This window comes from Bradyrhizobium brasilense, assembly GCF_029714345.1.
Lineage (GTDB): Bacteria > Pseudomonadota > Alphaproteobacteria > Rhizobiales > Xanthobacteraceae > Bradyrhizobium > Bradyrhizobium australafricanum.
The window spans coordinates 451,934-508,539 of record NZ_CP121669.1; the positions used below are offsets into that span (position 1 = coordinate 451,934).

Annotated in this window: 52 protein-coding genes and 1 tRNA gene (1 of these 53 cut by a window edge); 24 read left to right on the forward strand and 29 right to left on the reverse strand. The window is 64.8% G+C overall.

Features of this window, described 5'->3' with window-relative positions; all coding sequences use genetic code 11:
- The first annotated feature begins 185 nt into the window (after positions 1–185).
- From mdh to QA635_RS02185, 10 genes are all read left to right on the forward strand, one after another.
- Positions 186–1,154: a malate dehydrogenase gene (gene mdh / locus QA635_RS02140; RefSeq protein ID WP_028336306.1), complete on the forward strand. Its 969-nt coding sequence runs from the start codon at positions 186–188 to the stop codon at positions 1,152–1,154.
- Positions 1,155–1,315: 161 nt separating this feature from the next.
- On the forward strand, positions 1,316–2,512 hold the full coding sequence (gene sucC / locus QA635_RS02145; RefSeq protein ID WP_283066550.1) for an ADP-forming succinate--CoA ligase subunit beta: 1,197 nt from the start codon (positions 1,316–1,318) through the stop codon (positions 2,510–2,512).
- 2 nt (positions 2,513–2,514) lie between these two features.
- A complete protein-coding gene (locus QA635_RS02150) occupies positions 2,515–2,991 on the forward strand; it encodes a DUF1579 family protein (protein ID WP_028340815.1) in 477 nt (158 codons plus the stop codon).
- Positions 2,992–3,029: 38 nt separating this feature from the next.
- Positions 3,030–3,911 (forward strand): succinate--CoA ligase subunit alpha, encoded by an 882-nt coding sequence (gene sucD, locus QA635_RS02155; RefSeq protein ID WP_028340814.1) that lies wholly within the window; start codon positions 3,030–3,032, stop codon positions 3,909–3,911.
- A 255-nt stretch (positions 3,912–4,166) separates the two neighbouring features.
- Positions 4,167–7,127, forward strand: coding sequence for a 2-oxoglutarate dehydrogenase E1 component (locus QA635_RS02160; protein WP_076834628.1), 2,961 nt, complete (start codon positions 4,167–4,169; stop codon positions 7,125–7,127).
- Positions 7,128–7,294: 167 nt separating this feature from the next.
- Positions 7,295–8,536 (forward strand): 2-oxoglutarate dehydrogenase complex dihydrolipoyllysine-residue succinyltransferase, encoded by a 1,242-nt coding sequence (odhB, locus tag QA635_RS02165; protein WP_057020975.1) that lies wholly within the window; start codon positions 7,295–7,297, stop codon positions 8,534–8,536.
- A 71-nt stretch (positions 8,537–8,607) separates the two neighbouring features.
- A complete protein-coding gene (locus QA635_RS02170; protein ID WP_028336311.1) occupies positions 8,608–9,357 on the forward strand; it encodes an SDR family oxidoreductase in 750 nt (249 codons plus the stop codon).
- An 84-nt stretch (positions 9,358–9,441) separates the two neighbouring features.
- Positions 9,442–10,842, forward strand: coding sequence for a dihydrolipoyl dehydrogenase (gene lpdA / locus QA635_RS02175; RefSeq protein ID WP_057020923.1), 1,401 nt, complete (start codon positions 9,442–9,444; stop codon positions 10,840–10,842).
- 40 nt (positions 10,843–10,882) lie between these two features.
- Positions 10,883–11,422 (forward strand): hypothetical protein, encoded by a 540-nt coding sequence (locus tag QA635_RS02180; RefSeq protein ID WP_225163860.1) that lies wholly within the window; start codon positions 10,883–10,885, stop codon positions 11,420–11,422.
- 192 nt (positions 11,423–11,614) lie between these two features.
- Positions 11,615–12,451 (forward strand): IS5 family transposase, encoded by an 837-nt coding sequence (locus QA635_RS02185; protein WP_283061922.1) that lies wholly within the window; start codon positions 11,615–11,617, stop codon positions 12,449–12,451.
- Between the two features lie 50 nt (positions 12,452–12,501).
- Here the strand turns inward: QA635_RS02185 and QA635_RS02190 are convergent, their stop codons facing one another.
- Together QA635_RS02190 and QA635_RS02195 are read right to left on the reverse strand one after the other, a co-directional pair.
- On the reverse strand, positions 12,502–13,092 hold the full coding sequence (locus QA635_RS02190; RefSeq protein WP_028336314.1) for a DUF4337 domain-containing protein: 591 nt from the start codon (positions 13,090–13,092) through the stop codon (positions 12,502–12,504).
- A 144-nt stretch (positions 13,093–13,236) separates the two neighbouring features.
- Complete coding sequence (locus QA635_RS02195) at positions 13,237–14,208, reverse strand: tyrosine recombinase XerC (RefSeq protein ID WP_283066558.1); 972 nt, start codon at positions 14,206–14,208, stop codon at positions 13,237–13,239.
- 234 nt (positions 14,209–14,442) lie between these two features.
- Here QA635_RS02195 and QA635_RS02200 point away from each other — a divergent pair, with 234 nt between their 5' ends.
- Positions 14,443–16,653, forward strand: a complete 2,211-nt coding sequence (locus QA635_RS02200; RefSeq protein WP_283066560.1) for a primosomal protein N' — start codon at positions 14,443–14,445, stop codon at positions 16,651–16,653.
- A gap of 218 nt (positions 16,654–16,871) precedes the next feature.
- On the opposite strand, the gene QA635_RS02205 is transcribed toward QA635_RS02200, so the two are convergent.
- A complete protein-coding gene (locus tag QA635_RS02205) occupies positions 16,872–17,363 on the reverse strand; it encodes a septal ring lytic transglycosylase RlpA family protein (protein WP_283066562.1) in 492 nt (163 codons plus the stop codon).
- A 629-nt stretch (positions 17,364–17,992) separates the two neighbouring features.
- On the opposite strand from QA635_RS02205, the gene QA635_RS02210 reads away from it, so the two are divergent.
- The 7 genes from QA635_RS02210 (at position 17,993) to QA635_RS02240 (ending at position 24,503) form a co-directional block, all read left to right on the forward strand.
- Positions 17,993–18,553 (forward strand): F0F1 ATP synthase subunit delta, encoded by a 561-nt coding sequence (locus QA635_RS02210; protein WP_028340805.1) that lies wholly within the window; start codon positions 17,993–17,995, stop codon positions 18,551–18,553.
- Positions 18,553–20,082, forward strand: a complete 1,530-nt coding sequence (atpA, locus tag QA635_RS02215; protein WP_225163855.1) for a F0F1 ATP synthase subunit alpha — start codon at positions 18,553–18,555, stop codon at positions 20,080–20,082. The genes QA635_RS02210 and atpA overlap by 1 nt, the downstream gene beginning before the upstream one ends.
- 91 nt (positions 20,083–20,173) lie before the next feature.
- Positions 20,174–21,052 carry a F0F1 ATP synthase subunit gamma gene (locus QA635_RS02220; protein WP_283066565.1) on the forward strand — a complete coding sequence of 293 codons (879 nt, stop codon included), beginning with the start codon at positions 20,174–20,176 and terminating at the stop codon, positions 21,050–21,052.
- 25 nt (positions 21,053–21,077) lie between these two features.
- The gene (gene atpD, locus QA635_RS02225; RefSeq protein WP_016843821.1) at positions 21,078–22,520 is read left to right on the forward strand and encodes a F0F1 ATP synthase subunit beta; all 1,443 of its coding nucleotides are present in this window, start codon (positions 21,078–21,080) and stop codon (positions 22,518–22,520) included.
- Between the two features lie 116 nt (positions 22,521–22,636).
- A complete protein-coding gene (locus QA635_RS02230) occupies positions 22,637–23,044 on the forward strand; it encodes a F0F1 ATP synthase subunit epsilon (protein ID WP_028336321.1) in 408 nt (135 codons plus the stop codon).
- A 204-nt stretch (positions 23,045–23,248) separates the two neighbouring features.
- Positions 23,249–23,494, forward strand: coding sequence for a hypothetical protein (locus QA635_RS02235; RefSeq protein WP_283072196.1), 246 nt, complete (start codon positions 23,249–23,251; stop codon positions 23,492–23,494).
- A gap of 13 nt (positions 23,495–23,507) precedes the next feature.
- On the forward strand, positions 23,508–24,503 hold the full coding sequence (locus QA635_RS02240) for a helix-turn-helix domain-containing protein (protein ID WP_253588519.1): 996 nt from the start codon (positions 23,508–23,510) through the stop codon (positions 24,501–24,503).
- On the opposite strand, the gene QA635_RS02245 is transcribed toward QA635_RS02240, so the two are convergent.
- The 12 genes from QA635_RS02245 to QA635_RS02300 all read right to left on the reverse strand — a co-directional run bounded on the left by QA635_RS02245 (position 24,461) and on the right by QA635_RS02300 (position 35,786).
- Positions 24,461–24,961: an RNA pyrophosphohydrolase gene (locus QA635_RS02245; protein WP_283066571.1), complete on the reverse strand. Its 501-nt coding sequence runs from the start codon at positions 24,959–24,961 to the stop codon at positions 24,461–24,463. The two genes, QA635_RS02240 and QA635_RS02245, sit on opposite strands and share 43 nt — an antisense overlap.
- Before the next feature lie 32 nt (positions 24,962–24,993).
- On the reverse strand, positions 24,994–25,497 hold the full coding sequence (locus QA635_RS02250) for an RNA pyrophosphohydrolase (protein WP_028336325.1): 504 nt from the start codon (positions 25,495–25,497) through the stop codon (positions 24,994–24,996).
- A gap of 83 nt (positions 25,498–25,580) precedes the next feature.
- Positions 25,581–26,795 carry a divergent polysaccharide deacetylase family protein gene (locus QA635_RS02255; protein ID WP_283066573.1) on the reverse strand — a complete coding sequence of 405 codons (1,215 nt, stop codon included), beginning with the start codon at positions 26,793–26,795 and terminating at the stop codon, positions 25,581–25,583.
- Between the two features lie 150 nt (positions 26,796–26,945).
- Positions 26,946–28,313 carry a S41 family peptidase gene (locus QA635_RS02260; protein ID WP_057020912.1) on the reverse strand — a complete coding sequence of 456 codons (1,368 nt, stop codon included), beginning with the start codon at positions 28,311–28,313 and terminating at the stop codon, positions 26,946–26,948.
- Positions 28,310–29,620 carry a murein hydrolase activator EnvC family protein gene (locus QA635_RS02265; RefSeq protein ID WP_283072158.1) on the reverse strand — a complete coding sequence of 437 codons (1,311 nt, stop codon included), beginning with the start codon at positions 29,618–29,620 and terminating at the stop codon, positions 28,310–28,312. Before QA635_RS02265 ends, QA635_RS02260 begins: the two co-directional genes overlap by 4 nt.
- Before the next feature lie 139 nt (positions 29,621–29,759).
- Positions 29,760–30,242 carry a 23S rRNA (pseudouridine(1915)-N(3))-methyltransferase RlmH gene (rlmH, locus tag QA635_RS02270; protein ID WP_283072159.1) on the reverse strand — a complete coding sequence of 161 codons (483 nt, stop codon included), beginning with the start codon at positions 30,240–30,242 and terminating at the stop codon, positions 29,760–29,762.
- A 49-nt stretch (positions 30,243–30,291) separates the two neighbouring features.
- Entirely contained in the window at positions 30,292–30,660 is a 369-nt protein-coding gene (gene rsfS / locus QA635_RS02275) for a ribosome silencing factor (protein ID WP_016847840.1), read from the reverse strand.
- A 186-nt stretch (positions 30,661–30,846) separates the two neighbouring features.
- A complete protein-coding gene (locus tag QA635_RS02280; protein WP_229159574.1) occupies positions 30,847–31,425 on the reverse strand; it encodes a nicotinate-nucleotide adenylyltransferase in 579 nt (192 codons plus the stop codon).
- 90 nt (positions 31,426–31,515) lie between these two features.
- Positions 31,516–32,808: a glutamate-5-semialdehyde dehydrogenase gene (locus tag QA635_RS02285; RefSeq protein WP_283066575.1), complete on the reverse strand. Its 1,293-nt coding sequence runs from the start codon at positions 32,806–32,808 to the stop codon at positions 31,516–31,518.
- A 122-nt stretch (positions 32,809–32,930) separates the two neighbouring features.
- The gene (gene proB, locus QA635_RS02290) at positions 32,931–34,073 is read right to left on the reverse strand and encodes a glutamate 5-kinase (protein WP_283066576.1); all 1,143 of its coding nucleotides are present in this window, start codon (positions 34,071–34,073) and stop codon (positions 32,931–32,933) included.
- An 82-nt stretch (positions 34,074–34,155) separates the two neighbouring features.
- Entirely contained in the window at positions 34,156–35,205 is a 1,050-nt protein-coding gene (gene obgE / locus QA635_RS02295) for a GTPase ObgE (protein ID WP_038384668.1), read from the reverse strand.
- A gap of 101 nt (positions 35,206–35,306) precedes the next feature.
- Positions 35,307–35,786: a MaoC family dehydratase gene (locus tag QA635_RS02300; protein WP_137484028.1), complete on the reverse strand. Its 480-nt coding sequence runs from the start codon at positions 35,784–35,786 to the stop codon at positions 35,307–35,309.
- Between the two features lie 154 nt (positions 35,787–35,940).
- Here QA635_RS02300 and QA635_RS02305 point away from each other — a divergent pair, with 154 nt between their 5' ends.
- On the forward strand, positions 35,941–36,855 hold the full coding sequence (locus QA635_RS02305; protein WP_283066596.1) for a DMT family transporter: 915 nt from the start codon (positions 35,941–35,943) through the stop codon (positions 36,853–36,855).
- Positions 36,856–37,034: 179 nt separating this feature from the next.
- On the opposite strand, the gene QA635_RS02310 is transcribed toward QA635_RS02305, so the two are convergent.
- The 4 genes from QA635_RS02310 to QA635_RS02325 form a co-directional block, all read right to left on the reverse strand.
- Entirely contained in the window at positions 37,035–37,631 is a 597-nt protein-coding gene (locus QA635_RS02310; RefSeq protein WP_283066598.1) for a GNAT family N-acetyltransferase, read from the reverse strand.
- Between the two features lie 170 nt (positions 37,632–37,801).
- Positions 37,802–38,071 carry a 50S ribosomal protein L27 gene (gene rpmA / locus QA635_RS02315; protein ID WP_016847848.1) on the reverse strand — a complete coding sequence of 90 codons (270 nt, stop codon included), beginning with the start codon at positions 38,069–38,071 and terminating at the stop codon, positions 37,802–37,804.
- A gap of 102 nt (positions 38,072–38,173) precedes the next feature.
- Positions 38,174–38,641 carry a 50S ribosomal protein L21 gene (rplU, locus tag QA635_RS02320; RefSeq protein WP_283066600.1) on the reverse strand — a complete coding sequence of 156 codons (468 nt, stop codon included), beginning with the start codon at positions 38,639–38,641 and terminating at the stop codon, positions 38,174–38,176.
- Between the two features lie 256 nt (positions 38,642–38,897).
- Entirely contained in the window at positions 38,898–39,848 is a 951-nt protein-coding gene (locus QA635_RS02325; protein WP_283066602.1) for a GlxA family transcriptional regulator, read from the reverse strand.
- Between the two features lie 124 nt (positions 39,849–39,972).
- Between QA635_RS02325 and QA635_RS02330 the strand changes: the two genes are divergently transcribed.
- Positions 39,973–40,776, forward strand: coding sequence for an SDR family NAD(P)-dependent oxidoreductase (locus tag QA635_RS02330; RefSeq protein WP_283066604.1), 804 nt, complete (start codon positions 39,973–39,975; stop codon positions 40,774–40,776).
- A gap of 169 nt (positions 40,777–40,945) precedes the next feature.
- Entirely contained in the window at positions 40,946–42,103 is a 1,158-nt protein-coding gene (locus tag QA635_RS02335; RefSeq protein WP_283066606.1) for an ROK family protein, read from the forward strand.
- Positions 42,104–42,570: 467 nt separating this feature from the next.
- Here the strand turns inward: QA635_RS02335 and QA635_RS02340 are convergent, their stop codons facing one another.
- Entirely contained in the window at positions 42,571–43,434 is an 864-nt protein-coding gene (locus QA635_RS02340; protein ID WP_283066607.1) for an alpha/beta fold hydrolase, read from the reverse strand.
- 213 nt (positions 43,435–43,647) lie between these two features.
- Between QA635_RS02340 and QA635_RS02345 the strand changes: the two genes are divergently transcribed.
- Positions 43,648–43,737 (forward strand) — tRNA-Ser (locus QA635_RS02345).
- 228 nt (positions 43,738–43,965) lie between these two features.
- Here QA635_RS02345 and QA635_RS02350 read toward each other — a convergent pair.
- Positions 43,966–44,721 (reverse strand): ArsR/SmtB family transcription factor, encoded by a 756-nt coding sequence (locus QA635_RS02350; RefSeq protein WP_283066608.1) that lies wholly within the window; start codon positions 44,719–44,721, stop codon positions 43,966–43,968.
- 250 nt (positions 44,722–44,971) lie between these two features.
- Here QA635_RS02350 and QA635_RS02355 point away from each other — a divergent pair, with 250 nt between their 5' ends.
- Positions 44,972–46,387, forward strand: a complete 1,416-nt coding sequence (locus tag QA635_RS02355) for an MFS transporter (protein ID WP_283066609.1) — start codon at positions 44,972–44,974, stop codon at positions 46,385–46,387.
- A 170-nt stretch (positions 46,388–46,557) separates the two neighbouring features.
- On the opposite strand, the gene QA635_RS02360 is transcribed toward QA635_RS02355, so the two are convergent.
- From QA635_RS02360 to QA635_RS02385, 6 genes are all read right to left on the reverse strand, one after another.
- Entirely contained in the window at positions 46,558–47,442 is an 885-nt protein-coding gene (locus QA635_RS02360; RefSeq protein ID WP_283066610.1) for a sigma-70 family RNA polymerase sigma factor, read from the reverse strand.
- Positions 47,439–48,077, reverse strand: coding sequence for a flavodoxin family protein (locus QA635_RS02365; RefSeq protein ID WP_283072162.1), 639 nt, complete (start codon positions 48,075–48,077; stop codon positions 47,439–47,441). Before QA635_RS02365 ends, QA635_RS02360 begins: the two co-directional genes overlap by 4 nt.
- 270 nt (positions 48,078–48,347) lie before the next feature.
- A complete protein-coding gene (locus QA635_RS02370) occupies positions 48,348–48,674 on the reverse strand; it encodes a hypothetical protein (RefSeq protein ID WP_283066611.1) in 327 nt (108 codons plus the stop codon).
- Between the two features lie 222 nt (positions 48,675–48,896).
- Entirely contained in the window at positions 48,897–50,486 is a 1,590-nt protein-coding gene (locus QA635_RS02375) for an ABC-F family ATP-binding cassette domain-containing protein (protein WP_283066612.1), read from the reverse strand.
- 132 nt (positions 50,487–50,618) lie between these two features.
- Positions 50,619–51,938 (reverse strand): Hsp70 family protein, encoded by a 1,320-nt coding sequence (locus QA635_RS02380; RefSeq protein WP_283066613.1) that lies wholly within the window; start codon positions 51,936–51,938, stop codon positions 50,619–50,621.
- Positions 51,939–52,092: 154 nt separating this feature from the next.
- On the reverse strand, positions 52,093–54,465 hold the full coding sequence (locus QA635_RS02385) for a glucose/quinate/shikimate family membrane-bound PQQ-dependent dehydrogenase (protein WP_283066614.1): 2,373 nt from the start codon (positions 54,463–54,465) through the stop codon (positions 52,093–52,095).
- A gap of 333 nt (positions 54,466–54,798) precedes the next feature.
- On the opposite strand from QA635_RS02385, the gene QA635_RS02390 reads away from it, so the two are divergent.
- Positions 54,799–55,548, forward strand: coding sequence for a class I SAM-dependent methyltransferase (locus QA635_RS02390; RefSeq protein ID WP_283066615.1), 750 nt, complete (start codon positions 54,799–54,801; stop codon positions 55,546–55,548).
- Between the two features lie 6 nt (positions 55,549–55,554).
- Here QA635_RS02390 and QA635_RS02395 read toward each other — a convergent pair whose 3' ends face one another.
- Positions 55,555–56,043, reverse strand: a complete 489-nt coding sequence (locus QA635_RS02395; protein WP_283066616.1) for an SRPBCC family protein — start codon at positions 56,041–56,043, stop codon at positions 55,555–55,557.
- Between the two features lie 7 nt (positions 56,044–56,050).
- Positions 56,051–56,606 carry the 3' portion of a LysR family transcriptional regulator gene (locus QA635_RS02400; protein WP_092090019.1) on the reverse strand. Its footprint extends 401 nt past the window's final position, so only the last 556 of its 957 coding nucleotides appear in the window; its start codon lies off the right edge, out of view; it ends in the stop codon at positions 56,051–56,053.

Genomic DNA, 56,606 nt, shown 5'->3' on the forward strand with positions numbered 1-56,606 from the left:
CGCGCGGTCCGGTTCGGAGCAACTTTTCGTGTCTCCGCGGCGGATGTTGCTGGCATGCCTGATCGAATTCCAGGCAGGGCCCGCAATCGGGCAGGCCGCGACTTGAATGGATCATTCGAAAGGGATAACCACCCTTGCAACCGACTTCCCTCCCTCCCGTACACAGTTCAAAGGACTGATTTCCCATGGCACGCGACAAGATTGCTCTGATTGGCTCCGGACAGATCGGCGGAACGCTGGCGCACCTCGTCGGCCTCAAGGAACTCGGAGACGTCGTGCTGTTCGATATTGCCGAGGGCGTGCCGCAGGGCAAAGCGCTCGACATCGCGCAGTCGTCGCCGGTCGACGGTTTCGATTCCAATCTGGTCGGCGCCAATTCCTATGAAGCGCTCGACGGCGCCAAGGTCTGCATCGTCACCGCCGGCGTGCCGCGCAAGCCCGGCATGAGCCGCGACGATCTCCTTTCCATCAACCTCAAGGTCATGGAGCAGGTCGGCGCCGGCATCAAGAAGTACGCGCCCGACGCTTTCGTCATCTGCATCACCAACCCGCTCGACGCCATGGTGTGGGCGCTGCAGAAGGCCTCGGGCCTGCCGCACAAGAAGGTGGTCGGCATGGCCGGCGTGCTCGACTCCGCGCGTTTCCGCTATTTCCTGGCCGACGAATTCCACGTCTCGGTCGAGGACGTCACCGCCTTCGTGCTCGGCGGCCATGGCGACACCATGGTGCCGCTGACCCGCTACTCGACCGTCGCCGGCATTCCGCTGCCCGACCTCGTCAAGATGGGCTGGACCTCGCAGGCGCGCATCGATGAGATCGTCGATCGCACCCGCAACGGCGGCGCCGAGATCGTCAACCTGCTCAAGACCGGCTCCGCCTTCTATGCGCCGGCGGCGTCCGCGATCGCGATGGCCGAGAGCTACCTGAAGGACAAGAAGCGCGTGCTGCCCTGCGCCGCCTATCTCAACGGCGAGTACGGCGTGAAGGACATGTATGTCGGCGTGCCGGTCGTGGTCGGCGCCAAGGGTGTCGAGCGCATCGTCGAGATCGAACTGGCGGGCAAGGACCGCGAGGCTTTCGACAAGTCGGTCGGTGCGGTGCAGGGCCTGGTCGACGCCTGCAAGAAGATCGCGCCCGATCTGCTCGGCAAGTAATCTCGATTGGCAATGACCCGATAGGCGGTTTCAATCGCCTGTCGGGTGCAAGGCGATGAAATTCCGGCGGATTTTTTAGTTGCGCGAGCTTTGGTATATGGTATGCCAGTCTCAAGGCTGACGTAAAAGGTCGCCGCACGAGGGTTTGGGAGCGTCTTTCCATGAATATCCATGAATACCAGGCCAAGGCTTTGCTGCATGAATTCGGCGTGCCGATCTCGCGCGGCGTGCCGGTGCTGAAGCCGGAAGAGGCCGACGCGGCGGCCAAGCAGCTGCCCGGCCCGATCTGGGTGGTGAAGAGCCAGATCCATGCCGGCGGCCGCGGCAAGGGCAAGTTCAAGGAAGCATCGGCCGGCGACAAGGGCGGTGTCCGCATCGCCAAATCGGCCGCCGAGGTCAGCGAATTCGCCAAGCAGATGCTCGGCGCGACGCTGGTCACGGTGCAGACCGGTCCGCACGGCAAGCAGGTCAATCGCCTCTACATCGAGGAAGGCTCCGACATCGACAAGGAGTTCTACCTCTCGATCCTGGTCAATCGCGAGACCTCCGAAATTTCCTTCGTGGTGTCGACCGAAGGCGGCGTGAATATCGAAGAGGTCGCGCATTCGACCCCGGAAAAGATCGTCTCGTTCTCGGTCGATCCCGCGACCGGCATCATGCCGCATCACGGCCGCACGGTTGCCAAGGCGCTGAAGCTGACCGGCGATCTCGCCAAGCAGACCGAGAAGCTGACCGGCCAGCTCTATGCCGCCTTCGCCGCCAAGGACATGGCGATGCTCGAGATCAATCCGCTCGTCGTCACCAAGCAGGGCCAGCTGCGCGTGCTCGACGCCAAGGTGTCGTTCGACAGCAACGCGCTCTATCGTCATCCGGACGTGGTCGCGCTGCGCGACGAGACCGAGGAAGATGCCAAGGAGATCGAGGCGTCGAAATACGACCTCAACTACGTCGCGCTCGACGGCACGATCGGCTGCATGGTCAACGGCGCCGGCCTCGCCATGGCGACCATGGACATCATCAAGCTGTACGGCATGGAGCCGGCGAACTTCCTCGACGTCGGCGGCGGCGCCAGCGTGGAGAAGGTCGCGGCCGCGTTCAAGATCATCACCGCCGATCCGAACGTGAAGGGCATCCTGGTCAACATCTTCGGCGGCATCATGAAGTGCGACGTGATCGCCGAGGGCGTGGTCGCCGCGGTGAAGCAGGTCGGCCTCAAGGTGCCGCTGGTGGTGCGCCTTGAAGGCACCAATGTCGAGCAGGGCAAGAAGATCATCCGCGAGAGCGGCCTCAACGTCCTGCCCGCCGACAACCTCGATGACGCTGCACAGAAGATCGTGAAAGCCGTCAAGGGAGGCTAACGATGGCCGATCATCTCGACGCTCCGACACCGCTGGACGAACACCGCAAGCTCGCGGCGTTTGCGGGCGAGTGGAGCGGCGAAGAGATGGTCTATCCATCGCGCTGGACCGCGGGCGGTCCGGCCACCTCTCACGTCGTTGCGCGCATCGCGCTCAACGGCTTCTACCTGATCCAGGACAGCGTGCAGACCCGCGACGGCAAGGAGAGCTTCGCCACCCACGGCGTGTTCACCTACGACCGCGACGATCGGGCCTACAAATTGTTCTGGCACGACTCGCTCGGCTACTACCCGCCGTCGCCGGCGTCCGGTGGCTGGGCGGGCAAGTCGCTGATCCTGGTGCGCGGCTCGCTGCGCGGCAATGCCCGTCACGTCTACGAGGTCGTCGACGACGACACCTACAACATGAAAATCCAGTTCTCGCCTGACGCGGAAGGGTGGGCCGACGTGCTCACCGGCGTGTACCGGCGTGTTCACTGAAACCCTTCACTGATCGTCTCGCGAAAGCATCTCGAACCATGTCCATTCTGATCGACAAGAACACCAAGGTCATCTGCCAGGGCTTCACCGGCAAGAACGGCACGTTCCATTCGGAAGCGGCGATCGCTTACGGCACCAAGATGGTCGGCGGCGTGGCGCCCGGCAAAGGCGGCTCGACCCATCTCAACCTGCCGGTGTTCGACACCGTCGCCGAAGCGCGCGAGAAGACCGGCGCCGACGCCAGCGTGGTCTATGTTCCGCCGCCGGGTGCGGCGGACGCGATCTGCGAGGCGATCGACGCGGAGATCCCGCTGATCGTCTGCATCACCGAGGGCATCCCGGTGCTCGACATGGTGCGCGTGAAGCGCTCGCTGTCGGGCTCGAAGTCGCGGCTGATCGGGCCGAACTGCCCCGGCGTGATGACCGCCGGCGAATGCAAGATCGGCATCATGCCGGCCAACATCTTCAAGCCCGGCTCGGTCGGCATCGTCTCCCGCTCCGGCACCCTGACCTATGAGGCGGTGTTCCAGACCACCCAGGAGGGTCTCGGCCAGACCACCGCGGTCGGCATCGGCGGCGACCCGGTCAAGGGCACCGAGTTCATCGACATGCTGGAGATGTTCCTGGCCGATGAGAAGACCAAATCGATCGTGATGATCGGTGAAATCGGCGGTTCCGCCGAGGAAGACGCCGCCCAGTTCCTCAAGGACGAGGCCAAGCGCGGCCGCAAGAAGCCGATGGTCGGCTTCATTGCCGGTGTCACCGCACCTCCCGGCCGCCGCATGGGCCATGCCGGCGCCATCATCTCGGGCGGCAAGGGCGACGCCGGTTCCAAGACCGCGGCGATGGAAGCCGCCGGCATCAGGGTGTCGCCATCGCCGGCGCGCCTCGGGCATACGCTCGCGGAGATGCTGAAGTAACCGCCGTCCGGCGAGTTCCCCTCGAGGTTTGGCGTGATTTGGGGCGGGTTCTCCTTGGGGAACCCGCTTTTTTATTGCGTTTTGGTGCCGAAATGCCGATCAATAAAAAATGAAAATATATTCATTTCTTAGTTCTTTTAGACAGGAATATCTGTCCTAGATAGGGTAAAGGGTATCAATCCAGCCGGCGCACTTCCAGACCGGCACCAGCGCCGTCTTCTACGCGCGAACCGAAAAAAATCACCAGGACTGCCCATGTCTCGCCAAGACGCGAACGCCGCTTTTGCACTCTCATCATTCCTGCAGGGCACCAACGCCGCCTACATCGACGACCTCTACGCCCGCTACGAGCAGGACCCGTCGTCGGTCGACGCCGAATGGCAGGATTTCTTCAAAAGCCTGAAGGACGCTCCGGCCGACGTCCAGAAGAACGCCGAGGGCGCCTCGTGGGGTCGCGACAACTGGCCGGTGACGCCGCGCGACGAGCTGACCTCGGCGCTCGACGGCAACTGGGCCCAGGTCGAGAAGGCGGTCGGCACCAAGCTCGCGGCCAAGGCGCAGGCCAAGGGCGCCGAGCTGTCCGATGCCGACGTCCATCAGGCCACCCGCGATTCGGTTCGCGCGCTGATGCTGATCCGCGCCTACCGCATGCGCGGCCATTTCCACGCCAAGCTCGATCCGCTCGGCATCGAGGCGCCGCGCGACCGCGAGGAGCTCGATCCGCGCTCCTACGGCTTCACCGAGGCGGACTTCGATCGCAAGATCTTCCTCGACCACGTGCTCGGCCTCGAATACGGCACGCTGCGCGAGATCGTGCAGATCTGCGAACGCACCTACTGCCAGACGCTCGGCGTCGAATTCATGCACATCTCGAACGCCGCGCAGAAGGCGTGGATCCAGGAGCGCATCGAGGGGCCGGACAAGGAGATCTCGTTCACGCCCGAGGGGCGCCGCGCGATCCTCAACAAGCTGATCGAGGCGGACGGCTTCGAGAAGTTCTGCGACACCAAGTTCACCGGCACCAAGCGCTTCGGCCTCGACGGCGGTGAATCGCTGATCCCGGCGCTCGAGCAGATCATCAAGCGCGGCGGCAATCTCGGCGTGAAGGAGATCGTGGTCGGCATGCCGCATCGCGGCCGCCTCAACGTGCTGACCCAGGTGATGGGTAAGCCGCACCGTGCGCTGTTCCATGAGTTCAAGGGCGGTTCGGCCAACCCCGACTCGGTCGAAGGCTCGGGCGACGTCAAGTATCACCTCGGCGCCTCCTCGGACCGCGAGTTCGACGGCAACAACATCCATCTGTCGCTGACCGCAAACCCGTCGCATCTCGAGATCGTTGATCCGGTCGTGATGGGCAAGGTGCGCGCCAAGCAGGACCAGCACGGCGATCCGCCGGATATGCGCATCTCCGTGCTGCCGCTGCTGATGCATGGCGATGCGGCATTCGCGGGCCAGGGCGTGGTGGCTGAATGCTTCAGCCTGTCCGACCTGAAGGGCTATCGCACCGGCGGCTCGCTGCATTTCATCGTCAACAACCAGATCGGCTTCACCACCTATCCGCGCTATTCGCGCTCGTCGCCCTATCCGTCCGACGTGGCGAAGATGATCGATGCGCCGATCTTCCACGTGAATGGCGACGATCCGGAGGCCGTGGTGTTCGCGGCCAAGGTCGCGATCGAGTTCCGGCAGAAATTCCACAAGCCGGTCGTCATCGACATGTTCTGCTACCGGCGCCACGGCCACAACGAGGGCGACGAGCCGGCCTTCACCCAGCCGGTGATGTACAAGAAGATCGCTTCTCACCCGTCAACGCTGGAGATCTACGCCAAGCGGCTGGTCGCTGACGGCGTGTTGACCGAGGGCGAGGTCGAGAAGGCCAAGGCCGACTGGCGCGCGCGGCTCGACGCCGAGCTCGAAGCCGGCGCCGGCTACAAGCCGAACAAGGCCGACTGGCTCGACGGCAAGTGGGCAGGCTTCAAGATTGCTGACCAGGAAGAAGACGCCCGCCGCGGCGTCACCGGCGTCGATGTCGCCGTTCTCAAGGATATCGGCCGCAAGATCACCAAGGTGCCGGACGGCTTCCGCGTCCACCGCACCATCCAGCGTTTCCTCGACAATCGCGCCAAGGCGATCGACAGCGGTGTCGGGATCGACTGGGCCACCGGCGAGGCGCTGGCATTTTGCACGCTGCTGCAGGAGGGTCATCATGTGCGGCTGTCCGGCCAGGATTCCGAGCGCGGGACCTTCTCGCAGCGCCACTCCGTCCTGATCGACCAGGAGGACGAGAGCCGCTACACGCCATTCAACCATCTCGGCGGCGAAGACACCGGCCACTACGAGGTCATCAACTCGCTGCTGTCGGAAGAGGCGGTGCTTGGCTTCGAATACGGCTACTCGCTGGCCGAGCCGAATGCGCTGGCGCTCTGGGAAGCGCAGTTCGGCGACTTCGCCAACGGCGCGCAGGTGGTGTTCGACCAGTTCATCTCCTCGGGCGAACGCAAGTGGTTGCGCATGTCGGGCCTCGTCTGCCTGCTGCCGCACGGCTACGAGGGACAGGGGCCGGAGCACTCCTCCGCGCGTCTCGAGCGTTACCTGCAGATGTGCGCCGAAGACAACATGCAGGTGGTCAATCCGACCACGCCGGCGAACTACTTCCACGTGCTGCGGCGCCAGCTGCATCGCGAGATCCGCAAGCCGCTGATCCTGATGACGCCGAAGTCGCTGCTGCGCCACAAGCGCGCCGTGTCGCAGCTCGAGGAGCTCGGCAAGAACGCCACGTTCCATCGCATTCTGTACGATGACGCGCAGATGCTGCCGGACGAGAAGATCAAGCTGGTGCCGGACGACAAGATTCGCCGCGTCGTGCTGTGCTCCGGCAAGGTCTACTACGATCTCTATGAGGAGCGTGAGAAGCGCGACATCGACGACATCTATCTGATGCGCGTCGAGCAGCTCTATCCGGTGCCGCTGAAGGCGCTGGTGCAGGAGCTCGGCCGCTTCAAGAACGCCGAGGTGGTCTGGTGCCAGGAAGAGCCGCGCAACATGGGCTCCTGGCACTTCATCGAGCCCTATCTGGAATGGGTGCTCAACCAGATCCACGCACCCAACAGGCGTCCGCGCTATGCGGGTCGTCCGGCATCGGCGGCAACCGCGACCGGCTTAATGTCGAAACATCTGGCGCAGCTCAAGGCGCTGCTCGACGACGCACTGAACTAACGACTTTCATTGAAGCCATGCCCCGCGAATGCGGGGCATCCGGTATCCCGCGTCATCCAGCAGAAGTGCTGTCGTCACGGAGTACCGGATCGCTCGCTTTGCGGGCGGTGGCGGACAAGTTTCACGACCGCAAATTTTGCGACCGCAGGGTTATCGAGGAAAAGACCATGACTGAAATTCGCGTTCCAACGCTCGGCGAATCCGTGACCGAGGCCACGATCGGCCGCTGGTTCAAGAAGGCCGGTGAAGCCGTCGCGGTGGACGAGCCGTTGGTGGAGCTGGAGACCGACAAGGTCACCATCGAGGTGCCCGCGCCGGTGGCCGGCACGCTCGGCGAGATCATCGCCAAGGACGGCGAGACGGTCGCCGTCGGCGCGCTGCTCGGACAGATCAATGACGGCGCCGCTCCGGCCGCCAAGCCGGCTGCTGCGGCTCCCGCCAAGGCCGCCGCACCGGCTGCCGCTGCTGCGCCGGCTGCTGCCGCTGCGCCGAAGGCGCCGCCGGCGGATGCGCCGCTGGCACCCTCGGTCCGCAAGCTGTCCGCTGAAAGCGGCATCGATGCGTCCACCGTTCCCGGCTCGGGCAAGGACGGCCGCGTGACCAAGGGCGACATGCTGGCCGCGATCGAGAAGGCCGCCTCGGCGCCGACCCCGGTCAACCAGCCGGCCGCCGCCGTGCAGGTTCGTGCGCCGTCGCCGGCCGACGATGCCGCGCGCGAGGAACGCGTGAAGATGACGCGGCTGCGCCAGACCATCGCGCGCCGCCTCAAGGACGTGCAGAACACCGCCGCGATGCTGACGACCTTCAACGAGGTCGACATGACCGAGGTGATGAAGCTGCGGGCCCTCTACAAGGACACGTTCGAGAAGAAGCACGGCTCGAAGCTCGGCTTCATGGGCTTCTTCACCAAGGCGGTCGTGCAGGGGCTAAAGGACATTCCGGCGGTCAACGCCGAAATCGACGGCTCTGACCTGATCTACAAGAACTACTATCACATCGGCGTTGCGGTCGGCACCGACCGCGGCCTCGTGGTGCCTGTGGTGCGCGACTGCGACCACAAGTCGATCGCCGAGATCGAGAAGTCGATAGCCGACTACGGCCGCCGCGCCCGCGACGGCCAGCTCAAGATCGACGAGATGCAGGGCGGCACCTTCACCATCACCAATGGCGGCATCTACGGCTCGCTGATGTCGACGCCGATCCTGAATGCGCCGCAGTCCGGCATCCTCGGCATGCACAAGATCCAGGAGCGGCCGATGGTCGTCGGCGGCAAGATCGAGGTGCGCCCGATGATGTATCTGGCGCTGTCCTATGATCACCGCGTCATCGACGGCAAGGAAGCGGTTACCTTCCTGGTGCGTGTGAAGGAGAGCCTGGAGGATCCGGCCCGCTTGGTGCTGGACCTCTAAGGTCGTATGCGCGCGGCGTCCGATCGGATCGGGCGCCGCGATCTGTTGGTTGCTCACATTTGGGGATCAAAGTGACGGATAAGGTCGTTGTCATCACCGGCGGCAGCCGCGGCATCGGCCGCGCCACCGCGCTCGCTGCCGCCGCGCGCGGCTATCGCATCGTGGTCGGCTATGCATCCAACAAGACCGCGGCGGACGAGGTCGTCGCCGCGATCGAAGCCAGGAACGGCAAGGCGATCGCGGTGAAATGCGATGTCGGCAGCGAGCAGGACATCCTGGCGCTGTTCAAGGCGGCCGACGGCTTCGGCACGCTCGGCGCGCTCGTCAACAATGCCGGCATCGTCGGCAAGAGCGGAGTGCGTGTCGACGAGATGTCGGCGGAGCGTATCCAGCAGATGATGGCAGTGAATGTCACCGGCAGCATCCTGTGCGCGCGCGAGGCGGTGAAGCGCATGTCGACCAAGCACGGCGGCAAGGGCGGCGTCATCGTCAACCTGTCCTCGGTCGCGGCGAAGCTCGGTGCGCCCAACACCTATGTCGACTATGCCGCTTCCAAGGGCGCGATCGATTCCTTCACGATCGGCCTCGGCTACGAAGTCGCGAATGAGGGCATCCGCGTCGCCGGCATCCGGCCAGGCCTGATCGACACCGACATCCACGCCGCGGGGGGCGAGCCCGATCGCGCGCACCGGCTTGCCCATATGGTGCCGATGAAGCGTGTCGGCACGGCCGATGAAATCGCCAACGCCATCGTCTGGCTGATCTCGGACGAGGCTTCCTATGTCACCAGCGCGATCCTCGACGTGTCGGGCGGTCGCTAGCACACGATCAAGAGCGGGCGACGGTCTGCCGTCACGATCGCGCCCGCGTAATTGTCACAGAGCTTAGCTACAGGACCTTCCATCATGGCTTCTTACGATCTCGTCGTCATCGGCACCGGCCCGGGCGGATATGTCTGCGCGATCCGCGCGGCGCAACTCGGCATGAAGGTCGCCGTCGTCGAGAAGGACGCGACGCTGGGCGGCACTTGCCTCAACGTCGGCTGCATGCCGTCGAAAGCGCTGCTGCACGCCTCCGAGATGTTCGAGGAAGCCGGGCACTCCTTTGCCAAGATGGGCGTCAGCGTCCCGGCGCCGAAGCTCGATCTGCCCGCGATGATGAACTTCAAGCAGCAGGGCATCGACGGCAACGTCAAGGGCGTCGAGTTCTTGATGAAGAAGAACAAGATCGACGTGCTCAAGGGCACCGGCAAGATCCTCGGCGCCGGCAAGGTCGAGGTCTCCGGCGACGGCAAGTCCGAGACGGTCGAGACCAGGAACATCGTGATCGCCACCGGCTCCGATATCGCCCGCCTGAAGGGTATCGACATCGACGAGAAGCGCATCGTGTCCTCGACTGGCGCGCTGTCGCTGGAGAAGGTACCGGAGAAATTGCTGATCATCGGCGCGGGGGTGATCGGGCTCGAGCTTGGCTCGGTCTGGCGGCGTCTCGGTGCGGACGTCATGGTCGTGGAATTCCTCGACCGCATCCTGCCCGGCATGGACGGCGAGGTGGCAAAGCAATTTCAGCGCATGCTCGAGAAGCAGGGCTTCGTCTTCAAGCTCGGCGCCAAGGTCACCGCGGTCGATAGCTCCGGCAAGACGCTGCAGGCCAAGGTCGAGCCGGCCGCCGGCGGCGCTGCGGAAACCATCGAAGCCGACGTCGTGCTCGTCTGCATCGGCCGGGTGCCCTACACCGAGGGGCTCGGGCTGAAGGAAGCCGGCGTTGCGCTCGACAATCGCGGCCGCGTCGAGATCGACGCGCACTTCTCGACCAACGTGAAGGGCATCTACGCGATCGGCGACGTCGTGGCAGGGCCGATGCTCGCGCACAAGGCGGAAGACGAAGGCGTTGCCTGTGCGGAGATCATCGCGGGCCAGGCCGGCCACGTGAACTACGACGTCATTCCAGGTGTTGTGTATACCACGCCGGAAGTGTCGTCGGTCGGCAAGACCGAGGAAGAACTCAAGCAGGCCGGCGTCGCGTACACCGTCGGCAAATTCCCGTTCACGGCGAACGGCCGGTCCAAGGTCAATCAGACCACCGACGGCTTCGTGAAAATTCTCGCAGATGCGAAGACGGATCGGGTGCTTGGCGTCCACATTGTCGGCCGCGAAGCCGGCGAAATGATCCACGAAGCCTGCGTTCTGATGGAATTCGGCGGATCGGCCGAGGATCTGGCTCGCACCTGCCACGCGCACCCGACCCGTTCGGAGGCGATCAAGGAAGCCGCGCTTGCGGTGGGCAAGCGCGCCATCCATATGTGATGATCGAAAGTCCGGCGTCAGCCGGGTTGAGATCACAGCGATGCTGCGCCGCCTGCTTCAGCCGTTCTGGGTCCTGCTTGCGATCATCTTCCTGGTCGAGGCTTGGCTATGGGACCATCTCGAGCCGATCGTGGCGCGGGCGGTGGCGTGGATTCCGCTCCGCGCGCTCAAGCAATGGCTTGCCGACCGGGTCGATTCGCTGTCGCCGGCGATGACCCTGATTGTCTTCGTCGTGCCGGTGATCCCGCTGTTTCCGCTCAAGCTGATCGGGCTCTGGCTGCTGGCGAACCAATACTGGTTCAGTGCGGTCTCGCTGATCCTGTTCGCCAAGTTCGTCGGCGTCGGCGTGACGGCCTTCCTGTTCGACGTGACGCGGCCGAAACTGCTGGAGATGCCCTGGTTCGAGGCACTCTATAATTTCGTGATGGCGCTGCGGGCCAAGGCCACCGCGCTGGTCGAGCCAATCAAGCGGCGCATTCGCGAGATGATTAGTGGCGACGGCGAGGGCTGGGCGGCGCGCACGCTGCGCGTGATCGCGCGCTTCCGCAAAAGCGTGCATCAGACCAGCAAGCCTCTTTGATCAAAACTTTCTATTCCGTCATCCTGAGGAGCGCGGAACGCGCGTCTCTAAGGATGCACGGCCCGGCCGGTGGCCGTCGATCCTTCGAGACGCGCGCAAGGGCGCGCTCCTCAGAGCCTGACTGAAAAATGGGTGAGTGATCTCAGTGGGGTGTGATTCCATCGGATTTGCAAAGATTCGAGGGAGAGCACGATGCCCTGGACCAAGATCACTCGGGAGCAATATCGGCGGGACGATCTGCGTTATGCAAGCGATATGACCGATGCGGAGTGGGCGCTGATCAGACGCCTGTTGCCGCGAGCGAACCGGCGCGGCCGGCCGCGTAAGACGGAGCTGCGTCGTGTGATCGAAGCGATCCTCTATATCGTTTCGACTGGCTGCCAGTGGCGGGCGTTGCCGCAGGAGTTCCCGCCCTATTCGACGGTGCAGGGCTATTTTTATAGATGGCGGGATACAGGCCGGTGGCAGAGGATTGTCAGCGTGCTTGTCCGACGGGCGCGAAAAAAGCTTGGACGGACACCGAAGCCGACGGCAGCCGTGATCGACAGTCAAAGTGCGCCAACCACGCAAGCTGGCGGACCGCGCGGCTACGATGCAGGCAAGCGCATCTACGGCCGCAAGCGGCATATTGTGACGGATACCAATGGCCTCCTCCTCGGGGTTCATGTTCATCCGGCCAACGTTCAGGACTGCCATGGCGCCGTACCGCTGCTGAAGAACGTGCGGATGAACTTCCCCCGGCTGCGCCACGTCTTTGCCGACCGGATCTACCGCGGAAATCAACTCCTCGACGCACTCTCAGACTGCGGTCCATGGACTATCGAGATCGTCGAGCGGCCTCAAGGCGTCAAAGGCTTCCAGCTCCTGCCGAGGCGGTGGGTGGTTGAACGCACATTCGCTTGGTTCGGCAGATGCCGCCGCCTCGCCAAGGACTTCGAGGCGACGGTCGCAACCGAAGCTGCCTGGCTGCTGATTGCACACATCAGGCTCCTGACCCGCAGACTCGCGGCTGCAGCTAAGGTTGGGTGATTTATGAGTCAGACTCTCAGGATGACGGTTCGAAAGCGGCGCGCTGCGCCTCAATGCAGATGCAGCAAGTGCGGCTGGAACAGGCCGAGCGCCGTCATCACGATGCCGGCGAGCGTCACCAGGCCGGAGACCCAGGCCAACGCGATGATGCCCGTGATGATGGTCGCCGATGCCAGCACGATGGCGATCTGGAAGGCGGCGGAGGCAAGCTCGAAATGATGATATTTCGCGGTGGCCTCGTCGCGCTCATGCTCGGCGTGCTTGGCGCGTTCGGAGAGCTGCTCTGAACCCTCGCCGGTTTCCGGCTCCGAGCGATAGCGCGCCGCGGTCTTCTGCCAGTCGTCGATCTGCTTCTGCAGCGCGGCCCTGGCCGCCTCGTCGGTGGTGGTCGCGAGGTTCAGCTTGCCCTGTTCAGCCGCGGTCTGCACCGCGGTCCGGCGGATGCTCTTGGCCTGGAAGAAGGCCCACAGGTTGGAGGCCTCGACATTCTTGCTGATCGATTCGGTCTGGGCGCCCTTGCCGAGCGTTTCCGACAGCGCCAGGCACAGGGCGATCACGGCGATCAGGAGCGCGATCTTCTTGTTCTCGCCCGAGGCATGCTCGGCATGCTCCGCGTGCTCCATACTTTCATGTGCGCTCATGATTCCCCTCCGGATGAGACCGCGCCACGATTGCCGAATGCGGCGCACAAGGCAAGGGCCGAACGGTTTTGGGTAGCCGTATCAAGATGAACGGCGCATGACGGCGGGCCAAAGCCCGCGCTTTATTTTTTCAGAACCGAACGTTCAACCTCGGGGATGCGCGGAGCGATAGACTTCGAGCAGGCGCTCGCTGTCGATGCCGGTGTAGATCTGCGTGGTCGACAGCGACGCGTGGCCGAGCAATTCCTGGATCGCACGCAGATCGCCGCCACGGCTGAGCAGATGCGTGGCGAAGGAGTGCCGCAGCGCATGCGGCGTTGCGCTGTCGGGCAGGCCAAGCGCGCCGCGCAGCCGCTCCATGGTGAGCTGGATGATGCGCGGGCTCAAGGGACCGCCGCGCGCGCCGACGAACATCGGCCCAGTCGGGCTGAGCTGATGCGGGCAGATCGCCGCATAGTCTGCGATCAATTGCAGCACGTTCTGCAGCACCGGCACCATGCGGGTCTTGTTGCCCTTGCCGGTCACCACGAGCACGTCGCCTTCGCCGGGTTTCGGCACGTCGCGGCGCTTCAACCCGAGTGCCTCGGAGATGCGCAGGCCCGAACCATAGAGCAGCGCCATGACGGCGGCGTCGCGCACCAGGATCCAGGTCTCGCGGGTTTCGTCCGCGCGCTCGTCGGCGTCGGCGAAGCGTTTCGCTGCTTCCATGTGAATCGGCTTCGGCAGGCTCTTCGCCACCTTGGGCGCGCGGATCGCCGAGAGCGCGCCGACCTTGCCCTTGCCCTCGCGTTCCAGGAAACGGCCGAACGAGCGCAGGCCCGCCAGCGCCCGCATCAGCGATCGTCCGCCGATCTCCTCGGTCCGGCGCATCGCCATGAAGGCGCGCACGTCGCTCGCCTCGAGCGCGGAAAATGCCTTGAGCGTCACCCGCGCGCCCCAGTGCCCGGCCAGGAAGGCGAGGCATTGGCGCACGTCCCGGGCATAGGCCTCGAGCGTCTTCGGCGACAGCCGCCGCTCCGCGCGCAGATGCGACAGCCAGCGCGTCATCTCCTGCGTAACCGATGCGTCGGCGCAGTCGAGTTCGAGCGGTTGGATGGGCTGATCGGTCCGGGCCATGTCCGTGTCTTAAGTCCGTGTCTTAAGGGCTATTGGCGCTGCTAATCTCCTGATTATATCGCACTGCCTTCGTTTACCGTTCGCTAAGGCGCGAAGCGGTGGGAGAGCGTTTTCGAGCGAAGTGGACGCCGGTTCGCGTGAAGAAAACGCCTCAAAACAAGAAGCTGGAGATTTGGTTCTGATTCGATCAGAAACCAGATCTCTAGCCCGCTCGGGTTCAAGGTTTCTGATTCAATGGACCATACCACGCGCCCCGGCCCAGCCTCTGCATCGACGACTCGCGTCGTCGACGTGCTGGTGCCTGTCGCGCTGAACCAGACCTATTCCTACCGCGTTCCGCGCGGCATGGAGCTTGTGCCGGGCGACGTGATCGGCGTTCCGCTCGGGCCGCGCGAGGTCGTCGCGGTGGTGTGGGCGGAAAACGCCAATCCGGATCCGCGGCTGCACAACCGGCTCAAGGACGTCAGCGAGAAGCTCGATGTTCCGCCGCTGAAGCCGGAGCTGCGCCAGCTGGTCGACTGGGTCTCCAACTACACTTTGTCGGCGCGCGGCATGGTGCTGCGGATGACGCTGCGGATGGGCGACAATCTCGGACCGGAGCGGACGCGGCTTGGCGTGCGGCTGGTCGGCGAGCCGCCGCGGCGCCTGACGCCGGCGCGCCGGCGGGTGATCGAGCTGCTGTCGGACGGGTTGCTACACGGCAAGTCGGAGGCAGCGCGCGAGGCCGGCGTCAGTTCCGGCGTAATCGACGGCCTGGTCGACGAAGGCACCCTCACGGTCGAGGCGATGCCGCCGCCGGCACCGCCGCCCGTTCCGGATCCCTCCTATGCGCAGCCGGATTTTTCGCGCGAGCAGCGCAGCGCCGTCGACGTGATGCGGACGCTGGCCGCGAGCGGGAGCTTTCACGTCGCGCTGCTCGACGGCGTCACCGGTTCCGGCAAGACCGAAGTCTATTTCGAGGCGATCGCCGAGAATATCCGTCGCGGCAAGCAGACGCTGATTTTGATGCCGGAGATCGCGCTGACCGGCCAGTTCCTCGACCGTTTCGCGCAGCGCTTCGGCGTGCGGCCGCTGGAGTGGCATTCGGAGCTGACGCCGCGCACACGCGCGCGGAACTGGGCCGCGATCGCCGAGGGCAAGGCGCCGGTCGTGGTCGGCGCCCGCTCCGCGCTGTTCCTGCCCTATGCCGATCTCGGCCTCATCATCGTGGATGAGGAGCACGACCAGGCCTACAAGCAGGACGACGGCGCGCATTATCACGCGCGCGACATGGCCGTGGTCCGCGCCCATATCGCAAAGATCCCGATCGTGCTGGCGTCGGCGACGCCGTCGGTCGAGAGCGAGGTCAATGCGCGCAAGGGGCGCTACCAGCGTGTGGCGCTGCCGTCGCGGTTCGGCGGCCAGCACATGCCGCATATCGAGGCGATCGACATGCGCCGCGCGCCGCCGCCGCGCGGCCGCTTCATTTCGCCTGTACTGGCCGAGCAGATCCGCCATGCGATCGAGCGCCGCGAGCAGGCGCTGCTGTTCCTCAACCGCCGCGGCTACGCACCGCTGACGCTGTGCCGCGCCTGCGGCCACCGCTTCGCCTGCACCATCTGCGATGCATGGCTGGTCGATCACCGGTTCCGGCAGCGGCTGGTCTGTCATCATTGCGGCTTCTCGATGCCGCGGCCCAATATCTGCCCGCATTGCGCGGCCGAGGAATCGCTGGTCGCGGTCGGGCCCGGCGTCGAGCGCCTGCAGGAGGAGGCAGCCCACATTTTCCCCGAGGCCCGCACGATGGTGCTGTCGAGCGATCTCATCACCTCGATCGAGACCATGCGCAGCGAGCTCAACGAGATCGCCGAGGGCCGCGTCGACATCATCATCGGCACCCAGCTGGTGGCGAAGGGCCACAACTTCCCGCGGCTCAATCTGGTCGGCGTCATCGACGCCGATCTCGGCCTGAGCAATGGCGATCCGCGCGCTGCCGAGCGGACGTTCCAGCTGCTGAACCAGGTGGTCGGCCGCGCCGGCCGCGAGCAGGGCCGCGGCGTCGGCTTTCTGCAGACCCACCAGCCGGAGCATCCGGTGATCAAGGCCCTGATCGCCAATGACCGCGAGGCGTTCTATGCCAGCGAGATCGATATTCGCGAGCGCACCGGCTACCCGCCGTTCGGCCGGCTGGCGAGCCTGATCGTCTCCGCCGGCGACCGTCCGACCGCGGAAGGCTTCGCCCGCAAGCTCGCCGCGGTGGCGCCGCTCGATGAGCGGATCCAGGTGCTCGGCCCCGCCGAGGCGCCGCTCGCCGTCATCAGGGGCCGCTATCGCTTCCGCCTGCTGGTGAAGTCGCTGCGCAATGTCGACCTGTCGCAATATCTGCGCGAATGGCTGGAAGCCGGTCCCAAGACCAAGGGCAATCTGAAGCTCGAGGTCGACGTCGATCCGCAGAGCTTCCTCTAGTTCGTTCACTGTCCTCCGTCATTGCGAGGAGCGAAGCGACGAAGCAATCCATGTGTCCGCAAACGCGGTGAAATGGATTGCTTCGCTCCGCTCGCAATGACGGCGGCTGGCAGCACGTCCCGCAAAAGAAAAAGCCTGCCGTCATTTGCGACGGCAGGCCTTTTTGGCGCGAAGCAGGCCTCGCGGCCGTTACGCAACGCAACGCTTACTGAACGCGCTTACGAGACGACCTCGGCGGTGACGCGGCCGACGCCGGCACCAGTCAGGCCGATGGCGCGGGCTGCGCCGGTGGAGAGGTCGAGCACGCGGCCGCGGATGAACGGGCCACGATCGTTGATGGTGACGACGACGCTGCGGCCGCCATGGGTGACGCGGAGCTTGGTGCCGAACGGCAGCGAGCGGTGGGCCGCGGTCATGGCGTTCTGGTTGAAGCGCTGGCCGGAAGCGGTGCGGCTGCCCGACTCATTGCCGTAGAAGGAGGCCATCCCCGAGAACGAGTGTCCGCCGGACGGCTGGATCGATGCATTGGCGTCGCGCCAGGACGAGCCTTCGGCGCGGGCGTGGTGATGATGGTGGTGGCGATGATGGTGGTGCCGGGACTTCGCGGACGCCTCGGTCACGCTGCCCCCGACCACGATAGTTGCGGCTACAAATGCAAGCGCCGTGCGCGAGCGGGTTAGATTGCCCGCCGCCTTCTTGATATTCAGCATTGATAAGACCCTCAGACAGTATTGCCGCTAACACGGCAAGTGGAACCCCCGTCCCTTCGTTGACCAAGGCCGTTTGGTTTCCCAATGAGGCACGAATTGGGCAGTAAATCCCGATTGTCTCGTGCTGAAATATCTTGTTACCGCCTAGGGGTAGTCGATCGAGGTTCCGTAATCTTGCTATTTAACCAATTTTTAACGAGTAATATACTTACGAATACTGATTATCGGGCCGACGGTAAGTTTTCGGTAAGTAATCGCCAAATGAAACCGCAGCCCGCCCGGAGTTCCTTGCGCGCTCGGCCATAGGCCCATGCAAATTTCGATGGAACAAAATCGCTGCGGCGCGAATCGGGTCCGGCGCGCCGCATTTCCGCGCGCCAAATTTTCCGGTTTGGCCGCCGGCTGCGATCGGCAAAAAGCGCATGCGACAAGGCGGCACTCACGATGCCGTCATGTTGCACCTGCGCGATTGCTATGTTAGCAAAGCCGCGATTTTAACGGTCCCGGCACGTCCTGTGCCGGTCGAAAATCGAAGTCCCGCTTGAATTCCAAGGGCTTGGATCGCTAGGCGCTGCTTTGGTGGCGACGGTTTTTCCCTTGCGAATTTGACAGCAAAAAAGAGCGAGCTCGTGGCAGCTGAAGATCCGTCCGTTTCGGGAGTGTCCGGTCGTTACGCAACGGCCCTGTTCGAGTTGGCGCGCGACGAGCAATCCGTCGATCAAGTCCGGGCCGACCTCGACAAGTTCGAGGCCCTGCTCAACGAGAGTGCCGATCTCAAGCGCCTCGTCCGCAGCCCGGTGTTCGCCGCGGACGCCCAGCTGAAGGCGCTGACCGCGGTGCTCGACAAGGCCGGCATCGCCGGCACGTCGGCCAAATTCCTCAAGGTGCTCACCGCCAATCGCCGGCTGTTCGCCGTTGCCGATGTGATCCGCGCCTATCGCGCGCTGGTGGCGAAGTTCAAGGGCGAGGCGACTGCGGAAGTCACCGTCGCCGAGCAGCTCAGTGACAAGAATCTCGACGCGCTGAAGGCCGCACTGAAATCAGTGACGGGCAAGGACGTCGCGCTCAACGTGAAGGTCGATCCCTCCATTATTGGTGGCCTGGTGGTCAAGCTCGGCAGCCGCATGGTGGATAGTTCGCTTCGCACCAAACTCAATTCGATCAAGAACGCGATGAAAGAGGCAGGCTGATGGACATCCGCGCCGCAGAAATTTCTGCGATCCTCAAGGACCAGATCAAGAATTTCGGCCAGGAAGCCGAGGTCACCGAAGTTGGCCAGGTGCTGTCGGTCGGCGACGGTATCGCCCGCGTTTACGGTCTCGACAACGTTCAGGCCGGTGAAATGGTCGAGTTCGAGAACGGCACGCGCGGCATGGCGCTCAACCTCGAAACCGACAACGTCGGTATCGTGATTTTCGGCGCCGACCGCGAGATCAAGGAAGGCCAGACCGTCAAGCGCACCCGCGCGATCGTGGACGCGCCGGTCGGCAAGGGCCTGCTCGGCCGCGTCGTCGACGCGCTCGGCAACCCGATCGACGGCAAGGGCCCGATCCAGGCCACCGAACGCAAGCGCGTCGACGTCAAGGCGCCCGGCATCATTCCGCGCAAGTCGGTGAACGAGCCGATGGCCACCGGCCTCAAGGCGATCGATGCGCTGATCCCGATCGGCCGCGGCCAGCGCGAGCTGATCATCGGCGACCGCCAGACCGGCAAGACCGCGATCGCGCTCGACACCATCCTGAACCAGAAGCCGCTCAACGCCCAGCCGGACGAGAACCTCAAGCTGTATTGCGTCTACGTCGCGATCGGCCAGAAGCGCTCCACCGTGGCGCAGTTCGTCAAGGTGCTCGAAGAGCAGGGCGCGCTGGAATACTCGATCATCGTCGCGGCCACCGCGTCCGATCCGGCGCCGATGCAGTACATCGCGCCGTTCACCGCCTGCACCATGGGCGAATACTTCCGCGACAACGGCATGCACGCCGTGATCATCTATGACGACTTGTCGAAGCAGGCCGTCGCCTATCGCCAGATGTCGCTGCTGCTGCGCCGTCCGCCGGGCCGCGAAGCCTATCCGGGCGACGTGTTCTACCTGCATTCCCGCCTGCTCGAGCGCGCCGCCAAGCTCAACAAGGAGCATGGCTTGGGCTCCCTGACGGCGCTGCCGGTCATCGAAACCCAGGCCAACGACGTGTCGGCCTACATTCCGACCAACGTCATCTCGATCACCGACGGCCAGATCTTCCTGGAAACCGACCTGTTCTTCCAGGGCATCCGTCCCGCGGTGAACGTCGGTCTGTCGGTGTCGCGCGTCGGTTCGTCGGCGCAGACCAAGGCGACCAAGAAGGTCGCCGGCAAGATCAAGGGCGAGCTCGCGCAGTACCGCGAAATGGCGGCGTTCGCGCAGTTCGGCTCGGACCTCGACGCCTCGACCCAGCGCCTGCTCAACCGCGGCTCGCGCCTGACCGAGCTTCTGAAGCAGCCGCAATTCTCGCCGCTGAAGATGGAAGAGCAGGTCTGTGTGATCTGGGCCGGCACCAACGGCTATCTCGATCCGCTGCCGCTCAACAAGGTGAAGGCGTTCGAGGACGGCCTGCTGTCGCTGCTGCGCGGCAAGAACGCCGACATCCTCGATGCGATCCGCACCAGCCGCGATCTGTCCGACGACACCGCCGCCAAGCTGAAGACGGTGGTCGAAGGTTTCGCCAAGACGTTTGCATAACGAATGGGGCGTCGCCCGGCTCGCCGCCGGGCGTGACGAACGGAGGCTTGCGATCTGACCATTGTGGTCGGATCGCCGGGGTGAACGAAGAATGGCGTCACTAAAAGACATGCGGGTCCGCATCGCCTCGACCAAGGCGACGCAGAAGATCACCAAGGCCATGCAGATGGTCGCAGCCTCGAAGCTGCGCCGCGCGCAGAACGCCGCCGAAGCGGCGCGGCCGTATGCCACCAAGATGGATGCGGTGATTTCCAACATCGCCGCGGCAGCCAACGGCACGCCCGGCGCGCCGGCGCTGCTCGCCGGCACCGGCAACGATCAGGTGCACCTGCTTCTGGTCTGCACCGGCGAGCGCGGCTTGTCCGGCGCGTTCAACTCCGCCATCGTGCGCCTGGCGCGCGAGCGGGCGAACGCGCTGCTCGCGCAGGGCAAGGAAGTCAAACTCTTCTGCGTCGGCCGCAAGGGCTACGAGCAGCTGCGGCGGACCTTCGAGAAGCGCATCGTCGAGCATCTCGACCTGCGTTCGGTGCGCCAGATCGGCTTCGCCAATGCCGAGGACATCGCCAACAAGGTGCTGGCGCGGTTCGAGGCCGGCGAGTTCGATGTCTGCACATTGTTCTACTCGCGCTTCCAGTCGGTGATCGCGCAGATCCCGACCGCGCAGCAGATCATCCCGCTGGAGGTGGCTGAGCCCGCGGCCAATGCGGCGCCCTCCACGTCCTACGAATACGAGCCTGAAGAGGACCAGATCCTCGGCAGCCTGCTGCCGCGCAACCTCGCGGTGCAGATCTTCCGCGCGCTGCTGGAGAACAACGCCTCGTTCTATGGCGCGCAGATGAGCGCGATGGACAGCGCGACCCGCAATGCCGGCGAGATGATTCGCAAGCAAACCCTGATTTACAACAGAACCCGTCAGGCCCAGATCACGAAGGAGCTGATCGAGATCATCTCCGGCGCTGAGGCGGTCTAAGGCAGATTTCGAAGGAGAACAGTCCATGGCTACAGCAGCCAACCAGATCGGTCGCGTTACCCAGGTCACGGGCGCCGTGGTCGACGTGCAGTTCGAAGGCCACCTTCCGGCGATTCTGAACGCGCTCGAGACCAAGAACGGCGGCAACCGCCTGGTGCTCGAAGTCGCGCAGCATCTCGGCGAATCGACCGTCCGCACCATCGCGATGGACATCACCGAGGGCCTCGTGCGCGGCCAGGAAGTGACCGACACCGGCGAACCGATCCGGGTGCCGGTCGGCGAAGGCACGCTGGGCCGCATCATCAACGTCATCGGCGAGCCGATCGATGAAGCCGGCCCGATCAAGTCCGACGGCCTGCGCGCCATCCATCAGGAAGCGCCGACCTATACCGACCAGTCGACCGAAGCCGAAATTCTCGTCACCGGCATCAAGGTCGTCGACCTTCTTGCTCCGTATGCGAAGGGCGGCAAGATCGGCCTGTTCGGCGGCGCCGGCGTCGGCAAGACCGTGCTGATTCAGGAGCTCATCAACAACGTCGCGAAGGCGCACGGTGGTTACTCGGTGTTCGCCGGCGTCGGCGAGCGCACCCGCGAAGGCAATGACCTCTATCACGAGTTCATCGAATCGAAGGTCAACGCCGATCCGCACAATCCGGATCCGAGCGTGAAGTCGAAGTGCGCGCTGGTGTTCGGCCAGATGAACGAGCCGCCGGGCGCCCGCGCCCGCGTCGGTCTGACCGGTCTCACCGTTGCCGAGCACTTCCGCGACCAGGGCCAGGACGTGCTGTTCTTCGTCGACAACATCTTCCGTTTCACCCAGGCGGGTTCGGAAGTGTCGGCGCTGCTCGGCCGTATTCCTTCGGCGGTGGGTTATCAGCCGACGCTCGCCACCGACATGGGCGCGCTGCAGGAGCGCATCACCACCACCCAGAAGGGCTCGATCACCTCGGTGCAGGCGATCTACGTGCCGGCCGACGACTTGACCGACCCGGCGCCCGCCACCTCGTTCGCGCACTTGGACGCCACCACGGTGCTGTCGCGCGCGATCTCGGAAAAGGGCATCTATCCGGCGGTGGATCCGCTCGACTCGACCTCGCGCATGCTGTCGGCGCTCGTCGTCGGTGACGAGCACTACAACACCGCGCGCATGGTCCAGCAGATCCTGCAACGCTACAAGTCGCTGCAGGACATCATCGCCATTCTCGGCATGGACGAACTGTCGGAAGAGGACAAGCTGACGGTCGCCCGCGCCCGCAAGGTCGAGCGCTTCCTGTCGCAGCCGTTCCACGTCGCCGAAGTCTTCACCGGCTCGCCGGGCAAGTTCGTCGACCTCGCCGACACCATCAAGGGCTTCCGCGATCTCTGCCAGGGCAAGTACGACCATCTGCCGGAAGCGGCGTTCTACATGGTCGGCACCATCGAAGAAGCCGTCGAGAAGGGCAAGAAGCTGGCGGCCGAAGCCGCTTAAGCTTTGGGATGTCGTCATCGCCGGACTTGATCCGGCGATCCATCGCACGTGAAGTATTTTGACTGATGGACCCGCGGGTCGAGCCCGCGGGTGACAGCGCAAAGAACGGAAAGACCATGGCTACCTTCCACTTCGATCTCGTCTCTCCCGAAAAGCTCGCCTTCTCCGGCGAGGTCGATCAGGTTGACGTCCCCGGTGTGGAGGGTGATTTCGGTGTGCTCGCCGGACACGCTCCGGTCATCGCCACGGTTCGTCCGGGCATCCTGACGATCACGACCGCCGGCAAGCGCGAGAAGGTGATCGTGCTCGGCGGCCTTGCCGAGGTGTCGGACAAGGGCCTCACCGTGCTCGCCGACGTCGCGACCGCGCTTGCGGACATCGATCGCGCGAAATTCGCCGAGACGATCAACGAGATGCAGGAGAAGCTCGCCGAGAAGGAGGGCTCCGAGCTCGACCACGCGATCGAGCGGCTCGACCACTTCAAGAGCATCCAGCAAGAGCTCAACACGACGGCTATGCACTAAGGCGCGGTTGCCGACCGGCGATCGCGCCGCCATGTCGAGTGAGCCGACCCCTTAGTGGAATAGCTCACACTTTTTCTATCATCGCCTGAGAAGGCTTGAATAATTCAACGCTCGCCACGCCCTGGCGAGCGTTCAATGCTTGTTGCGCGCGGGATCGTCTGGCGGCATTCTCCCCGGCATATCTGGGTTCGGGGGCTGGTACTCATGAAGCGCAAGGTCGCAGCGATCCTCGCGGCCGATATCGCAAGTCAGAGCCGATTGGTTGCCGACGATGAGGAAGAGACGCTGCGGCGGCTCGCCTCTTCTCGACAAGTCGCTTCTTCGCGGTCGGCCCGAACGAACGACCTGCAAATATGTGAAGCAGCTTACAGCAGGGATCGTGCACAAATGACAAGCTGCAGCACGATGACGATTTGGCCCGACCGCATCGCGATTTCATTCCTGACATAACGGACAAGCTGCCGTGCTGACCTTCACCACCGATGCTCTCCGCCCGCAGGACCGTTTCGAGCACTGGTGCGAGGTGCGCGGCAAGAGCCTGTTCGGGGTCACCATCGAGCTCGAGCGCGACAAGAGGGCCGATTTCCGCGGGCGCTTCTCCGCGACGCCGGTGGGCAGTGCCGTGCTCGCGCAAATGTCGGCTTCCTCCTACCGCGTCAGCCGGACCGCATCCGACATCGCGCGCGTTCCGAGCAACAGCCTGCATCTCGCCTGGCAGGTGCGCGGCCCCGGCCACATGAATATCGGTCGCGATCGTGTCCAGTTTGTGCGCAACGGCGACCTGGTGTTCGGCCATTCCAATCTTCCGTTTGCCTCGACACCCGAACGGACCGACGGCTTTGACTTCTTCAGCCTCAAGATCCCGGTCACCGACGAGCTCGTGCTCGGCGCGCGGATCGAGGATGCGCCGCCGGTCGCGCTGGCGCGTGATGCGAGCCTGACCCGGCTTGTCGGCGCCATGTTCCGCTCGATGACGCGAGATCTCGCGCAAGCCGGGCAGTTCGCCGACGACGTTGCGCATATGGTGCGCCTGGCGCTGCTCGCGCGCGGACGCGTGCGGCCACGCCAGGACGAAATCCGCGCCGCGCTGCATGCGGGCTACCTTCATGCCGCCCGCGAAATCCTGTTCCGCGATCTGCATCGCGCCTCGCTCACGCCGGCCGCGGTTGCCGCCGAGCTCGGCATCTCACTGCGGCAATTGCATGCGTTGTTCGAGCCGACCGGCCTGTCATTTGCGCGGACGCTGACGGCGGCAAGGTTGAAGGCGGCGAGGCGTGCGCTCTATGCCATACGGGAGCGCAGCATCGACGAGATCGCGTTTTCGTGCGGCTTCGACAGCATCGCGACCTTCTATCGCGTCTTCCGCTCGACCTACGGCATGACGCCGGGCGACGCGCGGCGCATTCCGCCGCAGGATCAGCCGGCGAATTCCGCGAACCGGGTCGCGACCGCGCGATAGACATCGCGGCGGAACGGCACCACGAGATCGGCAACGCGGTCGAGGCGTTCCCAGCGCCATTGATCGAATTCGGCGGGCTGGCCGTTGCGCGGCGTCAACGGATCGATCTCCTCGTCGCGTCCGGTGAAGCGCAGCGCAAACCATTTCTGCCGCTGGCCGCGGAATTTGGCGAGCCGGTGCGATGCCGGCCCGTCATAGGTGGGGAATTCGTAGGTCATCCAGTCGGTCTCGCCGAGATAATGGGCGTTGACCGCCCCGGTCTCTTCCCACAATTCGCGCATCACGGCCTGGCGCGGATCCTCGCCGGCGTCGATGCCGCCCTGCGGCATCTGCCATTCGAGGCCGGGCAGCACGATCTCCGGACCGTCGTCCTTGATCCGGTGGCCGATCAGCACGCGTCCGTCGGCGTTGAACAGCGCGATGCCCACATTGGGGCGATAGGGCTTATCTGATGACATTCGGTGGGTACGTCGCGCGTTGACCCGGTCGGCTACTTGGCCGCCAGACCGGCGAATTCCTTCACGACGCGCTCATAGACCGGACGCTTGAACGGCACAATCAGCCCCGGCAGATTCTTCATCGGCTCCCAGCGCCAGGTGATGAACTCGGCCTTGTGGCCGCCGCCCGGATTGGCGACGTTGATCTCGTTCTCATCGCCGGTGAAGCGCAGCGCGAACCACTTTTGCCGCTGTCCGCGATAGCGGCCCTTCCAGGCGCGGCCGGCGACGGTGCGCGGGATATCGTAGATCAGCCAGTCCGAGACCTCGCCGAGCTTCTCCACGGACTTGATGCTGGTCTCCTCATAGAGCTCGCGCCGCGCGGCCTGAAACGTATCCTCGCCGGGATCGACGCCGCCTTGCGGCATCTGCCAGACATGCGCGTCGTCGACATGCTCGATGCCGCCCGCGCGGCGTCCGATGAAGACCAGCCCCGCAGTATTCAGCAGCATGATGCCGACGCAGGTTCGATAGGGCAGGTCTTCATAACGTGCCATGCTGCCGCTACCTCGCACATTTTCTGGAGCCGCCCGACCCGGCCCCCCGGCAAGGTCTCGAACTGCACCAACGGATTGAATCTTTAGCCCGATTTTGATTTCAGCATCGCCGTTGTCAATGGCACAAGCATAATGCCCTTGGAGTCCAGTGTCTTGAGCCAGGCGCCGAGCCGCTCGATCGAGACCGGCAACGCCGAGGCGACGCCCACCGCCGTGCCGCGTTCCTTGGCGATCGTTTCCAGCTTGACCAGCGCGCGGTCGATTTCCGCCGACGTCGGCACCGCGTCGATGGCGAAATCGGCCTTCGCGAACGGCAATGCCTGGCCCGCGGAAAGGTTCTGCGCGACGCTACGTGGGGTGGAACCGTCGTCGAAATAGCTCAGGCCGCGCTTGGCCGCTTCGCGGACGATGGGCTGCATCACGGGATCGGCCGCAACGAACCGGCCTCCCATGAAATTGGCTATCCCGGCATAGCCCTGCAGGCGGCTGAGGTGCCAATAGAAGCGGTCGAGGTTCTGCTCGCTGCTCAGTGTGGTCAGCAGCGTTTGCGGCCCGGGATCGTTGTCGGGATAGTCGAACGGCTCCATCGGGATCTGCAGCAGGATCTCGTGACGCTGGGTCCGGGCGCGTTCCGCAAGCTTGCCCGGATCGGAGCCATAGGGCGTGAAGGCCAGCGTCACCGCCGGCGGCAGCTTCATGATGGCGTCGGTGGTCTTGGCGGCACCGACGCCGAGGCCGGCGACCACGATGGCGACCACGGGCATCCGGGCGGCCTTGGCGCGGTCAGCCTCGGCCGCGTAGACCGTGAACGGTTTCAGGCCGTCGGCGACCACCGGGATCATGCCATAGCGTGACTTTTCCAGCAGGCGCGGATCGATGCCGGTCATCGCGAGTGGCGGCGAATCGCCACCGGCCTTGTCGGCCGGATCGCCGGCGCCGATCACCACGTCCTGGCGCTTGCCGCTGGAGCCGTCGATGATGGTGACGGTTCTCGCGTCGCTGGCTGCGGCCGGCACCCTGGCGGCGGATTTGGCCGCCGGTTCGGCCGCCGCCTGGGCGGCCGGAGCGTGCTTGTCGTCAGCGGCGGCGGGCGGAGGATTGCGGAGCGTGACACGGGCGATCGGCTCGCCCCCGAGCGGGTTGTCGTTGAACAGCGCGATGCCGACAAAGCCGACCAGCACGAGCCCGAGCAGCACGGCGAGCGCCTGCATCGCCGTGAATGGCAGGCGAAACCGGCGCGTCCTGCCCACGGTCGTCTGCCCAAGCGGCGTGCTCAGTTCGTCGGCCGCTTCTGCCATGACCCTCCCCGAATCAACAGCGCGAACGATAGCACGATGCGGTGCAATCCCGCGCGCCGGCCTGCCCGGCAAAGCACGGTTACGGGTGGACACCGAAAGCAGAAAGGGCGGCCCGCGGGCCGCCCTGTTCGCCGAATCGATCGGATTAAATCAGTTCGCGGCCTTGTTGCCCGGCTTGTCGACCGCGGCCTTGTCGCGCGCGGCCTCCGGCGCCGCTGGTGCGCTTGAGGTCGACTTGATGCCGTGCAGCAGGTCGTCGGCCATCTTCAGCGCCTTGTCGTCCTTGGCGTCCGGCGGGACGTAGGACTGCGAGCCGGTCTTCTCGTCGCCGTCGTTCTTGAGATGGCCGCGCAGCGAGGCTTCGCCCTTGGTGTCGGTGCGCGCCTTCAGCTCTTCCGGCACGTCCTGCAGCACCTCGATGTCGGGCACGATGCCCTTGGCCTGGATCGACTTGCCCGACGGCGTGTAGTAGCGCGCGGTGGTCAGGCGCAGCGCGCCATTGCCCGAGCCGAGCGGGATGATGGTCTGCACCGAGCCCTTGCCGAACGAACGGGTGCCGACCAGCGTCGCCCGCTTGTGGTCCTGCAGCGCGCCGGCGACGATTTCGGAGGCCGAGGCCGAGCCGCCGTTGATCAGCACGATCACCGGCTTGCCCTTGGTCAGGTCGCCCGGATGGGCGGCGCGGCGCTGGGTTTCCTCGGCATTGCGGCCACGGGTCGAGACGATCTCGCCACGTTCCAGGAAGGAGTCGGACACCGTGACCGCTTCTTCGAGAAGGCCGCCGGGGTTGTTGCGGAGATCGATGACGTAGCCCTTCAGCTTGTCGCCGATCTGGCCCTGCAGATTGGTGATCTCCTTCTTCAGGCCTTCGGTGGTCTGCTCGTTGAAGGTGGTGATGCGGATATAGGCGATGTCATCGGCTTCGACGCGGGCGCGCACCGAGCGGACGCGGATGTTGTCGCGCACCAGCGTGACGTCGATCGGATTGTCCTGGCCCTTGCGGATGATCTTGAGCTTGATCTTGGTGTTGACCGGACCGCGCATCTTCTCGACGGCCTGGTTCAGCGTCAGGCCCTGCACGGCCTCGTCGTCGAGGGTCGTGATGATGTCGTTGGCCATGATGCCGGCCTTCGAGGCCGGGGTGTCGTCGATCGGCGAGACGACCTTGATCAGGCCGTCTTCCATCGTGACCTCGATGCCGAGGCCGCCGAACTCGCCGCGGGTCTGCACCTGCATGTCGCGGAAGCTCTTGGCGTCCATGTAGCTCGAGTGCGGGTCGAGGCCGGTCAGCATGCCGGAGATCGCGGATTCGACCAGCTTGCTGTCATCGGGCTTCTCGACATAGTCGCTGCGCACGCGCTCGAACACGTCGCCGAACAGATTGAGCTGGCGATAGGTGTCCGACGTCGCGGCGCGCGCGCTCGATCCCATCAGCACAGCGCGGGGCTGCGTAACGAAAAGCGTCAGGGCCGCGCCGGTGGCGGCGCTAAGGAGAATTACCGAAGTCTTGCGCATCATCCGCGAACCTTTTCGCCTTCATTTGCGGCCCACCATGGACCTGGATCGATTGGAGTGCCGTCTTTCCGGAACTCGACATAGAGCACTGGCTGGCTCGCATTTGTCGCGAGAATGGATGCAACTTGGGACGTCGACCCCATGGTCGCAACCGGCTCCCCCGTAAGTACAAACTGGCCGATGTTTACCGAAATACGCTCCATCCCGGCGATCAGGACATGATACCCGCCCCCGGCATTGAGGATCAAGAGTTGTCCATAGCTGCGGAAAGGACCAGCGTAAACAACCCAGCCGTCACACGGGGTTGTGACCTGCGCGCCCGGCTTGGCTGCCAAAGAAATGCCTTTTTGTACGCCCCCCGCGCCGTCGGAACCGCCAAATTCGCGAATCTTGGTGCCGTTCACGGGATAGGAGAACAGGCCCTTGGCCGAGGCGAAAGCGACCGCCGGGCTCATGCGGGCCGGGTCCTTGAGCGCCCCCAGATTCGGCTTGCCGTTAACCGTCGCCGGCGCTCCCTGGAGGCTGGCGGTGGCGGCGGCCTTGGCCGCGCTCTTGAGATCCTGCTCCATCTTGGCGATCAGGGTCTGCAGATTGTCGGCCTGCTTCGACAGCGCGATGGCACGGGCGCCTTCGGCCTCCATGTCCTTTTCGGCTGCGCTCTGCTGCCGCTGCCGTTCGTCGACCAGGGCCGCCAGCCGGGTCTGGTCTTCCCTCAGCTTGTCGCGGTCGGCCGCCAGCGCGTCGCGCTCGGTCGAGATGGTCTTGCGCAGCGCCACCAGCTCGCCGAGATCGGCCGCAAGCATCTCGGCGCGGACGCGCAACTCCGGCACCACGGCGCCGAGCAGCATCGCGGTGCGCAGCGATTGCAGCGCGTCCTCGGGCCGCACCAGCAGCGCCGGCGGGGTACGTCGCCCGGCGCGCTGCAGCGCGGCCAGCACCTCGATCACCTCGGAGCGGCGTGAATCGAGCGAGGCGCGGATCTCGCGCTCACGGCCGTCGAGCGGCTGCAGGCGTGCCTCGGCGTCCGCGATCCGCGTCTCGACGCCGCGCACCTGGCCGGCAATGTCGATCAGCTGCTGATTGAGCTTGCTGCGGTCCTGACCGATCGCGGCGATGTCGGCCTTCAGTTTCTCCTGCAGCTCGGTCGCCTTGCGCTGCTGCTCGCGCGCGGCCTCGAGTTCCTGCTCGCGCTGCTTGATCGCATCGGGCGTTGGCTCCGCGGTTGCGGCCTGCTGCGCCGGCGGCGCGGATTGCTGCGCTGATGGTGTCGCCTGCGCGTGCGCCGCGGCCAATGGATATGCGGCGAACATGGCGATCGACAGCGGCAGCGATGCCTGCAGCCGGCGGCGGCGCGCGGCGGTGCCGAGATGCGAAGCCGAATACGAAGCTGTGTCCCGCTTGTGCTGCATTCGCGTGAGTTCAGTGGTTTCGACTGTCCGTCACCACGCCTTACGCGCGATGATAGGGGTGGCCGGCCAAAATGGTTGCGGCGCGATAAATCTGTTCCAGAAGCATGACGCGGACCATTTGATGCGGCCAGGTCGCGGAGCCGAATGCAATTCGCAACAAAGCCCTGCGCTGCAATTCAGGCGAAAGTCCGTCTGCACCGCCGATCACGAAGACAGTATGTGCTGTTCCCTCGTCGCGCCAGCGGCCGAGCTGCCGGGCAAAGCTCGCACTGTCGATGCTCTTGCCGCGTTCGTCGAGCGCGACCAGCGCGTGCTTCTCGGGCAACAGTGCGGAGATCGCCGCAGCCTCCTCGGCAATGCGCGCGGCGGTGTCGCGCGCGCGGCTTTCCGCGATCTCGTGGATGTCGAGGCCGCGAAACCCGAGCTTGCGGCCGATATCCTCGAAGCGCTCGCGGTAACGCTCGGCGAGCTCCCGTTCAGGGCCCTGTTTCAGACGGCCGATGCAGATCACGACAAGGCGCATCAACGCAGACTAGCTGCGCTGCAGCCGATTCGCATCGGCTTCGAACCCCTTAGACCGCCGCGACCGCCGGGTTCTGAGTCCACAACCGTTCGAGATTGTAGAACTCGCGCACCTCAGGCCTGAACACGTGCACGATCACTTCGCCGGAATCGATCAGCACCCAGTCGCAATTGGGCAAGCCCTCGACATGGATGTTCTTGACCCCGTTCTCCTTGAGGCTCTTCGTCACATTTTCCGCGATCGCGCCAACGTGCCGGTTAACCCGGCCGGTGGTGACGATCATGTAGTCGGAATATGCGGATTTGCCCCGAAGGTCGATGGTGACCGTCTCTTCCGCCTTCATGTCCTCGAGGCGGGAGAGGATCAGGCTCAGCGTCTTGTTGGCATCCGGTTTGTCGGCGTCCGGTTGCGCCTGCAAGGCCGCGGTTTTCGTCGATGTTTTACGCGCAGTCTTTGGAACCTTGGGTAAAACAGACTTTGACAATACAGATGTGGCCAGGGACCATTCCTTTCACTGTATCGCGGGTGCCGAATCCTCGGCCCCACGCGCCATATTACGCATGTGGGGTTAATGGTTTCAATATTCCAGTAACCCTTTTGCGCTTCATGCCGTTCTCCAGCTCCCGTCCGGGTTCCGAAGTCCGGTCGAAGACAAATTGGATTTCATTCCTGTCAGGAACACCCAGGCCGGCGCCTGCTGGTCGGCCAGCCGTGTCGCCTGATTTTCAGGCATGCGATAGCGCGCGAGCGCCTGCGCCGCCGGTGCGGCAAGGGCGCGGAAACTTTGGGGCGGACGGTCGATCACGGCAATCGGCACATCGGACGCGATGCGCCGCCAATCTTTCCAGCGATGAAATTGCGCGAGATTGTCAGCGCCCATGATCCAGACGAAGTGCACGCCGGAGACACGGCGGCGCAAGTGGATGATCGTGTCCACAGTATAGCTGACGCCAATGACAGCTTCGAGACAGCTGATGTCGATGCGCGGATCGTCGGCAACGCGGCGCGCGGCCTCGGCTCGCTCGGCGAGCGCGTGCAGGCCATCATGGTTCTTCAGCGGATTGCCCGGCGTCAGCAGCCACCACACGCGGTCCAGCTGCAGGCGCTTGAGCGCGAACAGGCTGATGGCGCGATGCGCGGCGTGCGGTGGATTGAACGAGCCGCCAAGCAGCCCGATGCGCATGCCGTTGGTATAGAACGGAAGCGCCTGGGCTGCGGATAACGACACGCTCGATGCTTGCTGCAATGGCTTACCGTGCGCGTGCGACAATGATCACGGCCGCGTCTGCCCGGTGCCGTGGACGCGGTACTTGAAACTCGTCAGCTGCTCGGCGCCGACCGGCCCGCGGGCGTGGAATTTGCCGGTAGCAATTCCGATCTCAGCGCCGAAGCCGAACTCGCCGCCGTCGGCGAACTGGGTCGAGGCGTTGTGCAGCACGATCGCCGAATCGACCTCGTTGAGAAATCTTTGCGCGGCAGCGGCATCCTCCGTCACGATCGCATCGGTGTGATGCGAGCCGTGATTTTGAATATGCGCAATCGCTTCATCGAGACCGTCGACGATCCTCGCCGAGATGATCGCGTCCTCGTATTCGGTGTCCCAGTCCTCGTCGGATGCGGGCTTCACCCTGGCATCGACGCCCTGCACGGCGTCGTCGCCGCGCACCTCGCAGCCTGCATCGATCAACAGCTCGACCAGCGGTTTCAGCTGCGTCCCGGCGGCGTTGCGATCGACCAGCAGGGTCTCGACGGCGCCGCAGACACCGGGACGGCGCATCTTGGCGTTCAGCACGACCGCTTTGGCCATATCGAGCCTGGCGCTGGCATCGACGTAAATGTGGTTGACGCCCTCGAGATGCGCGAACACCGGAACGCGTGCCTCCGCCTCGACGCGTGCGACGAGGCTCTTGCCGCCGCGCGGCACGATCACATCGATGCCGCCGTTCAATCCCGTCAGCATCAGGCCGACGGCCGCGCGGTCACGGGTCGGCACCAGGGTAATCGCGGCCTCGGGCAGGCCGGCTTCACGCAGGCCCTGCACCAGGCAATCATGGATCGCGCGGCAGGAGCGGAAACTGTCCGAGCCGCCGCGCAGGATCACGGCGTTGCCGGACTTCAGGCACAGCACACCGGCGTCGGCGGCGACGTTGGGGCGGCTCTCGAAGATCACGCCGATGACGCCGAGCGGCACGCGGACGCGTTCGATCGTCATGCCGTTCGGCCGCTGCCAGCTTTCGGTGACGGCGCCGACCGGATCGATGATCTCGCGCACGGTCGCAACGCCATCGGCCATGCCGGCAACGCGCGCCGGCGTCAGGGTCAGGCGGTCGACGAAGGCAGAGCTCATGCCGCCCGCGCGCGCCTCGGCGACGTCCTCGGCATTGGCGGCGAGGATGGCCGGCGCATTGGCGCGGATCGCGCGTTCGATCGCGGCGAGCGCCCGGTCCTTCTGCTCCGGCGGCGCCAGCGCCAGCACGCGCGCGGCGGCGCGCGCCTTGGCGGCGAGGTCGGTCATCAGGGCGGTGAGATCGGCGTTGCCGTCGATCGCCTTCAGGGGGGCGCTCATGAAACTACCAGCTTTGGACTAAGGCCATGTTCTAGCATGGCAATTGAAGGGTGGCGAGGCGCGGAACCGGCATGGCAGGTGGGCGGCAGGCCGCCCGCTCGGCCAATGGCCTATCCAATGGCCTACTTGGGCGGGATCGCCCCGGCCGGGCCGATCACGAGGTCGTCGCGATGGATCATCTCGGACCGGCCGCTGATGCCCAGAATGGCCATCACGTCGGGCGAGGAGCGGCCCATGATCTTCTCGGCGTTCTCGGCGTCATAGGCGACCAGGCCGCGGCCGATCTCATGGGTGTCGGGGCCGCGGACCACCACGGCATCGCCGCGGGCGAACTGGCCGTCGACCCGGATCACGCCGGCCGGCAGCAGGCTCTTGCCGGCGCGCAGCGCGGCCACCGCGCCGGCGTCGATGGTCAAGGTGCCCTTCGGCTCGAGCGAGCCCGCGATCCAGCGCTTGCGCGCGGTGACGGGATTGGCGGGGGTCAGGAACCAGGTGCAGCGGCCGCCATCGGCGATCGCAGCAAGCGGGTGCTCGATCTTGCCGGACGCAATCAGCATGTGGGTGCCGGCGGTGGTCGCGATCTTCGCGGCCTCGATCTTGGTGGTCATGCCGCCGCGCGACAGTTCGGAGCCGGCCGAGCCGGCCATCCCCTCGATCTCCGAGGTGATGCTTTCGACCACCGGGATCAGCCTGGCGTCGGGATCGACCGCGGGCGGCGCGGTGTAGAGGCCGTCGATATCGGACAGCAGGATCAGAAGATCCGCGCTCGCCATGGTGGCGACGCGGGCGGCGAGGCGATCATTGTCGCCATAGCGGATCTCGGTGGTGGCGACCGTGTCGTTCTCGTTGATCACGGGCACCGCGCCCCATTCCAGCAGCTTGGCGATCGTCGAGCGCGCGTTGAGATAGCGGCGGCGCTCCTCGGTGTCCTGCAGCGTCACCAGGATCTGCCCGGCGCCGATGCCGTGATGGCCGAGCACCTCCGACCAGATTCGAGCCAGCGCGATCTGGCCGACCGCTGCGGCAGCCTGACTCTCCTCGAGCTTCAGCGGGCCGCGCGGCAACTTCAGGCGGCTGCGGCCGAGCGCGATCGAGCCCGACGACACCACCATGACCTCGCAGCCTCGCTTGTGCAGCTTTGCGATGTCCTCGACCAGCGCGGCGAGCCAGGACGCGCGCACCTCGCCGGCCTGCGAGTCGACCAGCAGCGATGAGCCGACCTTGACGACGATGCGGCGAAAGTTCTTGAGCGCGGGGCGTTTCATGGATTCGGTCTGGCAGGAAGGTGGAAGCAATAGACGCCACAATGTGGCTTGGGAAGTCCAGGCGCTGCGCGGCTTGTGCCGTTCAACCCTGCGGAACCGGCGTCGCCCACGGCTCCGCCTGACCCTTGGCCTTGTTGGACACCGGCGCCTCGCCGATCACATCGACCAGCGCGCGCAGCGCATCCTGCACGCCTTCGCCGGTCGCGCCTGACAGCAACAGCGGGGTCTTCTTCGCCGCCCGCTTGAGGCGGTCCTTCTGCTTCTTCAGTTCGTCGGGCGCGACCGCGTCGATCTTGTTGAGCGCGACGATCTCGATCTTGTCGGCGAGATGGCCCTCATAGGCTTCGAGCTCGGTGCGCACCGTCTTGTAGGCCTTGCCGGCATGCTCGCAGGTCGCGTCGACCAGATGCAGCAGCACGCGGCAGCGCTCGACGTGACCGAGGAAGCGGTCGCCGAGGCCGGCGCCTTCATGCGCGCCTTCGATCAGGCCGGGGATGTCGGCGAGCACGAATTCGCGGCCGCCGAAATTCACCACGCCAAGCTGCGGATGCAGCGTGGTGAAGGGATAGTCGGCGATCTTCGGCCGTGCTGCGCTGACCACCGACAGGAAGGTCGATTTGCCGGCGTTGGGCAGGCCGACCAGGCCGGCATCGGCGATCAGCTTCAGCCGCAGCCAGATCCAGCGCTCTTCGCCGGGCGCGCCGGGATTGGCGTTGCGCGGCGCGCGGTTGGTGGAGGATTTGAAATGCGCGTTGCCGAAGCCGCCATTGCCGCCTTCAGCCAGCACGAATTTCTCGCCGAGTTCGGTGAAGTCGTGCAGCAGGGTCTCGCGGTCCTCGTCGAACACCTGGGTGCCGACCGGCACCTTCAGCACGATCGGCTTGCCGTTGGCGCCATGGCGGTCCTTGCCCATGCCATTGGTGCCCTTCTGTGCCTTGAAGTGCTGCTGGTAGCGGTAATCGATCAGCGTGTTCAGTCCGTCGACGGACTCGATGATGACGTCACCGCCGCGACCGCCATTGCCGCCGGAGGGACCGCCGAACTCGATGAACTTCTCGCGCCGGAACGCGACGCAGCCGTTGCCGCCGTCGCCCGAGCGAATATAGACCTTGGCTTCATCGAGGAATTTCATGATCCGCTCTAGTTAGGGCAGGGTGGCCTTTGCGGCAACCCGGAAAGGCCCTGACTTCAGCGAAAAGCCCTAATTTTCGGGCCTTTTTGCGGCCCAAGCGGCTAAGCAGGCCGTCTCCGGACCAGGAATTTCTGCATCCCCTCCAGCACCAGCTCGCGGCGCTGGTTGTGCACGGTCGAGCGCAGCGTCACGACGCCGGTGGTCTTGCCCGGCGACAGCTCGATCACCTCCAGCGCGGGGTAGATGGTATCGCCGGCATAGACCGGTTTCAGGAACTTGCTCGATTGCTCGAGGAAGCCGATCAGCGACTCCTCCACGACGTAGGGAAACAATCCGGCGCCGGGCGCGGTGTGCACAAGGGTCTGGAAGCCGTGGGCGAGCAGATCAGGCATGCCGCGCGCGCGGCAATATTCGACGTCGTAATGGATCGGATGGGTGTCGCCGCTGGCGGTCTGGAACGCCGCGAACACGGCCGAGGTCTGGGTCCGGCTCGGAATCACGAAGCGCTCGCCGAGCACGAAATCCTCGAACCAGCGCTGCGCGGGGACCATGCGATGCTGGGTGGGATCGAAGTCGCTCATGCGGCGTTTCCTGCTCTTTTTGTTGCCGGGATGAGCTACCGGTATCGCAGCGGCGCAGGTGCGGCAATCCGTTCAATTCGTCATGCCCGGGCTTGTCCCGGGCATCCACGTCTTTAAAACCGGACGACTCGGGAACAAAAGCGCAAGTCTGCTCATGAGCCTGTTCGCAAAGCTGTCCTCCTACGACGACCGATCGGCGCGGCTCGCCGGCATCGGGTTGATGCTGCTGTCGATCTTCATGTTCTCGTTCGGCGATGCGATGGGCAAATTCATCGTCGCCACCTATTCGGTCGGGCAATTGCTGTGGCTGCGCGCCTGCGCGGCGCTGCTCGTGCTGCTGCCGATCGTGTGGCAACGACGCGCGGATTTTCTGCATCTGGAACGGCCGTGGCTGCAATTGCTGCGGGTGACGCTGTCGACGGTGGAGGTTGCGGCATTCTTCCTGGCGACCGTCTATCTGCCGCTCGCCGACGTCATCACCTACTACCTCGCCGGACCGATCTTCGTCACCGCGATGTCGGGCCTCGTGCTCGGCGAGCATATCGGCTGGCGACGCTGGACCGCGATCCTGGTCGGCTTTTGCGGGGTGCTGATCGCGCTCCGGCCGTCGGCGCAGACGATCAGCTGGCCGGCGATGATCGCGCTCGGCGGCAGCCTGTCGTTTGCGGTGCTGATGCTGATCACGCGCTCGCTGCGCGCGACGCCCGATATCGTGCTGGCGACGTCGCAATTCGGCGGCACCTTCATCCTGGGCCTCGTGCTCTCGCCGTTCGGCTGGGTGACGCCGTCAGCCGGCAGCCTCGTGCTGTTCTTCACCGCCGGCATTATCTCGGTCGCGGCGCTGCTCTGCGTCAATCGTTCGCTGAAGCTCGCGCCGGCGAGCGTGGTGGTGCCCTACCAGTATTCGATGATCGTCTGGGCGGTGATCTTCGGCTTCGTGGTGTTCGGCGATGTGCCGTCCTGGGCTACCATCATCGGTGCCGCTGTTATCATCGCGGCAGGCCTCTACATCTTCGTCCGCGAGCAGCAGCTCGGACGCACGGACTCCGCGATCAATCCGCCGGCGTGATGTTTACCCTCCCCTGGAGGGGGAGGGTCGACACGAATGCAATGAGCGGCGGGGTGGGGTGAAGGTCTCTCCTCATCCAACGGTGCCCGAGTGGAGAGATCACCCCACCCCGTTGCGCCTTCCGCTGCGCTTCATGCGCAACGACCCTCCCCCTCCAGGGGAGGGTGAAGCCAAAAGTCTCAGCTCTCCCGCCGGGTCGAGTTGTTCCAGCGCTTCAGCGACGTCCAGACACCGCGTGACAGGCGGAAGCAGTCGACCGGGCTCGATGAGCCCAGCGCCTCGAAGCGGTGCAGCTCGACGCCGCCCCACTGGAAGCCGCACTTCTCGAGGATGTTGCGCGACGACGGGTTGACGACGCGGGCGCCCGAGATCAGCTGGTCGAGATCGAACTCCTCGAAGAAGTAATCGATCACGGCGCGCGCGGCCTCGGTGCCGAAGCCCTGGCCCCAATAGTCGACGCCGAGCCAGTAGCCGAGTTCGGCCGATGTCTCCTCGCGCCAGTCGATGCCGACCATGCCGATCGGTGTGTGATTGTTCTCGATCAGGAAAACGGTTTCGCGTCCGCCGGCGCCGAGCGCGCGCACGAAGTCGATGGCGTCGTCGTGGGTATAGGGATGCGGCAGGCGGCGGGTGTTCTCCGCGATGCGGCGGTCGTTGGCGAGGCGTGCGATTGCTTTTACGTCCGCGAGCGTCGGCTTGCGCAATGTCAGCCGTTCGGTCTCGAGGACGCATGCTCTTGCCTCGCGCAAGGTCGGCGTCGGGATGTCCTGCAACATGTCGAGCTCCTGTGATGCGAAAAATCGATACGCAACGCTTGGAACGTCACGCGCGGTCGAAGTCGAACGCGCGCAACAAAAAGGGGAGGCCGGTCATCCCGCCTCCCCTTGGAGCCCTTTGCGACTCCGCCGGTTCAACAGGACCCGGCGGACTCATGTGTGTCCACCGTCTACTCGGCCGCCTCTGCCATCGGAATAACCGATACAAACGTGCGGCCGTTGGCTTTGGCACGGAACTCGACATGACCCTCGACCTTGGCGAAGAGAGTATGATCGGTGCCCATGCCGACATTAAGGCCAGGATGCCAGGTGGTGCCGCGCTGACGCGCGATGATGTTTCCGGGGATCACGCGCTCGCCACCGAACGCCTTGATGCCAAGGCGCTTGCCCTTGGAATCACGTCCGTTGCGCGATGAACCGCCTGCTTTTTTATGAGCCATAGCTCGTCTCCGACTTCGCTTTGATCTCTAGATCAATTCCTTGACGGAATCATTTCACGTTTTGTCACGCTTCACATCTGGAAGCGCGACCATCACTTCTTCTCAAGCCTTGGGCGCGGCCTTCTTCGCCGGAGCCTTTTTCGCGGCCGGCGCCTTTGCGGGCGCCTTCTTCTTGGCCGCCTTCGGTGCTGCGTCCTCGCCATCGGCGGGCGCTGCGACCTTTTCCTTCTTCGGCCGTGGGCCGATGGTCGGCTTGGCATTATCGGCAAGGATCTCGGTGATGCGAAGCACCGTGAGCTCGTCGCGATAGCCGCGCTTGCGGCGTGAATTTTTGCGGCGACGTTTCTTGAACGCGATCACCTTGGCACCGCGCTTGTGCTGCAGCACTTCGGCCGCAACGGTGGCGCCTGCCACGGTGGGCGTTCCCAGCATCGGCGTGTCACCGCCGAGCACCAGAACTTCGCCTAGCTGCACGATCGTGCCGACATCGCCGGCGATCTTGCCTATCTCGAGTACATCATTCGGAACGACACGGTACTGCCGGCCGCCGGTTTTGATGACTGCGAACATCGTTTGATTCCTTCGTGTTCGGTTCCCGGCCTCGGACGGTTCGCCCGGGTCGGCTTTTTGTTCAGTCGCTATGGGTTATGTGTTTCGCGCGAAGGGAATGAATTCCCAAACTGGATCGCACAAAAACGATCGGCGCGAGAAATCCCCGCGCCGGATGGGCGGACTTATAGCCGCAATCGACCGAGAGTCAAGGTAAAGCAGGGCAAAAACCGGCCAAAAATGAACGGTTTGGCGTGGTTTCGGCCCGAATCGACCCTCAGGCCGCGGTCTGTGCCGCGGCCCGCGCGTGGCGGCGGATGGTCTGGGGCGGTTGGCCCAGCACCCGCAAGAACGCCCGCCGCATCCGTTCGCGGTCGGCAAAGCCGGTCTCACCGGCAATTTCGTCCATCGAATGGCGGCCGTCTCCGATCAATTCGCGCGCCGCCTCGACCCTGAGATGCTCGATCGCCTTGGCCGGTGACTGGCCGGTCTCTGAACGGAAGGCGCGGCTGAACTGGCGCGGGCTGAGCCGTGCGACGGCGGCCAGCTCCTCGACCGAGAGCTCGTTGCGCAGATGCGCCTTGGCGTAATTGAGCGCGTTCTGGATGCGATCGGATTTCGGGTCGAGCTCGAGCAGCGCCGAAAACTGCGACTGTCCGCCGGCGCGGCGGTGATAGACGACGAGCTTGCGCGCCACCGAACGGGCGACCTCGACGCCGAGGTCATGCTCGACCATCGCCAGCGCCAGATCGATCGTCGCGGTCATGCCGGCCGAGGTCCAGATCGGTCCGTCGACGATGTAGATGCGGTCCTGCTCGACTTTCAGCTTGGGGAAGCGCGCCTGCAGCTCGGCGGCGTATTGCCAATGCGTGGAGACGCGCCGGCCGTCGAGCAGGCCGGCTTCGGCGAGCGAGAAGGCGCCAACGCAGGGCGCGGCGATGCGCTGTGACGCCGTCAGGGCGCGGCGAACATAGTCGGTCAGCTTCGGTGACGCCGGATGCAGCTCGGTGCCCGCGCCGACGAACAGCGTGTCGAAGCTGCGCGCGCTGAACGCTGCGGTCTCGACATTGAAGCCCGCGGATGACCGCACCGGGCCGCCATTCTCGGACAGCAGTGTGACCGAGTAGAAGTTTTCACCGGCCACCAGATTGGCGATCTCGAAGGCGGTGATGGCGGTGAAGCCCATCACCTGGAAGCCCGGGAAGACGACGAAGCCGATCTCCTGCATGGAACCCTCCAGCGACGATCTGTGTCCTAAAAAGGTGTATATATGACATTTGAGCCATTCAAGGGGGCCAGTAGAACCTGTCCAGCGGCCAAGACCGGCCGTTCGGGTCAAACAGGAGATCAACATGACCAAGTCAGCCAAAGGAACGGCGCTCGTTACCGGTGCGTCGTCCGGAATCGGTGCCATCTACGCGGACCGACTCGCACGGCGTGGCTACGATCTGATCCTCGTCGCACGCAACCGCGAGCGCCTCGATGGGCTTGCCAAGCGTCTGTCGGCGGAGACAGGCCGATCGATCGAGATCGTTGCCGCCGACCTCAGCAAGCGCGGCGACGTGTCACGGATCGAATCCATTCTGCGCAGCAATACCGGCATCAGCGTGCTGGTGAACAATGCGGGCGTCGGTGCAACCGCGCCGCTGCTCGCATCCGATGTCGACAAGATGAGCGACATGATCGCACTCAATGTCGACGCGCTGATGCGCCTGACCTATGGGGCGGTGCCGGGATTCGTTGCGCGTGGCGGCGGCACCGTCGTCAACATCGCCTCGGTCGTCGGCGTCGCGCCGGAAATCCTCAACGGCGTCTACGGCGGCAGCAAGGCTTTCGTCCTCGCGCTGACGCAGTCGCTGCAGCATGAGCTCAAGGACAAGAACATCCGGGTCCAGGCCGTGCTGCCGGGGGCCACCGCGACCGAGTTCTGGAACGTGGCCGGCACGCCGGTCGAGCATCTGCCCGGCGAGATCGTGATGAAGGCCGAGGACATGGTCGATGCCGCGCTCGCCGGTCTCGATCAGGGCGAGGTCATCACCGTGCCTGCGCTGCCGGATGCCGCCGATTGGCAGGCCTATGAGTCAGCCCGCCAGAAGCTGATGCCGAACCTGTCGCGCAGCACGCCTGCGGCGCGCTACGGGGTGAAGGCCGCCTGACGCCTCTCGCGAAAATTGCGTCCCGCGCAGGCCGAGTGCCCGAGCGCGGGACGCAACCATTTGAGTTCCCGGCCGTTACCGCATGATCCGGAAAAGTGTGAAGCGGTTTTCCGAAAAGATCATGCTCAAGAAATAGTTCTGGGACCCTCAAGCGGGCAGGCACGGGCAAATGGCCGAAGACACTGGATTGACCACGGGCATCGCGCACCACGGTGCCGCGCGGCTGCCGTCTGTCGACATCGACAGCTTCAACATCGAGCTGAAGGACGACGAGGGCTTTCTCGGCGATCGCGCCTCCAAGGGCGCGTTCCGCAAGATCCTCGACCGCTGGCGCAAGCCGCTGCGCAAGTCGGACGAAGATCCGTTCGGCGACGAGCCGTCGGACAAGATCAGCAAGAAGAAGCTCGATGAGCTGCTGGTCGGCGATGACACCGAGGCCTCCGCGGTCGTGCACAGCGCGATCGAGGAGTTTGCCCAGGAGCTCGCCTATGTGACGCGGCGCTTCCTCAACACCAAGGCCTGGGCCAAGACCGAGCGCATCGTGGTCGGCGGCGGCTTCCGCGACTCCAGGCTCGGCGAGCTCGCCATCGCACGCACCGAGATCATCCTGAAGTCGGAGGATTTCAAGGTCGACATGGTGCCGATCCGCTTTCACCCCGATGATGCCGGGTTGATCGGCACGCTGCATCTCGCGCCATCGTGGATTTTCGAGGCCCATGACGGCGTCCTTGCCGTCGACATCGGCGGCACCAATATCCGCTGCGGCGTGGTCGAGACGCGCTGGAAGAAGGCGCCCGATCTCTCCAAGGCGGCAGTCTGGAAATCGGAGCTGTGGCGACACGCCGATGACGAGCCGACGCGCGAGGGCGCGGTGAAGCGGCTGGTGAAGATGCTGAAGGAGTTGATCGCCGCCGCCGAGAAGGAGAATCTCAAGCTCGCGCCGTTCATCGGCATCGCCTGTCCCGGCGTCATCAATGAGGACGGATCGATCGAAAAGGGGGCGCAGAACCTGCCCGGCAATTGGGAGAGCAGCAAATTCAACTTGCCGGCGAGCCTGGTCGAGGCGATCCCGCAGATGGGCGATCATGACACCGCGATCGTGATGCATAATGACGGCGTGGTGCAGGGGCTGGCCGAGGTCCCGTTCATGCAGGATGTCGCGCGCTGGGGCGTGCTGACGATCGGAACCGGGCTTGGCAATGCCCGCTACACCAATCGCAAGCGGGACAACGGCAAGGACGAGAAGAAGGCCGAGAAGAAAGACAAGGACGACGAGAACGAAAAGAACGAGAAAAAGGCCAAAAAAGCCAGGAAGGCCGATGCCTGAGCCGCGGGGCTGCAGCGTTCGTGCGCGCTCCATCCGGGCTACGGTCTGCCTTCTCCTTCCCCCTGAAAGGGGGAAGGTCGGGATGGGGGTCAGCCGCAGGCGATGCTGTTTGCGGAGAGAGCAGATCCCCACCCGCTTTGCTCTGGCGAGCAAAGCGACCTCCCCTTTTCCAGGGGAGGTAAGCATGCGTAGCCCGGATGCAGCCAACGGGTCGCGCGAATGCGCGCCCGATGACAGGCTCCGCGAAATCCGGGGCACCTCCATCCGCAGATCCAGCGGCTCCGGATTACGCGCGGTAAGGTTGATCGGTTAGGTTAAGATCGGGTTCGCGTTGCCGTTTCGACGTCGCTCGCTACCGTGGACCGTGTCGCTCCCGCCGACCGGCGAAGCCGCACTTCCCGGCCAGCAATATTAAGAAGCGGCACGGGACCGCCAGTTTTTGTCGCGTCCTGGCGGTCCCACCACTTCTACTTCCAATTGATCCGCTCGAAGAAGCCGGCGATCTCGGCGGCCGCGCGGTCGGGGTCCTCGCGATGCGGGAAATGCCCGACATCGGGAAACATCCCAAGGTCCAGATTGGAGAAGGTCTCCCCCAGCCGGTCGGTCCAGGCATAGGGAAACAGCGGGTCGTGCTCGGCCCAGCGGATGCAGGTCGGAACAGTGATCGGCGGCAGCGCCGGGGCTTCGCCCTGCATCATCTTCACGCGCGCCGCATGTGATGCGCGATAATGCGCAAAGCCGCCGGCGAGATTGCCGGGCTTGAAGAAATTGTCGGCGAAATCCTCGATCACGTCGTCGAACGCGGCCTTGCGGTGCGACCAGTTGTGCAGGAAATGGCCGATATAGGTGCGGCAGCTGTCTCTGTTGGCGCCGACCAGCGCGGGCGCCATCTCCATCTGGTGGAACGATTGGTACCAGATGTGGTTCAGCCGGTCGGGCGCGGCCATCCGCGGTCCGATGCCGGGATAGACGAAATCGAAGAAGAACAGTCCGGCGATGCGCTCGGGCGCCTTGCGGGCGAGGGGCTGCATCACGGCGCCGCCGACGTCGTGGCCGACCACGCCGGCCTTGTCGACGCCGAGCGCGTCCAGCAGCGCCAGCATGTCGTCGGTATGCTGATCGGGGCCGTACGCGCCGTGCGGCTTGTCGCTGTCGCCGAAGCCGCGCAGGTCGGGGGCGATCAGGGTGTAGCGGTCTGTGAGGCGCGCCATCACCGGCTTCCAGGTCAGCCAGAATTCCGGCCAGCCGTGCAACAGCAGCAGCGGTCTCCCAGTGCCGGTCCGCGCGACGTGGAACGCCGCACCATTGGCTCGAATCGTCACATGCTCCATGGCCCGCTCCTGCTCCGGCTGGTTCGCTCGCGCGCCGATCGAGCCAGAACCGTTCTGCTAGCGCCTTGTTTCCGCGCGCTTTCTCCCGCTGCCCCGGTGCTTTGACGGGGCGAGGCGGCAGTGACGGAAATATTATTGCAGCGCCTTGTCTGTCCCGCCATCCTCGCCTAGAACACGCCCCGACCGCGGGTGGCGCAAATCACCCGGGCCATCGGAGAGGTGGCAGAGTGGTTGAATGCACCGCACTCGAAATGCGGCATAGGTGCAAGCCTATCGGGGGTTCGAATCCCTCCCTCTCCGCCACCCTGCGCCCTGCCGGGCTTCGGGTGGAACGCGACCCTTTCAGACCAGCGCGAAGGGAGTCTCCCGAAGCTTCGGAGAAGCGTAGGGCCAATGCCCCCTGACATTCCAACGATCTCGACCGCTCGCCTGACGCTTCGTGCGCAGGTTGTCCATGACTTCCCGCCTACCAGGCGTTCCTGGCTTCGTCCCGGTCCGCCGGCTCCGGGTATTGGACGCGTCGGAGCTGACTCAACCCGAGAGAACCGCTACCCGGCCTCTGGACGATGATGCAACCTGCCCTTCGCGTCCATCCCTCGGGAGTGCACCCTCGATGCCGAACGTTGTGGCGAGATCTCTAACTCCAAAAGGAGTCACGACGAGCGCGCGGCTATCCCGGACATGCTCAACCCAATCGTGCTCGAGAGCGTGATGAAGAATGGCAGCGCCGAGCGCCCCGGCCAGATGCGGCCGGCGCTCGCTCCAGTCGAGACAGGGGCGACAGAACACCCGGCGCTTGGAGGCGAGGCGAAGATCGACGCCTAACTCATCGAAGAATGACCGACCGGCATCGGTGAGTTGTCCGCCATCCTCGTCGAGCAGAATGAACGACTGTTGGACCAACCGGTCGGCGATCGCGACAGCGATGCGGCCGGCCATGTGGTCATAGCACGTCCGCGCGTGTCGGAGTGTCTCTCCGCCGCGCCAGAGATTGCGCTGCCGGGCGGGGCCGTCCTGCGCCACCACCATGAGACCTTCCAGCACGCGTGCGACGTGCGGAGAGGCCAAGCGAAAATATCGTCGTCGGCCCTGCTTTGCGAGCGCAAGCAATCCGGCGTCGCTGAGTTTCGCAAGATGGCCACTGGCTGTCTGCGGCGCCACGCCAGACACATAGGCGAGCTCCGAGGCGGTCAGCGTTCGGCCATCCATCAGCGCACTGAGCATGTTGGCGCGCGCCGGATCGCCGATGAGTGCCGCGACTTGGGCGATTTTGGGTCCCGTATCCATGCGTTTCTCCTACGCCGATGAGGACGCAGTGCCAAGCACGAATACTTCGGCCAAGACCGTAGTGTTTCTGCAAGACCTATTCAATCGCGGGACATAGGTTGTCTGGACACCACTAAGCCCAAGCGAAAGGCATCGCCGCGACGGGACGAAAGATCGTCTCGCGGCTCCAAGTATTCGATTGGCATCGAATGATAACCGCAAAACGGGCTGGCTGAGCCATCAAAATCTCACAGACAACCGAGTGTGATCAATGCAAACAACTTCGCTCGACACAAGGCAGCCGGAACAAGCCGGCTCTGACAGCGCGTTATCCCGTTCGCCTCTTGCCGCGGCGCTGGCGCTTGCCGCCACGAGCCTCGGCCTCGGCGTCGTGCAGTTGGATATCACCATCGTTAATACCGCGCTGAGCAGCATCAGCACCTCGCTTGGCGGCAGCGTGGCCGAGCTGCAATGGGTGGTGACCGCCTATACCATCGCATTCGCTGCCTTCATTTTGACCGCTGGTGCGCTCGGTGATCGCGTGGGCGCCAAACGGATATTTATAGGGGGCTTCGCAATCTTCACGTTGGCTTCGCTCGCCTGCGCATTGGCTCCGTCGGCGATGTTCCTGATCGTTGCTCGCTCCGTGCAGGGCCTGGCGGCGGCAATCCTGGTGCCGAACTCGCTGACGCTACTCAATCACGCCTATACCGATCCGAAGGCGCGCGGCCGCGCGGTCGGCTTCTGGGCCGCTGGTGCGAGCGTCGCACTGACTGCGGGGCCGCTGGTTGGCGGCGCGCTGATCGCGCTGGTCAGCTGGCGTGCGATCTTTCTTGTCAACTTGCCGATTGGCGCTGCCGGCCTCTGGCTCGCCTGGCGTTACGCCGAGGAGACGCCGCGGCTCGCGCAGCGCGAGATTGATCTGCCGGGACAGATCGCGGCGATTGCAACCCTCGGCACGCTGGCCGGCGCCCTGATCGAGGGCGGCGCGCTGGGCTGGAGCCATCCGCTCGTCATCATGGGCTTCGCGGGCGCGGCCGTAATCGGACTCCTGTTCGTATGGCGCGAGGCGCGCGCGCCGCAACCGATGCTGCCGCTGTCGCTGTTCCGTCATCGCATGTTCGCGCTGACCGCTCTGGTCGGGCTTCTCTTCAACATCGCCTTCTACGGCCTGATCTTCGTACTCAGTCTCTACTTCCAGAACGTCAATGGCTGGTCGCCGTTCGCAACGGGCCTCGCCTTCGTGCCAATGATGGCCATGGTGCTGCCCGCCAACCTGATCGCCGCGTCGGTCAGCGAACGCCTCGGCGCGCCGCAAACCATTGCGCTGGCTTGTATGATTACCGCCGCGGGCTGCGTTGCGCTGCTGCCTGTGGCCTCAGGCACCAGCTACTGGGCGGTCGGCGCTCAGCTCCTCATCCTCGGCGGCGGGCTCGGCCTGCTCGTGCCGTCCTTGACCTCGACGCTGCTCGGCAGTGTCGAGAAGTCGCGATCCGGCATCGCCGCCGGTGTATTGAACGCGACGCGACAGACCGGCAGCGTGCTTGGCGTTGCCCTGTTCGGCTCGCTGGTCGCAGGGAACAACGCGTTCATGGCAGGCGTGCATGCCTCGCTCGTGATATCGGCCGCTGTGTTGCTCGCAGGTGCGGTCGCGATCTGGCAGGGGCGAGCAAAGGAAGGACGATGACAGGGGCAGGTCGAGCTCATGCGGTGCCCCCGGTGGAGCGGTCTAGATCTGCTCACGCTGAGTTCTTCTCAGTTTGGCGCGAAGCGCTCGATCCGTCAGCGCCGCGAGGCGACCCTCGCGGTCTGGTCTATCGCTATCGGCCGCGCTGAGCGGGGACGCGCGAGGCGCGCTCAATTCCGCCATCCCGTCACATCAGGCACGTTGTGCAGCTTGTCGGGATTGCGGGTCACATAGACAGCGACGACCCGTTTATTCTCGACATGCAACGCTGTCGTTTGAACGAGGTCGTCCTCGATGGTGATGAAGCCCGGCAATCCGTTGATGGTGGCGTAGCGGATCAATCGTGAGGGATGCATGGCGAACAGGCGGGCGAGCCCCGCGAAACGCTCCATCGCGGCATCACGCCCGACCAGAGGCTCTGTCGGCGCCGGGACCCGGCCACCGCCATCGGCATAGACCACGACATCTTCGGCGAGCATGGCGCGGAGCGCAGCAAGGTCGCCGGTCCGTGTGGCCGTGAAGAAGGCATTTGCGAGCCGCAGGCCTTCTTCATTGCCGACGACGAATCTGGGCCTGGCGTCGTGGATATGCACGCGAGCGCGGCTGGCAAGCTTGCGGCAGGTCGCAGCCTCACGCCCGATCGTCTCGGATACGGCATCGAACCCCAATCCGAACACGTCATGCAGCAGAAAGGCCGCCCGCTCCAATGGCGACAGGCGTTCCAGCGCAATCATCAACGGCAGGATCAGATCGTCGGCCGCTTCCTCTGCTTCGGGATCGAAAAACGGTTCGGGGAGCCACGGTCCGATATAGGCAGCGCGCCGGCGCCGTGCGGATTTCAATTCGTTGAGGGATAATCGGGTGACGATGGTGTGCAAGACTGCCTTTGGATCGCGCATCTGATCGCGATCGGCAGCGAGCCAACGCACCCAGGCGCTGTGGACGACATCCTCTGCGTCGGCGACCGAGCCCAGCATCCGATACGCCAGCCGGATCAGGCGCGGTCGCAGCTCGGCGAAGATCTCGGCAGCTGACGGTTCAGCTGCATCTGTCATGACGCCATCGGAGCGGACGCTGAGGCCGCGTCACGGCCACGCACAAGCTGAAGCGCCGTCTTTGCCACACGCTGTCCCAGGTGGCGGGCGGTTGCGAGATCGGAGTCGGGCGGGGCGGTGTCTGCGCCCTCGTCGGTGTTCGACTGTGCGCCGGCTCCGAGCCAGAACCCCAGCCTGTTCGGATCGCCTTCCGATCCCGATGCGGAGTTATTCCCCGGGGGCAGATCGAGATTGACCCAATGCATCCCATGCTGCGCGGCGAACAATGCAAGCTGGATCAATGTGGACAGCTTGTCGCCGGCGTGTGCCCCTGAATTGGTGAAGCCTGCCGCGAGCTTGTCTTTCCAGCGATAGCCCTTGGACATCACCGTGCGTGACGTTGCTTCCTGAAAGGCTTTGAAGGCCGCGGAGGCGGCGCCCATGTAGGTGGGCGTGCCGAAGATCAGCGCGTCCGCATCCATCAGCCGATCCCAGTTCTGTTCCACGTGCTCGACAGGCACCAGAAGCGCCTCTGCGCCATCGATATCCTGGACGCCGGACCTGACGGCCTCCGCCTGCCGTCGGGTATGGCCATAGGCGCTATGATAGACGATTGCGATCAGGGTGCGACCGCCGCCGGTTCCGAGTGTGTGCATGCTGTCCTCTGCTGCTGCCTTGCAGAAGTCAAGACAAGGCAGCGCGTCGAAACGTGACATGCCCTGCGAATTTTCGTCCGGAGGATGTTGCTCCAATTGACCGCCACGCAGGCCGGGAGCGGCGGCCGCCGGCTCCTTTGCATGGGGTTGTTTTCGATATTTTGGTGGGAGCCGCGGTCAGGGGGGCGACCCTTGCCGAAGGATGACCCCGACGATCCCATCCATCGTAGCCGGTAACCTTAATTTTTCCTTTCGATTGTCGATAAAGTTTTATCGATTATCCTCGTGGCCATTGAGCGGTGTGACGAACCGCACGATGAGCGGCAACAGCCGAGTGGCTGGACGACCGCTCTGAAATCGAAGGGTGGGCAGAGCGCAGTGCCAGCCACCTTTCGGGCTGTCCGGCGGCGGCCGGCGGGGCAAATCAATTTTGAAGTGCTTTTGATTGCCAGGTTGCGGCGCATATCGCTCCGCATGAAGCCTTTCAATTTGGGATGTTCCAAGATGACGCTCGCGCATGTCTTGATCGCGGCCGGTGGCGGCTTTTTGTTGCTCGCTGGCTTCGTCGCATTTGCCCTTTGGAGAAACGCGCTCCATTCGACGGCGCGGATTTAGCAACAGACCAGATTCAGCTCCGACGGCCTCGCGCTTGGGGACAAGCGAGGCTGGCGGGATGGCCGCACCGCCGCGCGGCCTGACAGCCGAGCACCGCGCCTTACGACCTACCCCAAGGCGACGCGTGCTCGGCTGTTCACTTTCCTGATCAATCTTCGCCGTTCGAACATTGATTGCGTAAAGGCAATTGCTCCGCGCTCCGCGTCACCTCCACGACGCCAGATCCAATCTGCGCGTGATCGCGATGGCCTCGAGGAAGGTCTCGTCGTGGCTGACGACCAACAGCGCGCCGTCATAGGCGCGCAAGCCGGCCTCGACCGCTTCCATGGATTCGATGTCCAGGTGATTGGTCGGCTCGTCGAGGATCAGGAGAGGCGGCGGCCTCACGCCGCCCAGCACACAGGCGAGACCGGCGCGAAGCAACTGGCCGCCGCTGAGGCTCGCGACGGCCTGCAGCGCGGCATCGGCGCGGAACATGAAGCGCGCCAGCGCCGCGCGGCAAGCGTTCTCGCCGGCATCCGGATTGATGCGCCGGAAATTCTCCAGGATGGAGGCCGACGCATCGAGCAGGCTGACTGCCTGATCGAACATCGCGAACCGGGTCATCACCTCGACGCTGCCGCGCGCCGCGGTCAGGTCGCCGCTGACGAGCTTGAGCAACGTCGTCTTGCCGGCGCCGTTGGGGCCAGTGATCGCGACACGCTCCGGACCTGACATGGAGAAGGTGAGATCGCGCAGGATCGGCGCGTCCGTGCTGTAGCCGACGTCGGCCGCGTCGATCCGCAGCACCATCCTGCTCGCCGGTAGATGCGTCGATGGCAGCTGCACCGCGAACGGTTGCAGCACCTCGATGCGTTGCCGCGCCGCGGTGGCCAATTCGAGCGCTTGCGTCCGCCGCCGCTCGGCGAGGCGGGCGTTCTCGCCGCCGCTGTCTTCGCTGCGATCCTTGCGCAGCCCGGCGGCGATGCGCGGCAGATCGCCCTTGGCGCGCTTCCTTGCACCTGCGCCGTCCTTGCGCGCCTTCCGTTCGTTGGCTTCTCTGGCGTTACGGTCGATCTCGGCGACGCGCTTCTCGGCATCCGCCAGATCGTGCCGTGCCGCCGACAGTTCGATGGCCTTGCGAGCGCGGTACTGGCTCCAATTGCCGCCGTAGCGCCTGGCTTGCAGCGAGGTCAGTTCGACGATCGCATCCATCGTCTCCAGCAATTCGCGGTCGTGGCTGACGATGATGGCGCCTTGCCGCCAGTCGGCGAGCAGGTCGATCACCGCCTTGCGTCCCGCACGGTCGAGATTGTTGGTCGGCTCATCCAGCAGCAGAAAATCAGGCTGCGCGAAGGTCAGGGCGGCGAGGCGCGCCCGGGTGGCCTGGCCGCCGGACAGCGCTGCCAGCGGCGCGTCGAGTGCATCGCTCAGTCCGACGCGCTCGAGCGCGGCCGCGATGCGGGTGTCGAGCGTCCAGTCGACGTCGGCAATCTCCTCGGAGCTCGCAAGGCCCTGTTCGGCACGACGTAGCGCGGCCAATGCGCGGCGCGCGTCGAACAGGTCGACGACGCGTTCATCCGGCTCCAGCTGAACCGTCTGATGCAACATCCCGACGCGTCCCTGAACCGAGACCGTGCCGGATTGCGGCGTGCGCACCCTCGCGATCAGGCTGAGCAGCGTCGTCTTGCCGACGCCGTTCCTGCCGACAAGGCCGGTGCGTTCGGGTCCGAAGTTCAGATCGATGTTGGAAAGGAGAACCCGGCCGTCAGGCGCGGACAGGGTCAGATGAGAAAGCGCGATCGATGCAGGCATAAATATCCCCGAGGGCAAGGCTGATGGGCGTTGCTGTCAGGATGAAATCCATGGCCGTCGGCATCCTCAGGGATTGATGATTGACGTGATGTAGTCGTCTATTGAGCCGGGATCAAGGCGCGAAGCCAGCCGTCACGCGGCTTCGGCGAAGGTCCAGCGGTCGGGATCGGGCGTGTGGCCGATCAAAGCGAGGCCGTAGGCGATCGATTCGAATTGATCCGCCGAAGTCAGCCGCGCCGCGCCAAAACGTTCGGCGAACAGGCGCTGCACGGCGGGAACGAACGAGGTGCCGCCGGTCAGGAACACCTTCTCGACGTCGCGCGCGGTGATGCCCGACTTGGCCAGCGCCTCGTCCACGGTCGCGCCGAGCCGTTCGATGTCGTCGGCGATCCAGGATTCGAAATCGTCGCGCGTCACGGTGGCGCCGATATCGATGCCGTCGCGGGCGAAGCGGAACTCGACACGGTCGCGGCTCGACAGCGCGACCTTGGTGTCGGACACGGCGCGATAAAGCGCGAAGCCGAGATCGTGGTCGACGATGGTGATGAAGTCGTGCAGCGGCGCCGGATCGAGCGCGGTGCGCGCGAGCTGCTGCAACTCGCGCAAATCGCCATTGCCCCGCATCATCGCGAGTTGGTGCCAGCGGGCAAGGCTCGAATAATAGTGATTGGGGATCGGCAGCACCTTGTCGAACGAGCGGTAGCTGGTGCCCTTGCCGAGTCGCGGCGAGACGATGTGGTCGACGATGCGGTAATCGAAGGTGTCGCCGGCGATGCCGATGCCGGCATGTCCGAGCGGTTCGGCGCGCAGCACGCCGCCCTTGCGCGAGAACCGCATCACGGAGAAGTCGCTGGTGCCGCCGCCGAAATCGGCGACCAGCACGGTGGCATCGTGGTCGAGTGTGCGTGCGAAGGAGAACGCCGCGCCGACCGGCTCGTAGACATAGCGCGCATGGCCGGCGCCGAGCCGCTCGAACGCAGCGCGGTAGCGCTGCATCGCCAGCTCGTCATTGGGATTGCCGCCCGCAAAGCGCACCGGCCGGCCGACCATGATGGTCGGCGCGCCGAGATCGAATCCTTCGCCGGCATGGCGCATCAGCGTGCGCAGGAACGCCGCGAGCAGGTCCTCGAACTTGTAGCGTTGCCGGAAGATCTGGGTGGTGTTGAAGGCCGAGCTTGCCGCGAACGTCTTGAATGACTGGATGAAGCGATGGATCGTGCGTCCCTCGAGGAACTGCTCGATCGCCCACGGGCCGCCCTCGGCGCGCGGATGCAGGCCCGCGCCCGGCCGCTCCTCCCAGAAGCACAGCGCGGACACATAGACGCTATGCGTGCGGCCGCCGTGGTCGAAGCGAACAGCCTCGACGCGGCCATCGCCGTCGGACAGCGCGACCACGGTGTTGCTGGTGCCAAAATCGACGCCAATCGAGACGGCGGGCGGGGCGCTCGACATGTCATGCTCGGATTGTCTGTGAAAGGGGGCGGACCTTTAGCGGCTTTGGCCGGATTTGCCAACCCGTCTAGGCATCGCGGAACTCATTTCAGGCCCAACGTCTCATCACCACCGCGTCATTCCGGATGCGACGCTTGTCCCATCCCGAAGGAGTTCAGTCCTTCAATGCGTAGGCGATGACGTAGTCGCCGCGCTTGGTGCCGAACGAGCCGTGGCCGCCGGCCGCAGTGACGACGTACTGCTTGCCGCCAGTCTCGTAGCTCATCGGCGTCGATTGGGCGCCGGCCGGCAGGCGATCCTCCCAGAGCTTGCCGTTGCGGACATCGTAGGCCCGGATCGTGTACTCATAGGTCCCGGTGTAGAACGCAACGCCGCCGGCGGTAGTGATCGGCCCGCCCAGCATCGGCACGCCCATCTTGAATGGAAGCGGCAGCGGCGTGGTGTCCCGGATCGTGCCGTTGGGATGCTGCCAGACGATCTTCATCGTCTTCAGATCGATCGCGGCCATCGAGCCCCATGGCGGCCGGTAGCACGGCACGGAGAGCGGCGAGAGGAAGCTCGAGATGCCGACGCCGAACGGCGTGCCGTACATCGGCTGCACCCCGACCTCGCTGCCGACCGGTTTCTCGGCCGTCGGCGCCGGAGGATTGAGCGGACCGCGCGGAATGAGCCTGGAGGCGAACGGCAACGACATCGGATTGGCGATGGCGATCTGCCTGACAGGATCGACCGCAATGCCGCCCCATTCGAACATGCCGAGATTGCCCGGGAAGACCAGCGTGCCCTGCAACGACGGCGGCGTGAAGGTGCCTTCGTAGCGCAAGCGGTGGAACATGATCCGGCACAGCAACTGGTCGAAGATTGTGCCGCCCCACATGTCGGCGCCGGTCAGCTTCGCCTCCGGGCGGAAGGTCAGTTCGGAAAACGGCTGGGTCGGTGCGGAGCGGTCGCCGGGCGCGGGCCCTTGCGGCACCGCGCGTTCCGGCGCCGGCACGATCAGTTCGCCGGTCCTGCGGTCGAGCACGAAGATGTTGCCCACCTTGGTCGGCTGGATCAGCGCGGGAACGACGCCCTTGGCGGTCGTTACATCGACCAGGCTCGGTTGCGAGGGAACGTCCATGTCCCAGAGATCATGATGCACGGTCTGGTACGACCAGGCGCGCTTGCCGGTGTTGACGTCAAGCGCGACGATGGCGCTGGAATAGCGCTCGACCAGCGCATCGCGATTGCCGCCCCAGATGTCAGGTCCATTGTTGCCGGTCGGGATGTAGACCAGATTCAATTTCGGATCGAACGAGGCGGTGATCCAGGAATTCGGTGACCCGTTGGTGTAATGACGCGTCGGCGACGGCAATGCGTTCTCGTCCGCCGCGCCGGAATCCCAGGCCCAGACCAGCCTGCCGGTATAGACATCGAAGCCGCGGATCACGCCCGACGGCACCTCGACCGCATAATTGTCGATCACCGCGGCGGCCACGACCAGGATCTTGTCGCTGACGACCGGCGGCGACGTCGGCTCGAAGAAGCCGGCGGTCTTGATCCCCATGCCTTGCTGCAGGTCGAGGATGCCGTGATCGGCGAAGCCATCGCAGAGCTTGCCGCTGTCGGCATCGAGCGCGATCATGCGGCCGTCATTGACGGGCAGGAAGATCCGCCGTGGGCATTCGGCCGGCGCCGAATTGCCGCCAGAGTCGACGGCGCCCTGCGCGGTTTCGTGATAGGAGACGCCGCGGCAAGTCATGTGCTGGAACGTCTTGTTGTGCACGAGCTTGGGGTCGTAGCGCCAGCGCTCCGTGCCGGTCTTGGCGTCGAGCGCAAACAGCACCTGGTGCTGCGAGCAGAGATAGAGCGTATCGCGCACCTTGATCGGGGTGACCTCGAAGGTGGTCTCCCCGGAATCCTCTGGTGTCTTCACGTCGCCGGTGCGGAAGGTCCAGGCGACCTTGAGGTTGCCGACATTGTCAGGCGTGATCTGCTTCAGCGGCGAATAGCGCTGTCCGAACTGCGTGCGCCCATAGGCGCGCCAGTCGCCGTCCGGCTGCGGGTCGGCTTCGCTTTGCGGCACGGCAGAGCCGGACGCGGCAATCGTGCCGTCGATGTCGTGATAGCTGGACAGCAGCCCGGCGATGAGCACCGCCGCAGCAGCGACGACGCCGATCCAGAGTGGCGCCGTCGCGCGCATGTAACGCACCGGCCCGCTTCGTGTCAGGGCGCGAACGATCACCGGCGTGAGCAGCCAGAGCGCCATCGGGAAGATGATGTCGCCACGCGCCGCGAGCGGCCACCAGTCGAACTGCACCTCATAGACGGCCCACGCCAGCGTGCCGAGCAGCACGATGGCAAACAGCCAGAGCGCCTGATGGCGCCGCGCCAGCAGCAACGCAGCCGTGGCGAGAATGCCGACGCCGAGGACAATGTAGAAGGGCGATCCACCCAGTGCGGCGAGCCAAATGCCGCCGCCGGCGAGGACCAGGCCGATCAAGGCGTAGACGATAGCCGTGATGAAGACTGCCCTGGATCGCTGCATGGTCGCTCCGGTGCGGGGCAGGATCGGGCTTGTCCCGCACAAGCGCGACAGACCGCGTCCGCCATCGCGGACTGTCGTTCAGCCAACCGCAACTTGCAACCTGGAACTGCGATGTTGATGTGCTACAAGCGCGTAAGGTTGCTAGGCGAAACCCGCCGAAGCAAATCATTCAAAATGCGCGCATCTTCAATGGGGAGCAGTGGAGCTGCGGGGCTGACGCAAAGGGTGAGAGGCGAATTTTGAATCGACGCGCTCTTCCAGTCCTGTGCAGGCGCTGCTTTATATCCTTCCGCGGATCGCACCGCAGATGGTTGGCACGCAGGAGAAGCAACAATGACACTGAACCCCACTGCCGAGAATTATCGTGTCGCGGTCGCCGCCTACGAGGCGGGCCGGCCGAGCTACCCTGCGGAGATCGTCGCCGCGCTGCCGCTTGCGGCCGCGCGCTGCGTCGTCGACCTCGGTGCCGGAACCGGCAAGTTCACCCGCCTGCTGCTGCAGCATTTGCTCGCGACTGCGCGCCTGGTCGCGGTCGAGCCCGTCGCCGAGATGTCGGCCAGGCTGTCCAGGGAAGCCGGGGTGGAGGTCATCAACACGCGCGCCGATGCGATCAATCTCGAAACCGGCAGCGTCGACCTCGTCACCTGCGCCCAGGCGTTCCACTGGTTCGACAACGAGGCGTCGGTTGCCGAGATCGCGCGACTGCTGCATCCCGGCGGGACGCTTGCGCTGGTCTGGAACAACCGGGACGACCGCACGCCGTGGGTCGACGCGTTGTCCGTCATGATCGAGGGCTATGCGGGCGACACGCCCCGGCAGCGGACCGGACGCTGGCGCTGGATCCTGAAGGACCCGCGCTTCGTGCTTGAGAGGGAAATCGTGCAGGACCATCCGCACCGGATGAGGCGACAGGACGTCTTCGAGCGCATCGCATCGACGAGCTATGTCGCCAATTTGCCTGATGCGGAGAAGGCGGCTCTTCGCGACAAAACCGACAATATCCTGCGTGAGTCCGGTCTCGGCGACGCCGACGAAGTGGTGTTCCCCTATGTCACGCAGCTCTTCTTGTTAACGCGGACCTAGACCGCGTTACCGTGCGGCGCGTCCTTGCTCGATCGCCTGCTTCAGGCGCGGCAGCGTCATGCGCCAGTAGAAGGCAACGTGTTTGGCGCCCGAGTCAGGCCCGATTTCCCAGCCGCTTCCGCGGCGGATCGGCGAAGGCGGCACCTGCTGGGTGACGGTCAGCAATGTTTCGCCGCCGTCAGGCACGAGCGTCATCGTGATCGTCGCATAGGATTGCGGAACATCCGGCAAACCGGAGACTTGCGACCAATAGGAGTATTCGAGCCGCATCGGCGGCTCGACATGGAGGACGCGGCCCTTGTCGCGATAGCGCTTTGCGCCGATCTCCGCCTCGATGTCGATCGGCGCGCCGATCCGCCAATCGGTCCTGAAATGCGCGTTGCGCCATCTCTCGCCCGCTTTGGGGTCTATGATCGCGTCCCACACATGCGTTGGCTCCGTGGCGATGCGGATCGTCTCGGTGACGGACTGGAAGGCCGGGGGCTCATGTGTCATTGAACACTCACTTGTCGCCTACGACCTTCCATTTTCCATCGGCGCCGCGCCGCAGCGAGGGATCGCCGATGCGGATGTGTTGCGCGAGAAAATCGATGAAGGCGCGGACCCGCGCCGGCAGCGGACCGGCATGGCCGACATAGACTGCATGGATGTCCTCGCGGTCGCCGGGATTGAGATTTTGCAGCACCGGCACCAGACGGCCGGCCTCGATATCGGGGCCGATGTGAAATAGCGCCAATCGTCCGAGCCCGATACCGCCGAGCGTGAGCTGACGCGCGGCTTCGCCGTCGCTGACGCGGGCGACCGGCGGCGGCAGCGCTTCCTCGATTCGCTCAGCGCGGCGGAACGGCCAGCCGCGGATGCTGCGCGGAAAGGTCCAGCCGATGCCGCGATGGGCGGCGAGGTCGGCCGGTGTCTTCGGCGTGCCGAAGCGCGCGAGGTAGGACGGCGCGGCGGCCACCACCATGCGGCTGGTGCCGAGCTTGCGTGCGATCAGCCGCGAGGCGCCGAGCGGGCCGACCCGGATCGCGACATCAGCGCGCGCCTGCATCAGATCGACC

Coding starts and splice junctions, on each gene's coding strand:
- QA635_RS02340 (WP_283066607.1), bottom strand. CDS start 43,434: ATGGAGCATGTGACGATTCGAGCCAATGGTGCGGCGTTCCACGTCGCG.
- odhB (WP_057020975.1), top strand. CDS start 7,295: ATGACTGAAATTCGCGTTCCAACGCTCGGCGAATCCGTGACCGAGGCC.
- QA635_RS02195 (WP_283066558.1), bottom strand. CDS start 14,208: ATGGCCCGGACCGATCAGCCCATCCAACCGCTCGAACTCGACTGCGCC.
- QA635_RS02360 (WP_283066610.1), bottom strand. CDS start 47,442: ATGACAGATGCAGCTGAACCGTCAGCTGCCGAGATCTTCGCCGAGCTG.
- sucD (WP_028340814.1), top strand. CDS start 3,030: ATGTCCATTCTGATCGACAAGAACACCAAGGTCATCTGCCAGGGCTTC.
- proB (WP_283066576.1), bottom strand. CDS start 34,073: ATGAAACGCCCCGCGCTCAAGAACTTTCGCCGCATCGTCGTCAAGGTC.
- QA635_RS02365 (WP_283072162.1), bottom strand. CDS start 48,077: ATGCACACACTCGGAACCGGCGGCGGTCGCACCCTGATCGCAATCGTC.
- QA635_RS02280 (WP_229159574.1), bottom strand. CDS start 31,425: ATGCGCATCGGGCTGCTTGGCGGCTCGTTCAATCCACCGCACGCCGCG.
- atpA (WP_225163855.1), top strand. CDS start 18,553: ATGGACATCCGCGCCGCAGAAATTTCTGCGATCCTCAAGGACCAGATC.
- rplU (WP_283066600.1), bottom strand. CDS start 38,641: ATGTTCGCAGTCATCAAAACCGGCGGCCGGCAGTACCGTGTCGTTCCG.
- QA635_RS02335 (WP_283066606.1), top strand. CDS start 40,946: ATGGCCGAAGACACTGGATTGACCACGGGCATCGCGCACCACGGTGCC.
- QA635_RS02180 (WP_225163860.1), top strand. CDS start 10,883: ATGCTGCGCCGCCTGCTTCAGCCGTTCTGGGTCCTGCTTGCGATCATC.
- QA635_RS02325 (WP_283066602.1), bottom strand. CDS start 39,848: ATGCAGGAGATCGGCTTCGTCGTCTTCCCGGGCTTCCAGGTGATGGGC.
- QA635_RS02375 (WP_283066612.1), bottom strand. CDS start 50,486: ATGCCTGCATCGATCGCGCTTTCTCATCTGACCCTGTCCGCGCCTGAC.
- QA635_RS02150 (WP_028340815.1), top strand. CDS start 2,515: ATGGCCGATCATCTCGACGCTCCGACACCGCTGGACGAACACCGCAAG.
- sucC (WP_283066550.1), top strand. CDS start 1,316: ATGAATATCCATGAATACCAGGCCAAGGCTTTGCTGCATGAATTCGGC.
- rlmH (WP_283072159.1), bottom strand. CDS start 30,242: ATGCGCCTTGTCGTGATCTGCATCGGCCGTCTGAAACAGGGCCCTGAA.
- QA635_RS02205 (WP_283066562.1), bottom strand. CDS start 17,363: ATGCTGAATATCAAGAAGGCGGCGGGCAATCTAACCCGCTCGCGCACG.
- mdh (WP_028336306.1), top strand. CDS start 186: ATGGCACGCGACAAGATTGCTCTGATTGGCTCCGGACAGATCGGCGGA.
- QA635_RS02255 (WP_283066573.1), bottom strand. CDS start 26,795: ATGGCAGAAGCGGCCGACGAACTGAGCACGCCGCTTGGGCAGACGACC.
- QA635_RS02395 (WP_283066616.1), bottom strand. CDS start 56,043: ATGACACATGAGCCCCCGGCCTTCCAGTCCGTCACCGAGACGATCCGC.
- QA635_RS02230 (WP_028336321.1), top strand. CDS start 22,637: ATGGCTACCTTCCACTTCGATCTCGTCTCTCCCGAAAAGCTCGCCTTC.
- QA635_RS02245 (WP_283066571.1), bottom strand. CDS start 24,961: ATGTCATCAGATAAGCCCTATCGCCCCAATGTGGGCATCGCGCTGTTC.
- QA635_RS02370 (WP_283066611.1), bottom strand. CDS start 48,674: ATGGAGCGCGTTTCTCCAAAGGGCAAATGCGACGAAGCCAGCGAGCAA.
- QA635_RS02285 (WP_283066575.1), bottom strand. CDS start 32,808: ATGAGCGCCCCCCTGAAGGCGATCGACGGCAACGCCGATCTCACCGCC.
- rpmA (WP_016847848.1), bottom strand. CDS start 38,071: ATGGCTCATAAAAAAGCAGGCGGTTCATCGCGCAACGGACGTGATTCC.
- lpdA (WP_057020923.1), top strand. CDS start 9,442: ATGGCTTCTTACGATCTCGTCGTCATCGGCACCGGCCCGGGCGGATAT.
- QA635_RS02380 (WP_283066613.1), bottom strand. CDS start 51,938: ATGTCGAGCGCCCCGCCCGCCGTCTCGATTGGCGTCGATTTTGGCACC.
- QA635_RS02355 (WP_283066609.1), top strand. CDS start 44,972: ATGCAAACAACTTCGCTCGACACAAGGCAGCCGGAACAAGCCGGCTCT.
- atpD (WP_016843821.1), top strand. CDS start 21,078: ATGGCTACAGCAGCCAACCAGATCGGTCGCGTTACCCAGGTCACGGGC.
- QA635_RS02330 (WP_283066604.1), top strand. CDS start 39,973: ATGACCAAGTCAGCCAAAGGAACGGCGCTCGTTACCGGTGCGTCGTCC.
- QA635_RS02190 (WP_028336314.1), bottom strand. CDS start 13,092: ATGAGCGCACATGAAAGTATGGAGCACGCGGAGCATGCCGAGCATGCC.
- QA635_RS02385 (WP_283066614.1), bottom strand. CDS start 54,465: ATGCAGCGATCCAGGGCAGTCTTCATCACGGCTATCGTCTACGCCTTG.
- QA635_RS02265 (WP_283072158.1), bottom strand. CDS start 29,620: ATGTTCGCCGCATATCCATTGGCCGCGGCGCACGCGCAGGCGACACCA.
- QA635_RS02160 (WP_076834628.1), top strand. CDS start 4,167: ATGTCTCGCCAAGACGCGAACGCCGCTTTTGCACTCTCATCATTCCTG.
- QA635_RS02300 (WP_137484028.1), bottom strand. CDS start 35,786: ATGAGCGACTTCGATCCCACCCAGCATCGCATGGTCCCCGCGCAGCGC.
- QA635_RS02235 (WP_283072196.1), top strand. CDS start 23,249: ATGAAGCGCAAGGTCGCAGCGATCCTCGCGGCCGATATCGCAAGTCAG.
- QA635_RS02390 (WP_283066615.1), top strand. CDS start 54,799: ATGACACTGAACCCCACTGCCGAGAATTATCGTGTCGCGGTCGCCGCC.
- QA635_RS02220 (WP_283066565.1), top strand. CDS start 20,174: ATGGCGTCACTAAAAGACATGCGGGTCCGCATCGCCTCGACCAAGGCG.
- QA635_RS02305 (WP_283066596.1), top strand. CDS start 35,941: ATGAGCCTGTTCGCAAAGCTGTCCTCCTACGACGACCGATCGGCGCGG.
- obgE (WP_038384668.1), bottom strand. CDS start 35,205: ATGAAATTCCTCGATGAAGCCAAGGTCTATATTCGCTCGGGCGACGGC.
- QA635_RS02310 (WP_283066598.1), bottom strand. CDS start 37,631: ATGTTGCAGGACATCCCGACGCCGACCTTGCGCGAGGCAAGAGCATGC.
- QA635_RS02250 (WP_028336325.1), bottom strand. CDS start 25,497: ATGGCACGTTATGAAGACCTGCCCTATCGAACCTGCGTCGGCATCATG.
- QA635_RS02200 (WP_283066560.1), top strand. CDS start 14,443: ATGGACCATACCACGCGCCCCGGCCCAGCCTCTGCATCGACGACTCGC.
- QA635_RS02350 (WP_283066608.1), bottom strand. CDS start 44,721: ATGGATACGGGACCCAAAATCGCCCAAGTCGCGGCACTCATCGGCGAT.
- QA635_RS02260 (WP_057020912.1), bottom strand. CDS start 28,313: ATGATGCGCAAGACTTCGGTAATTCTCCTTAGCGCCGCCACCGGCGCG.
- QA635_RS02185 (WP_283061922.1), top strand. CDS start 11,615: ATGCCCTGGACCAAGATCACTCGGGAGCAATATCGGCGGGACGATCTG.